Origin of the sequence: Aquisalibacillus elongatus, from assembly GCF_003843875.1 — a bacterium.
Lineage (GTDB): Bacteria > Bacillota > Bacilli > Bacillales > Alkalibacillaceae > Aquisalibacillus > Aquisalibacillus elongatus.
Genome location: NZ_RKRF01000012.1, coordinates 1 through 57,143, shown reverse-complemented (window position 1 = coordinate 57,143; position 57,143 = coordinate 1). Strand labels below are relative to the sequence as shown.

Below are 57,143 nucleotides of genomic sequence, written 5' to 3'. Positions count from 1 at the left end.
TGGCTGCATGTAATGACGATGGCGGGGACACAGGAGATAGCGAAAACGGTGACGATCAGTCAGAACAAAGCGAAGACGATACGGAAGGAAACGATGAAGCTTCAGGAGAACCAATCAAGATTGGTGTTTTAGCTTCCTTGTCTGGAGCTTTAGAGGCTTATGGAGCTCAAACACAAAAAGGGTTTGAATTAGGTTTAGATTATATGACAGATGGTACAAGAGAATTTAACGGTCGTCCTATTGAAGTAATCTACGAAGATACGGAAACGACACCAGAAGTTGCTACTCAGAAAGCATTGAAGTTATTAGACGATGATGATGTCGATTTCTTAGTTGGTTCATCTAGCTCCGGGGACACATTAGCTGTTACGGGGTTAGCTGAAGAATATGAAAAGATTATGGTAGTCGAGCCGGCGGTTGCGGACAGTATTACAGGAAGCGAATATAATGATTATATTTTCCGTACAGCTCGAAATTCGTCTCAAGACTCAGCGGCTGCAGCGGCTGCTATTGCAGATGAAGGTGTCAAAATTGCGACATTAGCTCCAGACTACGCATTTGGTCATGATGGTATTGAGTCATTCAGACCGTTTGCTGAGGAATTAGGAGCTGAGATTGTGCATGAAGAATACGCACCACAAGATGCAACCGACTTCACACCGCATATCCAGAAGATTATTGAATCAGATCCAGATTATTTATACGTTGTTTGGTCGGGTGCGAATAGCCCTTGGAACCAGCTTCGGGATATGGATTTAGGAAGTCACGATATTAAAGTATCTACAGGTGCACCAGATATCGCAGCGTTAAAAACAATGAATGACTTAGTTGGAATGGAAGGTTTTACAGTTTATTATCACACATTACCAGATAATGAAGTGAATGACTGGTTAGTAGAAGAACACAAGGCAAGACATGATGGTGAAGTACCTGATTTATTCACACCAGGTGGTATGACAGCGGCTATTTCAATTATGGAAGCCTTAGAACAATCAGATGGTAGCACGGATGCCAATGAGCTCATTCCTGTCATGGAAGGTATGAGTTTTGATACGCCAAAAGGTACGATGACATTCCGTGAAGAAGACCATCAGGCGTTACAGCCAATGTACGCGATTACGTTAGTTGAAGATGAGGACCTTGACTATCCAGTACCAGAGTTAATTCGAGTGATGGAACCTGAAGAAACAGAACCACCAATTCAAAATTAATAAACATAAAGAAGAATGAACTTCGGCAACAGTCGAAGTTCATTCTTTACCCATTTAAATGTTACATAAACTTATTAAAGGCGGTGACCTAAATGGAATCTATTATAGAGACTGAAAATTTATCCGTTTCTTTTGGTGGGCACATTGCAGTCAATGGCGTAACGGTTGAAATTGTAAAAAATCAATTTACCTCCATCATTGGTCCAAATGGTGCAGGTAAGACGACTTTTTTTAATCTTTTAAGCGGCCAGTTATCTCCAACAGAGGGAAAGGTTTTGTATAAAGGAAAAGACATCACTAGAAAGTCTACTATTGAAAGGTCAAGGATGGGAATTGGTCGTTCTTTCCAAATTACAAATGTGTTTCCAAATATCACAGTTCTAGAAAATGTTCGGTTAGCTATTCAATCTAGAGAGAATGTTCGTTTTCAAATGTTTCGTCATTTTACTCATTATAAAGCTTTTAAGGAAGAAGCGATTAACATATTGGATACGGTCCTGCTTAAGGACAGGATGGATTCGCTAGCCGTTAATTTATCTCATGGTGAAAAACGCAAATTAGAAATTGCCATGTTATTAGCGTTAAATACTGAACTATTATTGTTGGATGAGCCAACTGCTGGTATGTCATTAGAAGAAGTGCCAGCTATTTTAGATGTTATACAAAATATAAAAGAAGACGAAAATCGTACAGTTGTATTAATCGAACACAAGATGGAAATGGTTTTAGATTTATCTGATGAAATTATCGTGCTGTATAACGGTGAACTATTAGCTCAAGGTAATCCGCAAGAAATTATGGAGAATGAGACCGTTCAGACGGCTTATATAGGAGGGAGTCAAAATGGAGAACACACTTCTGAAGTTGGAACAAATTAATACCCACATTGAACAGTTTCACATCTTGCACAATATTGATTTCGAAGTTCAGCCAGGTGAGGTTACTGTTCTTCTAGGGCGTAACGGTGCAGGAAAGACTACGACGTTAAGAACCATCATGGGTCTGAATTCAGCTACGAATGGAACCGTTCAATTCAAAGGAGAGGATATTACGAAACTTCCTCCTTACCACATTGCTAAAAGAGGAATTGGCTATGTTCCTGAAGATCAAGGAATTTTCTATGATTTAAGCGTAGGAGAGAATATGCGTGTTGGTATGCGTCAGGAAGATGATGCGACAAAGGAGCGCATGGATTGGGTGTTAGATTTATTTCCTGACTTAAAAAAATTCTGGAAAAAGCCAGGTGGTCAACTGAGTGGTGGTCAAAAACAGATGTTGTCGATTGCTAGATCATATGTGAATGATAATGACTTGCTATTAATTGATGAACCGAGTAAAGGGTTGGCTCCAGTTGTTGTTGAGAAAGTAATTGAGTCTATTGAAAAAATGAAAGAAAAAACAACGGTCGTATTAGTTGAGCAAAACTTTTACATGGCAAGTCGTTTAGGTGACCGATTCTACATTTTGGATGATGGAATTACTGTTCATCATGGTGACATGGAACAATTACGTGAAGACGAAGAATTGAAACGTAAATATCTAGGAATTGCGTAAGAAGGAGGGAGTAAGTAAATGGAACTGATTATAAACTTGGCCATAAATGGTATTGCAATGGGGATGCTTTATTTCCTTATAGCTTGCGGTTTAACGCTCATTTTTGGACTGATGGATGTCTTGAACTTTTCCCATGGCGCCCTTTTTGCGTGGGGAGCTTATGTTGGAATTTGGGCGTTTGATGTGACCGAAAGTTTTGTTATTGGTTTAATAGCTGCGATTTTAGCTGGATTAATTTTAGGGTTATTAACTGAATTAATCATTATTAAACCAGTTTACGGAAATCATATTCAACAAATTTTAATTACATTAGGGTTTATGCTTGTTTTAGCTGAACTTCTTAAAGTTGTTTTTGGGCCTGATATAATGGCTGCTTCACGACCAGGTTATTTAGATGGAAGTTGGTCATTTGGCGATGTGACGGTCATTAAGTATCGCGCATTTATCATTTTAATTGGGTTACTAATCTTCATAGGTATTATGCTCGTGCTAAAATTTACGAAAGTCGGTTTAATTGTTCGTGCGGGCGTTATGAATAAGGAAATGGTTCAGGCGTTAGGTATTAATATACGGTTAGTTTTTATTGGTGTATTTATGGTCGGTTCAGCCCTTGCAGCTTTGGGAGGAGCGCTATTTGTGCCAAACAGTGGTGTTGCTTACGCTGAGATGGGAATGGAATTTGGAATATATGCATTTATTGTCGTGATTATCGGAGGTATGGGTAGTGTGCCAGGTTCATTAGTTGCAGCGTTACTCGTAGGGTTATCAGGCTCTTTTATGGGATATTATTACTCCGATTTATCGATGGTTGTGACGATGATTTTAATGTTTATCATACTTATTTTCCGTCCTCAAGGTCTGTTTCAAGTTAGTGGGGTGTCTAACAAATGATAAAAAAAATACAACGATCAACATGGATATATTTAGCCGTTGCGTTTCTACTCGTTCTACTGCCGTTTTTCAAAGATGAACGATGGTTCTTATTTTTAATGATTCAAGTGTTTACGTTCGGGATTTTTGCGATGAGCTATGATTTATTGCTTGGCTATACTGGCATTATTTCGTTTGGACACGCGATGTTTTTTGGAATTGGAGCGTATAGTGTTGGAATTATTTTAGACCGAATGGAAGCCAGTTACACAAGTCTGTTAATCGGAATATTAGTCGCTGCTTTATTAGGTGGTTTGGTATCTTTTATTGCCGGCATATTGACACTGAAGTTGAAAAATCACTTCTATGCCATGCTGACACTTGCCTTAGCGAGTATGTTTTTATTCATTGCTGAGAAATGGCGTTCAGTCACACATGGAAGTGATGGTTTTACATTTAGATTGCCTGAATTACCTGGTCCACTTGAAGACCACCGCAACATCACGATATATATGTTTTGTCTCGTTATGATGGTACTCATTTTCTTTGGCTTAAGGCGTTTAACTGAATCGCCATTAGGAAAGATCTTAGTGGCCATTCGTGAAAATGAAGGGCGAGTGGAATCGCTCGGATTCCGTATTATGCCGTATAAAGTCATCATAAGTGTCATTTCAGGTGTGGTCGCAAGTTTTGCAGGTGTGTTATATGCAATTAGTATTCGTTTTGTCGGAACGAATGTATTTGCCATTGATGTCACACTAGATGCGTTATTAATGACTATTATTGGTGGTGTCGGAACGTTAGTTGGTCCAATCATTGGAGCGGGTATTATTGAGTTTGCACACCATTATTTATCATCTTTAGCAGATGTCCATTGGATTTTTGAACGTTGGATTATCTTATTTGGAATTGTCTATATTTTAGCTGTGATCTTCTTCCCAGCTGGTATTGTAGGAACAATCAAAGCCAAGCTTCATAAACGTAAACACCGTAAAATTGAAGCTAAACAACAGAATGCTGATAAAATGGCAAGTTAGGAGGAACTTTCATGACCAATGATTCTATTACATCCTTTGTTGTTAGGTGCCAGCATGTATCGGAAGTAGATTCACAAATCAAAGTAAAACTCACTCATGTTCAGAGTAATAAAGACATCTATTTTGACCAGTTGGAGGATGCCTTTGACAGAATGAAAGAAATCGTCTCCGACCAAGAGTTAGAAAAGAGGTGAGGTGTTGTGCAGGTCGGAATCGTATCAATTGGAACCTATATACCAAATTCATTTATGACTTCTATGGAGTTATCAGAGCGATCTGGAATTCCTAAAGATGTCGTGGAAAATAAGTTAGGAATTAAGCGAAAACCCATACCTTGTGAAGGTGACCACACAGCAGAGATGGGCATTAAAGCTGCACGACAGGCTTTTAAAGGAAGCGAGGTTAACCCTGAAGATATAGATTTAGTTATTTATATTGGAGAAGAGCATAAAGAATACCCCCTTTGGACGGCCAGCATTTATACTCAGGAACAATTAGGTTGTTACAACGCCTGGGCATTTGATGTTCAGTTGCGTTGTGGAACCGCCATTATGGCAATGAAAGTTGCTAAAGATATGATGTTGGCCGACCCTAGAATAAAAAACGTTTTACTAGCTGGCGGGTATCGTAATGTAGATTTTATAGATTACGAGAATCCGCGCACGCGATTTATGTACAACTTAGGCGCTGGTGGAGCTGCTATGATTTTGCAGCGTGATTATCCAGAGAACGAATTACTCGATAGTACACTTATTACAGATGGAACTTTTTCAGAAGATGTTGTTGTCGTCGGTGGAGGAACGAAGCAGCCGATGTCGAATGAAATATTAGAGAAGCAATTATATCAGTTGGATGTTTTAGATCCAGAGGGTATGAAAAAGCGTTTAGAAGAGAAGTCGATGCAAAACTTTTTGAAAGTCATTCGGGATGCCGTAGAACGAAGCGGATTTGTTGAATCGGATATCGATTACGTAGCGCTTTTACACATGAAGCGCTCAGCGCATGAATATGTTTTGAACGAACTAGGTTTATCGTTGGATCAATCTATTTATCTCGAAGACTATGGACATATTGGTCAAATGGATCAAATCATTTCATTAGAATTAGCCCTAAAGCAAGGTAAGGTCAAGGAAGGCGATGTGGTTGTATTTGTCAGCGCAGGCATTGGGTATGCTTGGGGAGCCAATGTCATTCGCTGGGGTTAAATAAATGAAAAGGGTGATGTTGAATGATTAAAGTAGGAATGAATCAAGTTGCTTTACCAAATGGAGAGACAGTCACTTACCGCGAGAGGGAAGGCGGTGAGGCGGTTGTGTTAATGGTCCATGGTAATATGACATCATCGAAGCATTGGGATGTGCTCATCGAAGCTTTGGATCCTAAATACAAACTCTATGCTATTGATCTACCAGGTTTTGGCGAATCGACGTATAACCATACGATCACGTCTATTAGAGATTTAAGTGAGACGGTTAGACAATTTGTTGATGCGCTAAATTTAGATGTTTATGCCCTTTTAGGCTGGTCAATGGGAGGCGCGGTTTTACTGCAGTATTGCGCGGATTATGATGAGCCTGCTGAGAAGCTTTTGTTGTTAGCTTCTGGCTCAACACGTGGCTACCCGTTTTATGGTACAGGTCCTGAAGGGTTGCCTGACATTAATAACCGCCTCAAGACTTTAGATGAAGTCCGTCAAGACCCTGGACGTACACAGGCCATGCAAGGGGCTTATGATCGTAAGGATAAAGAGTTATTAAAAGCGATTTGGAATCATTTGATTTATACGAATAAACAACCAAGTCCAGATAAGTATGATGAGTACTTAGAAGACATGTGTACGCAGCGAAATTTAGCCGAAATCTATCAAGCTTTGAATATATTTAATATCAGTCATCACGATAATGGATTAGGAAAAGGAACAGGGGAGGTCGATCAAATTGATATACCTGTTCTCGTCATGCATGGTGAAAATGATTTAGTAGTCACGAAACCGATGACGGATGAAATTATAGAAGATTTAGGAGACCGAGCGACTTTTGTTAATTTAGAAGGTTGCGGTCATTCTCCATTAATCGATGATTTAGAACAACTCAAAAACACAATCGAACATTTTTTAGAAAGGTGATAACCAATGGGACGTTTACAAGACAAAGTAGCCATCATAACAGGGAGCGCTAATGGTATCGGTTTACAAGCAGCCGAACGCTTTGCCGAAGAGGGAGCGAAAGTGGTATTAGCAGATTTTGATGTGGAAACAGGGCAAAAACGTGAGGAACAATTAAAAGAACAAGGCTATGATGTAGCGTTTATTCAAGTCAATGTTGCCGACCGAGATAGTGTAGATCACATGGTCGATGAAACAGTTAAACAATTTGGAGGCGTTGATATTTTAGTCAACAACGCTGGCATTACGCGCGACGCCATGTTATCAAAAATGACTCCAGAACAATTTAAACAAGTTATTGATGTAAACTTAACTGGAGTCTTTCATTGTACACAAGCAGTCTTACCGCATTTAGCAGAACGAGGTAAAGGGAAAGTAATCAATACCTCTTCTGTATCAGGTGCTTACGGCAATGTTGGTCAATCTAACTACGCCGCAGCAAAGGCCGGCTTAATAGGACTGACCAAAACATGGGCCAAAGAGCTAGGACGTAAACAAATTAATGTCAACGCTGTCGCACCAGGTTTTACTGAAACTGCTATGGTAGAAACGGTACCTGATCATGTCATCGATGGTCTAGTTAATCAAGTACCAATGGGGCGATTAGGAAAACCTGAGGATATAGCTAATGCCTACCTATACTTAGCCTCAGATGAATCAGATTATGTTAATGGGCACGTACTACACGTCGATGGTGGTATTATGATGTAAAGATGAAGCACTACAGAACGAGTTCTGTAGTGCTTTTTCAATTCTTGAAAAAGAGTTCTATTCCCGAATAGAACGCTCTAATTCCCGAAAATAAGTGTTCTATTCCCGAACAGGACGTTCCTATTCCCGAAAGTGGGATCTCTATTCCCGAATAGGATATTTCAATTCCCGAAAATGCATCCCCTATTCTCGAACACACCTGTAACTCTTTTGTAACCCTTTTTTATAAGATGGAAGTATCAGTTATGAAAGGGGTTGGTGAGTGTGCATCCGGAAATTGATTGGATCGGGAAGAGAGCACAACTATTTGAGGACGATATAGCTGTGATTGATGCAGATACAGATACAAAATGGACGTATAAGGAAATGAATGAGCGTGCTATTCAATTAGCAGTTTATTTAATAGATCACCAAGTAGAAAAAGGTGATCGAGTTGCACTGTTAGCCCCTAACCATGTCAGTTACTTTGATTTTTTATTCGCTTGTAAAAAAATCGGTGCGATCTTTGTACCGCTTAATTGGCGTTTGGCTCAGGAGGAATTAGAATACGTCATCAATGATGCGTCACCTAAATTTATAGCCATTCATGATGAATTCGAGCAGACTCATGAATGGATTGAGTCGAATTTAGTAATACACCACAATCAGTATATTGACCAAGTCCCGACGACTGAAAAACTGGAATTGAAACTGAAACTTCCTTTTGTTGATATTGAAGAAAAAGACCCACTTGCGATGATTTATACGGGTGGTACGACTGGTAAACCAAAGGGTGCCGTATTAAGTCATCAGTCTATTTTTTGGAATGCAATTAACACCATCATTAGCTGGGATTTAAATCAACATGATTGTACGTTAACGACCATCCCAATGTTTCACACAGGTGGCCTGAACGCCCTTTCGACGCCAGTTCTTCTAGCTGGTGGCACTGTTGTGTTACGTTCGAATTTTGATCCTGAAGAAGCAGTGGAAGATTTAATAAGGTATCGATGCTCCGTGGTACTTTTTATCCCAACGATGTATCATATGATTGTCCAAACAGACGCCTTTCAAAACTCAACGTTCCCAGATATGAACGTATTTCTTTCGGGAGGAGCACCATGTCCGTTAACGGTTTATCAAGCTTTTGAAGAAAAAGGTTTAAAATTTAAGGAAGGCTATGGTTTAACGGAGGCAGGACCGAACAACTTTTATATTGACCCTGATGTGGCAAAAACTTTACAAGGATCTGTCGGGCGTGAGATGGTGTTTAATCAGATAAGAATCATGAATGAAGGCCAAGAAGCGGAGGCAAATGAAGTAGGAGAGCTTTGGCTTAAAGGAAAGCACCTATTTGAGTATTACTGGAATAATGAGGATGAAACCGATCAAGCCTTTCATGATGACTGGTTTAAGACAGGCGATTTAGCTAGAAAAGATGAAGACGGATATGTCTATATCGCCGGTCGAAAAAAAGAAATGATCATCTCAGGTGGTGAAAATATTTACCCACTCGAGATTGAGCATTGGCTACAATCGCATGAATCTATTAATGAGGTAGCGGTAGTTGGCTTACCACATGAAAAGTGGGGCGAAGTTGTAGCAGCCTTTGTTTCACAGAAAGGTGGAGAAACTCTTAGTGAAGATGAGCTTAAAGACTATTGCCAGAAAAAATTATCGCGATATAAAATACCGAAACAATTTCACATTATAGATGAACTACCCAAAACCCATGTAGGAAAAATTAATAAAAAAGCGTTAGTCAATGAACAACTTAAACAATAAAGGAGCTTGAGAAACCAAGCTCCTTTACTTTTGGTGGATTCTATTATTCTAATATGTCATTCCTAATTTCAATACTTAGGTTTGCAAAGTCTTTTTCCTCATCGAGGTTTGATTCATTAAAATACTCCATAAAAATATTAGCGATTTCATTTCTTATTTCCTTTGGTTGTTCATGAATTTGTTCTTGAGTAACCAAAACTTCAATTTCATCTATTCTTATCTTACGAATAAATACTGATTTATCTTCTGGTATAGAGTCTTGAAGTGCTTTCATGTTATGTAAGGTGGTCAGAATCCTCGCCTCAATAACCTCTGGAGGGTCATCGCTCCGTAAATAGTCAAATCCAATATTGTTGCCCATTTCGATCATCGCATATTCAATTTGACTTAGTTCAACCTTATCTTCATTACTACAAGCAACTAACGAAATAAGTAATATTAAACATACAGTCATAACGCCTTTTTTCAAATTAATCCCCCTATTAGCCAAACATCTTCTCCCTTATATTAACAAAATTAAACAGTAATTTTCATCCTTATTACAGCATCCTCCTACCACAGTCTGAGACAAAAACACTCCCTAGACTGTTATATTTTTCTGAAAATTAGTGCTACAATGACATTAAATGACAGTGAGGGAGGTTATTTTTTGGAAAAAATCATCCAAGTAAAAGATTTAAGCAAAACGTATAAAAAGAAAAAAACGAAGGAAATTGTTAAAGCAGTAGATAGTGTCTCATTTGATGTTTATCGAGGTGAGATCCTTGGTTTGCTGGGTCCAAATGGAGCTGGTAAAACAACGACAATCAAATCCATTTGTGGTCTACTAGTGCCAAACGGGGGATCTGTTCATATAAATGGGTATGATTCGAACAAGCAACGATTGAAAGCCTTAAATTACATAAGTGCCGTTTTAGAAGGAAACCGGAACATTTACTGGCGCTTAACGGTACGTGAGAATTTAGAGTATTTTGCGGGGAACCGTGGCGTCAACCGACGTCATATTCAAGATAAAATTGATGAGCTGTTAGCGTTTTTTGATTTAAAGAAAAAAGAGACGGAGCTTGTCAGTAGCTTATCCCGAGGGATGCAGCAGAAACTCGCGATAGCTGTGGCATTACTTGCCGACACAGACGTACTCTTACTGGATGAGCCGACATTGGGACTGGATGTTGAGACGAGTTATGAAGTGCGAGATTTACTAAAAAAAATCGTAGAGCAACAAGGTAAAACAATTATTATTAGTTCACATGATATGCCGGTAGTTCAGGATGTTTGTGATCGAACCGTCATTATTAATGGTGGAAAAGTTGTTGCAGATGAAAAGGTGGAAGATTTGATTAAACTTTTCGATACAAGAGCTTACAGTTTTACGATTGAAGGACAATTATCCGAAAAGCAAACGAGATTAATCCAAAATCACTTTCCGATTTTCGACGTTCAGGACAATCAGGTTCAAATTACGGTTGAAAAAGAAAACGATCTATATACGATGATGGATATTTTAAAAAGTGATCAAACGAAAATAGAAAAAATTGATCGAACGACAGTCGACTTCGAACAAGTATTTATGCAACTCATTCAAAAGGAGGGTCAAGATGATCCAGCTGTGGCATCTCATTAATGCAAATTTAAGAAAAGAATATATAGAGTTAAAACGTTATTACCCTAACACGATTACAATGATCGTTCAGTTTTATTTTATATTTCTAGCCATGCTGCTTGGGATTCACGTCGTCGGAGACCCTCAACAAATCGATACTAACGTTCAATACGTCATTGTTAACTATGTTATATGGTTTTTTATGCTAACGATTATGCAAGACTTAGGATATGTTATTTTATTCGAAGCTCAGCGTGGAACATTAGAGCAATTATTCATGTCACCGCTAGGTATGTGGCGAATTTTATTAGCTCGAATTATTGCAAATCTAGTGATCTATGGAGTAATCGTTTCTGTATTGCTCGTCTTATCGATGGCAACAGCCGGTGAGTGGCTCGTCTTTCGAATAGACGTTGTACTTCCAATTTTTCTTATCTCGATACTCGGGATGCTCGGAATTGGCTTTATGTTGGCGGGGCTTGCGATTATATTTAAACAAATCCAGTCTGTCTTAAATGTTCTACAATTTATATTAATGGGCTTAGCTTTTGTACCTTTATCTGTGGCGCCTTACTTAATTTTCGCTCCTTTGGTAAAAGGTATTGATATGGTGAGACATGTCATGATCCACGGATATACCTGGCTTGATTTCTCATTTTGGGACTACAGTGCCTTAATTTTAAATTCAGCATTTTACCTAGTTCTAGGCGTGGTTATATACCTTAAATCAGAAAAAGTAGCAATGGAGAAAGGTTTGCTAAGTCAATATTAATCCACTACAATTAACGGTGCAGTTCTTTTTAAAGGACTGCACTATTTTTATATAAAAGGATGTCGATGAATGTTTCGATCATACATATTTTTAATCATCACCGTCATGATTTTCTCAGGCAACCTAATCGTCGGAAAAGCGATTAATGACCTTCCACCCGTTACGATTGCGTTTGTCAGAACATTGATCGCTTTCCTCGTTATTCTACCTTTTGGTTACAAACAATTACGTCAATCTTACGATGTATTAAAAGATAATATAAAACCTTTAATCGCCATTGCATTAACAGGCATTACAACCTTTAACGTCTTAGTCTATTTATCTCTTAATTTTACGACTTCGACAAATGCTGGAATTGTAGAAGCGTCAACCCCAGCATACGCTATGATTTTAGGGTATTTTATTTTAAAAGAAAAACTAAAACCAAGACATATTATTGGAACGGTCATTTCATTTATCGGCGCCTTATGGGTTCTGACTCAAGGCTCTATTGAACGTCTCTTGCAATTAGAGTTCAACATTGGTGATATTACGATGGTCATCGCCATGATTGTCTGGGCATGTTACACATTAATTGTAAAGCAACACAATCACAAGTTCCCAATCTTTGGTGGCACCTTAGCCATGATTGGTCTTGGCGTCATCATTCTTATTCCAACGGTCATAGTTGAGTGGATGATTCTAGGCTTCCCAACTGAAATAACGAATTCAGCAAACTGGTTGGGCCTACTGTATCTGGGGATTTTCCCGTCATTTATAGCGTTTGTGTTGTGGAATCAGGCGGTATCCGACTTAGGCCCTTCTTTATCAAGCGTATTTTTGAACATATTACCGTTTTTCACAACAATCGGTGCGGTCATTTTCTTAAATGAACAAGTTTTTTCCGCACAAATTATAGGTGGGGTACTCGTTATTTTAGGTGTCATTATGGTGAATGTGAATTTAAAAGAGATCTTTAGGAAAAAGGAACTAACTAATGTAGATGAGGAAAAAGTTAGTTAAAAAGAAAAGGCTGATCTGGCGACAGATCAGCCTTTTTATTATTTAGCTGCTTTTTGTAATTTATGAATTAAGTGTAATGACTTACCTGTTCCGATTGCCACACATTCAAGTGGGTTTTCGGCTACGTGAACAGGAACATCAATTTCAGATGATAACCATTCTTTCATCCCTCTTAATAATGCGCCACCGCCTGTTAGCATAATACCGTGGTCAACAATGTCACCACTTAGCTCGGGTGGGCAGTTTTCAAGCGTTGTACGAACGGCTTCAAGGATTGATTCTAATGGTTCGCGTAATGCTTCTTGGATCTCTTTAGAGTTTAAATTAATCGTTTTTGGTAAACCTGTTACAAGGTCACGACCGCGAATTTCCATTTCTTCAGTATCATGATCAATGAGTGCATGGCCAATTTCCATTTTAATATTTTCAGCTGTACGTTCACCGATTAATACGTTGTAATGTTTACGGACGTGCTGAATGATTGCAATATCCATGTGGTCTCCGCCTGTACGGATGGAATTAGCTGATACGACGCCACCAAATGAAATAATAGCTACTTCACTAGTACCGCCACCGATATCAACAACAACGTTTGATACAGGCTCGTCTACTGGTAGACCAGCACCTACGGCAGCTGCAACCGGTTCTTCAATAATATGAACTTGTTTTGCGCCATAGTCTTTAATGGCATTGTCAATCGCACGGCGTTCAACAGAAGTTGATCCTGTTGGTGCACAAACAATGACATTTGGTTTACGCATAGACATTCCTAAGCGTTTGCTTACTTTCTTTAACATTACATTAAGCATTTGAGACGTTACTTCATAGTCGGCAATTACGCCATCCCTCAACGGACGGATAGATGTAATATTAGCTGGTGTTTTACCGATCATTTCTTTCGCTTCATTACCAACTGCTAACACTTTATGTGTAGTTGTATCAATGGCTACAACAGACGGTTCGTTGTAGACAACCCCTTTATTTTTGCTATATATTAAAAGGTTTGCTGTACCTAAGTCGATTCCAATCTCTGCATTCGAAAACATAAGATGCCTCCATCTCAATTATTATGGTCAAAGTGTGTATTTCTATTCTAACACGGAAAAATGTCGAATGGCGTTAAGAAATTTTAACAAAAAAATTACAGAGGATTAATCCTCTGTAATAATGTTGGTTAATTTTTCTTTGATTCTAATAAGTTAGCTAGTGTAGAGGCGTCATATGATTCGATTTTACGCCCTTCATGATAACTAACACCAATTTTTTTAAGTTCAGATACGAACCAACCTTTAGATCCGATATACATCTATAACACCTCTTTCTCAAGTGAATCTTCAATCTTATGCAGATGTCATTGTAACATTTAAAATAGAATGTGGGAAGTAAAAATATAATTTAACCGCACAACGATTAGCATACCCAACAAAAAGTAGTATATGTTAACATGGTTATGAATGAAAGAGGTTTTTATATATGGAAAATCGTGCACTTGAAGAAGTTAAACATAAATTAAATAAATTAGATTCTTATCCTTATAATGATGAGACATTTTATGATGTTGCAGAAGAGCAGTTAGATCAGCGGGGCACATCATTAAACCGTATGGTAGAAATTTATCAACATTTACAACAAGAAGTTTCTCAGAAGATGAGTGAAATGAACCAACATATGGGTATGACCCCTAATTGTCAGCTAGGTTGTGCGTTTTGTTGTTATTTTCCTATAGTTGTCTCAAGGTTAGAAGCGAATATGATTATCGCATCTATTGAGGTCATGCCAACGGAACGACGAGAATCTATTAAGGACCACCTGAGATCTTACTACAAAAATTATGAATCGCTAATTGATGAAGCAACATCTTTAAATTTTGAAGAAGATATTAAGTTTGAATATATGAAAAAACAGCTGCCATGTCCATTACTAAACCCAGAAACCAATGCGTGTATGGCCTATGAGGCTAGACCTTTACCATGCAGAACATACGTAAACTATATGGACCCGCAAATTTGTGCGGACAACTATGTACCTGAAGAGACCGTCAGCTTTGAATTTATATATGAAGATTACATGAGCGCTCTTAATGCTGCTGCGCAAGTGATGGACGAAGAAGAATCTCCAAGATTTCTAGACTATCCATCAGATTTATATCGCTATGATTATTTGCCGGTGTTTTTGAAAGAGTGGATCGAGAGACGTTAAATAGAGAAATATTTATTGTAAAAGAGACAGGTATTAAATATTATAATTTACTAAAAGTCCGTACTATGATTGATGAAGTATTCTAAATCATAGCACGGACTTTTTAGTTTATATTTTATTATAGTTTGCGCAAATGAGTTCTAAAAAAACTAATCAGAAATTAACGAAGCACTTTTAGCGACTTTGCGGCCACGTTCAATGAGTGTATGCCATTCTTCATTTAGACTCTGCACTCGGTTAAGCTCAGTGTTCAATTCTTTTAATAAGTCAGTCGCCATTTGTTGATCTAATAAAATTTCCAAGATTTCGATTCTAAGTAGCCAGTCATTTGGTGATACGTCATTTAGTTCACTAGCGACTCGCCTTAACACAGCTTCTGAGTTTTTAATGCGACCTTCACGTACATCACGTACATCTTGATAAAGTTGTTCAATTGGGCTTAATTCTTCTAATATTTTTTCTGGCTCTTTGTCTTCTTTTACTGTTGGGTGATACGCTTCACCATCAGCTGCACCAGCAAAAACTGAAACAATCTCAGCTCCTACAGCCATATCGAAAACACCCCACTCAGGTTCAAATAGAATGTCATCACCTTGAATGACACGACATTGGTCAAAAGTAATTAATACGACTTTACCATTCTTTCTAACAATATCTTTAATTAAGCCTTTAACTTCAAGACCACTTTCAAAGACAAGTGATGTGAGTTTTTCTATCAATATGCCTTGACTAACTAACTCTTCGTCGGTTAGATCTTCCAATGGCTTAATCATACCCTTTAGTTTGCCTACAGGTGAACTAAAACCATCTGCATGGTGATCTGTACCATGTCCCGCTAGTTCTGTATCATTAACCGCTAGGTTCGTCTCTCCATTTGTCTTAATATATGTTAAGTTTCCATCTTCATCAGTTCGTCGTGTGGAGAAAACGCCTGTTACTTGAAGACCCGAACTAAATACTGCTGTAGCCGTATTTTCGGATTGGATGGCTTTGTCTAAACTCTCAGTTCCTCCTTTCATAAATGCCATTTCTTGTGCGAATTCTTTTAGCCCATCTATTAATTGATCAAAACTCTCACAAACAAATAATTGAGGTTGTGGCTTAGTAATATCAAATGATGTTTCGACCATTTCCTGAACATCATACGGACGCTTTTCCACGTCTGGACTTAGAATATTACCTCCCTCTGCAACTGAAGATAATAGACCTGCACCGTAGATTCGTGGCTGATTCACTGTGCCAATTAACCCAAATTCAACAGTCCACCAGTATAAACGGCCAATTTTCTCAGCCTCAGATACCCCTTTAATCGCTTGTTCCTTTTCTTCTAAATTTTCTTCTGCTTTTTTAATTTCTTCCTGTGTTGCATCGCCTTTTTCTAATAAATTGGAGTAATGACGAACGGCATCGAAATGATCATGTTCTTCTTTTGTCGCAATAGCTTTTTTGCCGATTTCACCAAATAATTTGACGTATTCAGAGTACTTTTTATCACACAGAATTGGCGCGTGCCCAGCTGCTTCATGAATAATATCTGGTGCTGGGGTGTATTGTATGTTTTCAAGCTTACGTATTTCTGTGGCAATAGGTAAAACACCATTTCCCTGGAACTCAAAAAACGCGACACCTGGAATAAAGCCATCTATTGTTGCAGCTCCCCAACCAAATGGTGCCAATGCTTTGTTCATATCATCAACGTTCGGAATTTTTTCAATTGTAATTCCTGATTTTCTTAAACCATCTGTATATGCTTCATGAGCCAAGTTTTTGAGTGTATGGTGATTCTGCCTCATTACATAACGCCATACAGCATGATTGATTGGTGTATAAGCTCCATAATGTTGCTCTGCCGTGTATTGTCTTAAATGTTTTGGGACCTTTTGATTTTCTTGAATTGCAATTGTCATTTAATCTCCCACCTTTTCGCTGAAACGCTTAAACGCTTTTTAGCATTAAAGTATTGTTAACTAATTTACACGCTAAATGAATATTTGTCAATAGAGTTATTTAAACTTTTATATATGTACAAGGTATAATGATTTGTAAAATTAAAGGATAAAGCTCATGTAAAGACAATAAAAAAGCTCCAGCGCTCTTGGCGCCAAAGCTTTCTAAGATTGTGCTAGCGTCGTCGTTAACACAAATCGATCATCATCAACCGGTTTTTCAGCAGCATCTGATAACCAAACGGCTTTCATCCCTAATTGCAAGGCAGGTGCTACTTCATTCATAAAGTTATCACCTACAGATACCGCATTCTCTGGATTAGTATTATACTTTTGAAGGAGATAATTAAAATGTTTCTTCGTTCCAACGGGCTTCATGGCTGAAGGAAGTAACTCCTCAAAATAATCTTCAATTTCTAAGAATTTAAGCAAACGTTTAGCATCTTCTTCATCACTATTCGTACATACAATTAAATGCTTACCTTGCTTTAACTCTTGTAAATATTCCTTTAAACCTGGCGTTTGTGATAAATAACCATCTAGTTGTGCCATTTGTTCTTTCGTGCGATTATACGATTGTTGAATGACATCAATTGGAATGCCGAAATGTCTTGCGATGGCATATGGTGGCCACCAACCATCACCGATCGGTACCCAATTTTTAAAATCAAATTCACTTACAGCAAGATGAGTCGGAGCATTAGGCACATTCACGACCTCATTATTCCAATCCCTTGCCTCAGTTAAGGCTTCAGTAAATGGGTCCCAACTCCAAACGATATCGCGTTCACCGTCATAAATTTTACCGATTTGAACAGGGTGATCGCCATTCATAATGGCATTATAAATTTCCTGAAATTCAGCTTGCTTTTCAGGTGATAGTTTAGATTTAAGGTTCTCAACATGTAGTTTAAAATGCTCTGTTCCTTCATACAATGTTCCATCAAGGTCAAAAATCACAACATCAGCTTCGTTCAAATACTCTTTATACATGCCCTTAATCCCTTCCTTTTTGTTCTTTCTCATCATTTTAACACAACATTTGAGCTACCGTTTCATGTTCCGGAAAATATCTACTAATCTCGACATTTTTTAGGTAAAATAATAACTAGATTGATAAGGGAGAGAATAATATTGCGTACGGTTTGGAGTTTGATTTATGGTGTGATTTATGTGCTTTACACAGGTGTTGTTTTGAGGAAGGTTAGGAAAATTAATCGAGATGATATGACACGTAAAGAATATAATGAAAAGGTGCATCAACTGCCTAAACGTTTTGGTCGTCGTTTCTTTAAGCAATCTGGTTCAAAGATGATTGTTAAAGGTGAAAAGAACATACCAGAAGCACCGTATTTAATCGTTGGGAACCACCAGGCAAATTATGATATTTTTGCCTACTTAGGCTATTTTAAGGAGCCATTTGGTTTTATTTCAAAAATTGAAGTAAGTCGTATTTGGATTGTTAAGCCGTGGATGGAACAAATGGATTGTTTGTTTCTTGACCGCCAAAATCGACGAGAATCGGTTAAAACGTTTAAAAAAGGTATAGAATTATTAAAGGATGGTCATCCACTTGCCATTTTCCCAGAAGGCACAAGGTCAATGGGACATGAAATGCTGCCATTTAAAAGTGGAAGCTTTACGTTAGCTAAAAAAGCCAAAGTCCCCGTGTTACCCGTCATGATTGATGGCACGCATAGAATAATGGAAGATAATAAAAATTTGATCAAAAAAGCAACGGTGTATATGACGATTTGTGAGCCTATCTCAATAGAACAGGTTCAAGAGATGAGTTTAGATGAGTTAGCTGAGGAGACACAAAGTCGAATTCAGAAGGCTTTAGATGAAACGGAGGAATCTTAACATGTGTGGTAGATTTACGTTTGTCGCTAATCCTGAAGAGGTGATGGAGGAATATCAATTGGACGAGCCATTTGAATTTCCGGTTCGTTATAATATCGCGCCTACTCAGCAAGTGTTAGCTATCGTTAATGATGGTGATCATAATCGAGCTGGGTTGATGAATTGGGGGCTTGTTCCATCATGGTCAAAGGATCGTTCAATAGGCAGCAAAATGATTAATGCTAGGTTAGAGACGGCTGATCAAAAGCCAAGTTATAAAAGGTTAATGTCTAGGCGCAGATGTCTAATTGTAGCTGATAGCTTTTATGAGTGGAAGAAAGGTGAAGACGGGAAGAAACAACCGTACAGAATTTCACTTAAAGACCGTCATCTTTTTGCTTTTGCGGGTTTATGGGACAGGTGGTCACAAGGCGATGATGAACTTGTGACGTGCACGATTTTAACAAAAGATGCGAATGATTTTATGTCAAATCTTCATCATCGTATGCCCGTTATCCTGCCGAAGTCTGAAGAACAGAATTGGTTAGATTTTGACGTGAAAGATCCGACTGAAATGAAGGAGTTTCTCTTTGAGATGCCTCATGAAGAACTAACAGCTTATGAAGTAGACCAACGTGTCAACAATCCTAAAAATGATGATGAGAGTTGTGTCCAATCCATCGTTGAATAAAGTAAAAGAGGGCTTCCTTATGTAAGTGTTAGGAAAACCCTCTTTTATCTCTCGTAATAAATAAGTAATTTACGAATGAATAATCCTACAGCTAAGCCAGGTATTAGGAACAGAATGGGTAGCCAAACTGGTCCTATAATAAACCCTAATACTTCGGTCCGATATGAATACATTAACCCAACTGTAACGAAGAACGCCGAAAAGACAAACGGAAGAAATTCATAAGGCTTTTCTTCTCCTTCAGCATATTTGTATGCATCCCAAATACCGAAGAAATATATACATGGATAAAACATAAGCCATTGGTAATCCACTACTTGTATGGCTTTATCAATTTCACCCAAAAAGCTGTACATAATCGCCATATTAAATTTACTAAAGACATTAATCACAACTTCTAAAATGATTAATGTAATCCCTTTTATGAGTTGGTGGTTTAGCAGTTGCCCGAAACCAGGAAAGGCAATGCTCCAAAATAGAACTTCAAGTTTTTTGTTTCTCATGTTCCCGCCTCTTTAGCTATGAAATAAATTTTTTCGATCCGGTGCTTGTGGAGGTTCTTCCAACCATCCATGTTTAACCATAATGTCAGCTCCGTCTTTTGCGTATAAACCAATTTCAGCGGATAGCCTTTGGTATGTTAAAGTTAAGTCGTATCTCAAGCTGGCTGTAGATGCTGTCGAGTAATTACCTTGGCCTGCAGCACTGAGTACCGACATGAAATGCATCATTAACTTATCTGAAAAAACACGATTTGTTGAATTCGTGACATAACTATTAGGACCCATTGGGGCGTCGATAAATGAGTCTTCCATTGTTTTACCAAAAAGTCGTACGTGTTTTTGAGATATCTTCACCCCTCTTTTCATGTACTTTTTGACTTCTTCGTTATCCGTTGTTTGGGCAAAAGCCATTGAAATCATAACCCCTACCGTATTCGTTTTTATATTCTCGAATAAATGAGTTAATTCGATGGTATTTAAAGGACGATTGCTAAACATGCTCATATATTTTTTAGACTCAACAAATTCTACATCTGGCTGAACTGTTAAGGAGGGAGGCCTGATTAAAAGTCCTTTCTGTAAAGCAAGATCCATACATTTATTAAACAGTTGTATGGAATTGTTCAAGGTACCGGTAAAATACTCACGGATATCCCTTCTGACACTCGTCATTAAAGATGTTCCGTGAGCAAGTAAACCAGCTTTCAATGTTTGCTCTAAAAATTGAATCATAAAAGGGTCTTCAAATAGTTTTTCTGCATCTAAATTGACGTCACTATCTTTAAATGCATTAGGCACCGGTATCCCTTCATGTTGGAAGATGGTTCTTATGTTTTGTTCAATGCTTATAGATAAAGCTAAAGCCTCGTTTAATAAATTGAGAGTGTCTTCGTCTTCAACTGTATGTGTAAAATATCTCAAGATCTGAACATACAATGAGTTTTGAACATGCTGAGTCCACATTGTTCCAATCTCATTGGTGGTTAGACTAATTTTCTCCATTTTTATACTCCTTAACTCAGCAATAGTTAACGTTATTTTTACCTTAGCTGTATAAATTATTAGGGATTTTCTTGAAAAGGTAAATTTTACAATTAGTAGTTCTTTTAATCTGAACAGATATTGTTTATGATATTGTTTGAAGGGAAAATGAATATTAAACATAAATAATTGAATGTAGGTGATCAGCTTGGTTAAAGTGTTATTTGTTTGTCTAGGGAACATTTGTCGTTCTCCTATGGCAGAGGCTGCTTTTAGTCATTTAATAACTGATAAAAAATTAGATGATCAATTTGTCATTGATTCGGCAGGTGTTTCGAATTATCACGTAGGAGAGCCGCCACATGAGGGTACTCTTAAAAAGTTAAAAGAGCACCATATTAATGCAAATGGTCTAACTGCAAGACAGTTTGAAACCACAGATTTTGAGCACTTTGATTATATTATTGCGATGGATGATGATAATATAGAGACATTAAACAAATTAATGGAAAATCAAGAAGTGGTTGTTAAAAAATTATTAGAATATCTTCCAGATGAGGCTGCAGATAATGTGCCAGATCCATTTTTTACAGGTGACTTTGATGAAACATATGATTTAGTTAGTCGAGCTTGTAAAAATTTATTAGATGATATAAGAGTTAATCATGATATTTAATTAAAACCAGATAAGGGAGGGCTTATTGTTGAAATTAAAATCTTGGCAAACTAGTGTGCTTATTGGGGCTTTGACAGGCTTTGTCGTATCGATGTTTAATCGTGATGAGCGCGAAAGTTTTAAAAAAGGTTCTAAAAAGACGTATCATCAAATAAAACATATTTATACACACCCATCAGAGTCAGTAAGACAACTTCGTCTTAAATTGAATCAAGTAAGTGATGGCACAGAAAAATTGTTAGAACAGATTGACCAAGTGGAACGATTAATCGATAAGGTGGACCAAGGCCAGAAGAAACAGTAGGTGAGAGGGACTGTGATTTTTACAAAAGAGTTTTGGAAAGAGCTCTATCGTCATTTTAATGAAGATGACGTTGTTGGAATGTCAGCACAGTTATCATATTTTTTCTTATTATCGTTATTTCCATTTTTAATTTTCTTGTTAACGTTAATCGGTTTTTTACCATTAGACCGCGATAGTGTATTTAACATCATTCACCGTTATGTACCAGGTCAGTCGATGAATTTAATAACTGAAAATGTGTCGAACTTAATGGATCAGCGGAATGGTGGACTACTATCGTTCGGTATTATTTTAACGATTTGGTCAGCATCAAATGGAATTAATGCCTTGATGCGAGTGTTTAACCGAGCGTATGAAACCGATGAAAATCGGCCTTTTATCGTGACAAGGTTAATTTCAATTGCGATGACAATTGCGATGATTTTAGTGATTGCAATTGCATTATCATTACCAGTATTTGGCCAACAAATAGGGAGCTTTATTTTTTCATTACTAGGATACTCTGATAATTTTATAGCATTTTGGGAGATGTTTAGATGGGTCTTATCGTTTGGTGTGATTATTTTAGTTTTGACCATTCTTTATATGTTAGCTCCCAATAAGAAAGTTACTCTTAAACATGCCTTTCCCGGTGCGCTTATTGCAACGATTGGTTGGCAGTTGACATCATTAGGTTTTTCATTTTATGTTGAGAACTTAGGGAATTTTTCTTACACGTATGGAAGTCTCGGAAGTATTATTGTTTTGATGATTTGGTTCTTTCTTTCAGGCATGATGCTTGTCCTTGGTGGTGAAATTAACGCCGTTCTTGAACGGCATAAAGGAAAACTATTTAGAACGTAGAAAACACGCGGTCCTAAGCCGCGTGTTTATTTTGGTTTTTATGAGTAATTGTTAAGATTAGTATTATCAATAAGAAAAAGATGATCACATTGAAGAATGAGAACCCTGGTAATAAGTCAATGAATACGCCACTAATTGCTGGACCTGAAATACTTCCAACGCCAAACGCGACACCGCACATAATATTACCAGCAGGTAGTAGACTTTTCGGGAGTAGGTCGGTCATGTAAGACATGCCAAGTGAAAATAAAGAGCCGACTAGTAGACCTGCCAATGAAAATACCGCGAAGAGTCCGACAATGGAATCCTCAACAAACACAGCTAGGATAAATGTTAAAATTCCACCGGTTAGAACTATTGATATTACGCTTTGTCTGCCGATTTTGTCACTTAAGATCCCTAGAGGAATTTGTGAGATAATACTAGCAGCTGCGAAGCAAGGAATGACCAACGAGATCATCGATACATCATGGCCGATTCTCATTGCATAGACCGGAAAATTACCATGTAGGGATGCTTCTAGGAAGCCGTAAGCGAATGGACCTAAAAAAGCCACCCATGCGTATTTAACTGTTCCAGCAAAACGACCAATGGACCTTGTACTCGTTACCTCAATTCCGTCATCTTGTACTGGAAATTCGTTACGTATGAAAAACATGAGTGTCCAAACAATAAAGCACAATGTACCACTAATGATAAACGGTAGTGTAGGGTTATACTCAATGAGCCCAGTCATAAGAGGCCCTAGTGCGAACCCTAGGGCAAACATTAAGCCATAAATGGCAATGTTTCTACCGCGATGTTTTTCTTCGGTAGTTGTTGTAATCCACGTTTGCGTACCGAAATGTAGAATATTATCTCCAATACCAATCATCATACGGAGCACGAACCAGAACCAAAGCGATTCCCAAATGTTAAAGAAAAATAACGAGACAAATACAAGTGCGCCTCCGAATAAAATGACTGGTTTATATCCAAACTTTTGAAGAGGTTTTTCTAAAAACGGGGAAATAATTAAGATTCCTATGTATAAAGCTGTTGCATGTATGCCATTTACAGAAGATGAGATCCCGTTTTGTTCTAGTAAAACAGCGATAACTGGTAAGAGCATCCCCTGTGATAGACCAGAAATACCAACGATTGTAACTAATATAATGAAGCGGAATCGTGTATTAACCATATTCAGCTCCCCCTTTTCAAGCAAGTCAATCACATTGTAACCTATCACCATGTTAGAATAAAAGAAATGTTAAATATCGATTGAGGAGTGACAAACAATGAAATTTCAAGTAACACAAGACGAGATTCAAACAGAAGTAGGCTATGGGACATTAAACATATCTCCAAATGAAGAAGAAGGCTACCGCCCGTTTCAACTAATGGTAGCTTCGCTTGCTGGGTGCAGTGCTTCAGTGTACCGAAAGATTTTAAATAAACAAAAAGTAGAATTTGAAGAAATGACAATCGATGCTGAAGTTGAGCGAACAGGTGATGATGTAAATAAAATTGAAAAAGTCACGTTGAACTTCAAAGTGAAGGGGCAAAACTTAAACCAAAAGAAACTTGAGAAAGGTTTACAAATCGCTAGCAAAAACTGCTCAATGGTTCAATCAGTTATTGGATCGATTGAAGTCGTAGAAAATGTAGAAATCATAGGAGCATAAATTGAAAGACAACCCCATAAAAATTTTAAATATGGGGTTGATTTTTTAATCACTCACCTTTATCATGATAAAGTGTTAACGTGATAACATAATAAAAAAGTTAGAATATATAAGGGGAGAGAGTTATGGCGTCTGCAGTTATAGTATCTGTATTAATTTTAACGATTTTAAGTTTACTTAAAATTAACGTATTAGTGGCTATTATTGTGTCAGCTTTTTCGGCTGGGTTAATTGCTCAGGAGAGTCTTTCTAATATTGTTAAATTTTTTGTAGAAAGTATGGGTGGTAGTTCTGAAACTGCCATTAGTTACATTTTGCTAGGTGGATTTGCCGCAGCAATAAGCATGACAGGAATCACAAAAGGAATTGTACAATTTCTAAGAAAGATCGTAAGAGGAAAACGAGGAATTATGCTTTTGGCAATTGCTGCCATTGCATCATTATCTCAAAATGCGGTACCAGTTCACATTGCCTTTATTCCAATTTTAATTCCACCGTTAATCGCATTGTTTGATAAGATGCAGATCGATAGACGTGCGATTGCGGCGTCTTTAACGTTTGGACTCAAAGCACCTTACGTGATGTTACCTTTAGGCTTCGGATTATTATTTCATGAAATCATACAAGAGAATTTAAGAGAAGAAGGAATTTACCTTTCTGTTTGGGAAACGGCATCAGCTATGCTTATTCCTGGGCTAGGTATGGTAGTAGGGCTACTCATTGCGATTTTTATTACGTATCGTAAAAATAGAGATTACGGTCAGGTACAACCTGAGGGTCAGCCATCTGAATTTGCTCAAGTAGATGACACACCGTTTAAATTTGAATTAAAACATGTAATGACATTAATCGCTATTGTTGCTGCATTAATTGTACAGATTTTAACTGGACAAATGATCTTAGGTGCCTTAACAGGGTTATTGTTAATGTTCTTACTCGTTGCTGTCCCTTACAAACAGATGGAAGGAATCATGTCTAGTGGTATTGCGATGATGGGTATGATCGCCTTTATTATGTTAGCTGCTTCCGGCTACGCAGGCGTATTGAAGGAAACAGGATCAGTTGAGGCATTAGTTAATGTTTCGTCTGACCTAATGGGAGATCAAAAACCATTAATTGCTTTAGTTTTATTAGCGGTTGGTTTAATTGTAACGATTGGAATCGGAACGTCTTTCGGAACAATTCCAATTTTAGCAGCTTTATTTATACCGATTGCTACACAAGCAGGGTTCTCACCACTTGCGATTGCAGCTTTAATCGGTACAGCAGGCGCATTAGGTGATGCCGGAAGTCCTGCTTCGGATAGCACATTAGGGCCGACAGCAGGTTTGAATGTCGATGGTAAACACAATCACATCTGGGATACGGTTGTTCCAACATTTATTCACTTTAACATTCCGTTATTGATCTTTGGTTGGGCAGCATCCTTGATTCTTTAAAACTCCGCACTCTGCGGAGTTTTTTGTATGATTTCCTTTTTTCTACAAAAAATAAGTTGGAAAAGAGGAGGCTATGCAATTGAATAAGATTTTATATATATTAGCTGGTATGTTGATGTGTTTATCGTTTACAAGTTCAATCGAAGCTACTACGGATCAAGCGTACGGATACGGCTATAAGAAAAAGTATAATGAACAACCACCTGACCTGGGGTTTTATGCACCATTAATTGAGAAGTACAATGGATTTTATATGGGTGACTCTGATGAAAAGAAGGTGTATTTAACGTTTGATAACGGTTATGAAGAAGGCTATACATCAACTGTTTTAGATGTTTTAAAAGAAAAGCAAGTACCTGCAACATTCTTTTTGACAGGTCATTATGTAGATGACGAAGCCGAATTAGTTAAACGAATGGTGGATGAGGGACATATTATTGGGAACCACTCTAATAAGCACTTAGATTATACGAAAGCTTCGGAGTCACAAATGAAAAAAGACTTAGAAGATCTTGATAATAAAATTAAAAAGTTCACGAATCAAGATTATGTGCAATTTTTCAGGCCAGCCGAAGGAAGGTTTAACGAAAAGTCATTAAAGGTGACGGATGAACTAGGGTATGTCAATGTTTTTTGGACAGTGGCCATAGTGGATTGGCATAGTGATCGCAGGCAAGGCTGGCAAAAAGTATTAGATAACACCATCGAACAAGTTCATCCCGGTGCGATTATATTGTTGCATACGGTTTCTGAAGATAACGCAGACATGATCACACATTTAATTGACGAATTGCGTAAAAGAGGGTACGAATTTGGATCATTAGAGGACTTGTTGTGGGAGAAACTTTTGCCATTGTATTAGTGAGGGACTTTTTTGCAATTCTCTTGTATAGGTGGAGTTTACTCTCGAACAAGAAGAGTTTACTCCCGAAAACGTGAGCAATACTCTCGGATAGGAAGAATTTTTCTCGCCGAGTTGGCGAGTTTTCTTTTTGCCAATTCATCACAACTAGTTGTAAACTGTAAATAGTTGTTCTTTGAAAAGGGGAAGTGAGTTTATGTGGAAAGAATATTATCATGCTTCAGGCATGTATGATTTTGATTATTCATTAAGACGATTAGATATGGACCCGCTCATTCGCACGAATTTTAAAGAGCGTTGGGTAGATGTGCCCGTCCGTTTAGATGATAACGATAAAGTGGTTGTCCGTGTGAATTCTGAGGGTACAACTGAAAAACCTGTGTTTACAGTGATGTCAGATCATGATGAGGATCAGGACATTATTTTTGAGAACATCCGTAATATTTTTCAGTGGGATAAGGATTTGAATGATGTTCATCAATTTTTCCAGGGTACGGAATTAGCGATGTTATTCCATCGATATCAGGGAACACCAATTGTTCGGGACTTTGATTTATATGGTTCCTTAATGAAAGCTATCATTCATCAACAGCTAAACATGAAGTTCGCATATACATTATCAACACGATTTGTCCAAAAATACGGTGAAGAAGTTGATGGATCATGGTTTTATCCAACGCCAGAGAAAGTAGCTGAGTTGGAATATGATGACTTAAGAGAAATGCAATTTAGTCAGCGTAAAGCAGAGTATGTTATTGATACCTCAAGAAAAATTGCAAACGGTGAGCTTGACCTTAAACAGATTGCCAAACAGCCGAATGAAGAGGTGTTGAAAACCTTAGGAAAAGTTCGCGGCATTGGGCCATGGACGGTTCAAAACTGGCTATTATTCGCACTAGGCCGAGACGATTTGTTTCCAGCAGCTGATATAGGCATTCAAAATGCGCTTAAGAAAATGTGGAACTTAGACGAAAAGCCTGCGAAAAAAGATATCGAGAAAAAAGCTGAAGGCTGGTCACCATATAGAAGTTACGCAGCACTTACGTTGTGGAGAAGTATAGAAGATTAGAAAGTTAGACCTTTTGATGACATCCGACATCAGAAGGTCTTTTACTTTTTGGGTTAATTTACTAGAAATTTTTTTGAAATACTAGAAAACCGGAAGCCATGCCGCGTCCGGTTTTCTTTAATATTCACTGTCTCCAATACTAACATCAAGACCGGAGTCACCTGTAGAACTCAGTGGTGGTGCGTCTTCGCATTCAGGGAACTGTGGCGCTTCACTAAGATCATGAATCAAGTCTCCATCAGGATTGACTGTGACTGGTTCATCGTCATATGGAGTTTCCAGGCTAAAGTCTCCCGAGACATAAAAGTTGCCACCTAAGTTATTCTCAAATCCCTCTTTATCATGTGAAGTCTTAATCGTTAGATCTCCACCAACATACAAATCACTGTTTTTAAGGTCAAGTCCATCTTTAAAAATGGCGTCTTGCCCGATGTAGGCTGTATTATTTTCGTACCTAACCAATTGGTCCGATACGACGTGACCACGAACTTTAAAGTCGCCTCTATACTCAATGCCTTGATCAAATTTCGCATTTCCACAAACTAAAAATTCACTTTCAGGATTGTTATAACTTGTCAATTGAGAACCAATATAAGCGTTTTCGTAAATGGTGACCTTTGATTGATTATTAATATCCACTCCAGTAAAAACTCCGGTACCCTTGACTAATAATGACCCTTTGTTTTCAGTAGTGATTTGACTAGTAGAGTAAAAATCGCCTGTTTCAAGATTGCAATTTTTAAAGTCTGCTCCACCTTCGACATAGTAAGTATCATTTGAATCTTCAGGACAGTTTTTATGATCCCACTCCTGATTACCTTCATAGTGTTGGTCAGGTGATTCAGGTGGCGAAGGAAATTCCTCATCATCCCACTCATCTACAGGAGGAATGCCACTTGATACCCCAAATTGAACAGTAATCGTTTCAGAAAAGTTGTCATCATGACCGGTGATTGACAATTTTAGTGGATCTTGAGGTTCAATAGATTCACCCTCTTCTAAATCCAACTCAAAATAACGACCTGAATGATTTTCATCGATTGTGACGTTATTAATTTGCCTTTTTAAGTATTCCGTCAAATTGTTTAAGTAGTCGGCATCAAGCTCAAAACCATTTTCATCAACATACATTGCCATCTCCTGCTCGACGAATTCAACCCCCATCTCTGCAATATGCGTTGCACGGTCATGGTGTTCGGCAATATCTGTTTGCTTCGCGTTCGATAAAATACTATCAAGCATGACGGTTGAAAAAAGCATGATTAAAGCGATTGTAAGTAAAACCACAACCAGCGCGGCACCATTTTCATTTGTTCGCAACTTTTTCATTTTAATCACTACTTTCTGAAGTTAATCGGGAAATTGTCGTGGACAGCTCGATTTGACCGAATCGATGTTCCGAATCTGTTACGACAATGTGCACATCATACTTTTTTTTGTTTGATATGAGGGCGCGTTCACCGATTTCAACCTTTGTATCAGAGATTAGCTCCTGATCTGCGGTTCGAATCGTCTCTCCAATATACAAATCATAATTTTCAGCGATCCCATTAAATGTGTAATGACTCTCATCATCAATAATTAAGTCATAGCTAGATGCACTTCCCCGAAAAATCGTATATTCTCTCGAGTCTTTATGTGTATCAGTTAGCTGTAATAAAAATCGGTTTATTTCAGATTGAACTTGTGAAGTAGTTTCTGTTTCTTTGTAGTGGTTGATGGCAGATGTTGTGACTGAAAAAACGAGTGTACCAATGACAAACGTTAAAACGATGGTGGCAAGGACTTCAATTAGCGTAATTGCATTTTCATTATGTCTCATGAATCCACCTCAATATAACCATATGTTTTAGTTAAAACTTTTCCAGTATCGTTAATGATCAAAATAGTTGCTTGAATTAAATTAGGGTCGGTCGGTGTGAATTCAAGTTTTAAAAAATATGAAGGCTTTGAATGAAATGAACCATCTGGGTTGACTGAAGGTATTGAAGGGTGTCCGGTTATATTAAACTGAGTAAATTCCCCGTGATATTCTTCACCGAGCTCCCTAACATCTTCTAGCGCAATTCGGGCTAAATGATTAATGACGAGCTCTTTTTCATTTTGATTTTGCATTAGAGCTGATTGGGTAAAAACAGAGAAAAAACCAGTTAATACAATCGCTAAAATAACGATTGAACCTAATATTTCAATCAGAGATATGCCGTTTTGATTTTTCAAATAATTCATTTGCAACATTCCTCGATTTTTGTATCTTTAAATAGTATAATAGTCTTAAAGTATGAATATAATATAAACTTATCATATTTTTATGGATTTTGTATGCCTTTTTAGGTTGAAAGGAAGATTATTTTGGCCAATAAAGTCAAATTAAGGCTGGGTGAGATCTTAGTTCAACAAGGGCTTATCACAAAAGAACAGTTAAACAAAGCCCTAGATGAAAAAAAGCCTGGTCAAAAACTTGGAGATAAGTTAATTGAGTCTGGCGACCTAACTGAAATGCAACTGATGGAAGTGTTGCAGCAGCAATTAGGTATTCCACACGTACGTCTACATAATTACAACCTTGACTCAAGCATTCTAAGCCTTGTTTCAAAGGATTATGCGAGGGAGAACCTCGTGCTGCCGCTTAGAAAAGAGAATAACAAACTCGTTGTCGCTGTGGCGGACCCTTTAGATTATTTTGTATTTAACGATTTACGCCTTTCAACCGGGTTTGTCATCGATCCTGTGATGGCAACAAAAGATGAAATCAGACAAAATATTTTAAGACACTATGAGCAAGAGGATTTCTCAGAGCAATTTGACTCACCATCAACAACTGAGACAACAGAAGAGTTAACGATTGAAGAAGAATCATCGCCTGTCGTCAAACTGCTTAACCAAATGATTCAACAAGCTGTCGTAGAAAAAGCCAGCGACATCCACCTAGACCCTCAAGAACATCAATTATTAATTCGTCTAAGAATTGACGGTGCTTTACGTACTGAACATACTCTATCAAGAAACATTCAATCTTCTATAATTACTAGAATTAAGATTATGGCCAGTTTGAATATTACAGAACAAAAAATTCCACAAGATGGACGTATTAAACGAAAAGTTGAAGGAAGAGACATTGACATGCGTGTCAGCACACTTCCAACTATTTTTGGTGAAAAAGTCGTAATTCGCGTGTTGGACATTGATTCAGTTTCTAATGAATTGAGTGAATTAGGGTTTGAAAAAGAGCATTTAAATAATTTTATTAATATGATTGAAAAGCCACATGGCATTGTACTGCTAACAGGACCTACCGGTTCAGGTAAGACGTCGACTATGTATGGTGCTTTGACAAGATTGAACCAAGAAGAGTCTAATATTTTAACGATTGAAGACCCAGTAGAATACCAACTGAATGGTATTAATCAAATTCAGGTGAATCCGAAAGTTGACTTAACGTTTGCCACGGGCCTTCGCTCTATGTTGAGACAAGACCCCGACATTATTATGGTCGGTGAGATTCGAGATGAAGATACGGCTAATATGGCAGTTCGTGCTTCGATTACGGGCCACCTAGTACTGAGCACGCTACACACGAATGATTCAGTAGGGTCGATTGACCGACTTATTAACATAGGTGTTGAGCGCTTTTTAGTCGGAACGTCCTTAAATGGTGTTGTGGCTCAGAGGCTTGTTAGAACGATTTGTCGCGATTGCGTGACAGAAGATTCGCTGACTGAGAGAGAGAAGGAAATCTTCAATAAGTATTCTATATCAATAGAGCGTATCAAACGTGGCAAAGGTTGTCCGACATGTAATGGGACAGGTTATAAAGGCAGAACGGCAATCCATGAAGTTTTAGCGATTGATGATGACATTCGCTCTGCGATTTTAAACAATCAAACGTCTGTCGATATTGAAAAAATAGCAAGAGCAAAAGGCTTTACGTATTTATTCGAAGATGGGTTAAGAAAAGTTGAAAAAGGCCTGACAACAACAGAAGAGGTTTTACGAGTAGCAGCTGAGTAGAGCTACTTTAGGAGGTAAATTCGAATGGCTTCTTATAAATATGAAGCTTATGATTTTTATGGAACTGTCAAAAAAGGACGATTAGAAGCTTATAATGCCGACCAAGTTAAAAAGATGTTGAAAGATGAAGGATATAAGGTCGAAATTATAGAAGAAGTAAAAGATTCTATTTGGACGAAAGAATTCAGTATCGGTCGTCCGGTTAAGAATCGCGATATGGTCATTTTTCTTCAACAATTCTCTGCACTGCTTCAGGCCGGAATGACCATCGTAGATACAATTAGAATTTTAAGAGAACAGACTAAAAATAAAATACTAGACAAAGCGTTGTATTACGTCGAAGTCGATCTGAGACAAGGAACTTCTTTAGCCAATGCGATGGGAAAGTATGCTAAAGTTTTTCCAGTCATCTTAGTTAATATGATCCACAGTGCTGAAGTGAGTGGCACGTTAGAAGAGACTCTAGAAGATCTCGCACACTATTACGAAAAGCAACATAAAACACTACAAAAAGTAAGATCCAGCCTCGCTTATCCTATTACGGTCGTATTTGTAGCAATTGCAGTTGTCACTTTTTTATTAATGTATGTTGTACCACAGTTTGTCACGATGTTTAACCAATTCGGTGGCGAATTACCGTGGATTACACAGACAGTTCTTCAAATGAGTGAGTTGTTGAAGGCTCACTGGTTATTACTCTTATTAATAGTTGCCGCTTTGACGTTAGTATTCATTTCATTACTAAAGAACGATGACGTCAAATACAAAATTGATCATGTGTTGTTAAAGCTACCGGTTTTCGGACCGTTAATACTAAAAACAAACATAGCTAGAATGTCTCGAACCTTAAACTCACTATTAAAAAATGCCGTTCCGATTATCGATTCAATAGACTTAACAAGGGAAACGATTAAGAATCGTGTGGTTAATAGAGTCTTGCAGCAGTCTAAATCATCTTTAAAGCAAGGTGGTTCGTTCGTCAAACCAATGGAAGAACATTGGGCATTTCCGTTTCTCGTAACACAAATGATCTCGGTTGGAGAAAAGACCGGATCATTAGAAGATATGTTAAATCAGGTGGCAAATTTTTATGAGGAAGATGTCGAAACAACGGCAGATCAACTTAAGTCATTACTAGAGCCGTTATTAATTATCTCGTTATCAATCATCGTTGGAACAATCGTCTTAGCGATTGTCATTCCAATGTTTGATTTATATAGTCAAATATAATTTTTTATAAAAGGGGAGAGAGTTTATATGATGAAGAAGGTGCAAAACCTATTAAAGAAGCAGAAAGGTGTTACGCTCATTGAGCTACTAGCGGTTATTATTATTTTAGGAATCATTGCTTTAATTGCTGTTCCAGCCATTGCAGGAATTATTAGTGATTCGAAAGCAGATAGTATTAAATCATCAGCAATTAACTATATCAATGCAGCGGAGATGTATGAAGTGACGGAAGGTATTGATAGTGATGGGGTGACATTAGAAGAATTGCGTGATGAGGATTATGTTGATGATAATGAGGGTGTCGCTTGGAGTGATGGAGCTAAAGTTATTTTAGACTCAGGCGAGTACAAAATTGATGGTTCAGGTCAAATAGATCGAGTGCAAGTTGTTCTTGGAAATGCAACTATTAAGGATATTAACGATGTTGCTAATAATGTAACTGTTAACGATGATGTTGAACCAACTTCATAATTTATAAGAAGGATTGAACTAACGTGACCTTCATTTATCTATACATTGTAATACTCGGCCTAATCCTAGGCTCCTTCTATAACGTCGTCGGCATCAGGGTTCCGATGATACAATCCATCGTAAGTCCGCCGTCTCATTGTCCGAATTGTCAGCATCGGCTTCGGGCTTACGAGCTAATTCCTGTGGTTTCTTATATCATTCAAAGAGGCGCGTGTCGACATTGCCAAACGACTATTTCGCCGTTGTATCCTCTGTTTGAACTCATAACGGCGTTGTTATTTGTATTGTCGTTTCAGCAACTGGGCTTTCAGTGGGAGCTAATCGTTGCCTGGGTGTTTGTTAGTTTACTAGTTATTATTACGATTACGGATGTTCATTATCAGTTAATTCCTAATCGTATTTTATTATTTTTTGTAATTATTTTAATTCTGCTACGTACTTTCATCCAAACGGAGCCATGGTATGATGCCTTTTTAGGTGGTATTGTTGGTTTTACGTTATTACTGTTGATCGCACTTGTGAGTAAAGGTGGAATGGGTGGCGGTGACATTAAGTTATTTGGTGTCATTGGCCTTGTGTTAGGCCTTAGCGGAACGTTGATGACGTTATTTATTGCGGCATTATTAGGGTCTTTTGTCGGGCTCTTATTGATGGCTTTTGGCAAAGTTAAAAAAGGAGTTCCATTTGCCTTTGGTCCGTTTATTGCAGCAGCTGCCATTATTGTTTATTTTTTTCAAGAGTCAATTGTCGAATGGTATATTCAAACATTATTGTTGTGAGGGTGGTTAGATGAGTAAAGGAATTGTGAATCTCGAAATAAAAGATTATGTCATCCGCTTTACCGAAAGCCACCCTAAAAACCCTAGTCACGTTTTACGGATTGGGGAACATTTCATTCCAAGTGGCATCATAGATAGCGGTATTATTGAAAAACCAGATGAGTTTGTTAAGATCCTTAGAACTTGTGTTAAGAAATGGCGACTTAAACGTAAATCGGTTCGATTAACGTTGCCTGATGCATTAGTTATTATTCGCAAACAGTCTATCCCATCGAATGTTAATCGGGAAGATATTAATCGTTATGTGCAGTTTCAATTAGGCGAAACTATCCATTTGCCTTTTCAAAAGCCGTTGTTCGAAACGGTATGGCTTAATCAAAACGATGTTCAACAAGACATTAGTATTATTTCAACGTGTGAAAAGCTAGTTCAGCCAATCATTGACCAGCTTGAAGATCAAAAAATGAAAGTGGTAGCGGTGGATATATCTCCACTGAACTATTATCGTCTTTTTTACCATCGAGGGCTGATTAACGAAGAAGACCACACGCTGTTTATTCAGTATACCGCTAAAAATGTCGTTTTCAGTGCATTTGAACAACATGCGCCGATCTTTTTACAACAGATTCAGTTGAGTTCCACGGATGAGAACGTAACTTTTGGCGCTACGATGACTAAAAACGATTTTAATAGAGATGAAGTTTTCTTAGAGTTTGATGAGATTCGCACAGAAATTGAGCGGGTTGAGCGTTTTTATCAGTATTCGATGAACAATGGTCAACAAGCTTTTACGAAGATGGCGATTGTTGGGGATCATCCTTATTTAGGTGAGGTTGTTCAGAAACTGTCGGATCGGACGGACCTTGAAGTTGTAACGATTCCGAATGAGGATATGAGCGGTCCGAAAGGCATTGAAATGGAAGAAAAATATTATAACGTGTATGGATTAGCCATGAAGGATGGAAGTTAAATGTTAGTTGACATCAATTTAATGCCCAAAAAAGAAAAACGAAACTATAAGGCTTTATTTGTATATGTATCATTAACGTTGTTAACACTTCTTTTGATTGGGTCTAGTGCTTTATTATACTGGCTAAATCATCAAGATTTACAGCGAGTTGAAGGTGAGCTCAATCAACAGCAAGAGGTTAATCAAGCCATTATATCTGAATTTGAAGGCGATGCTGAACAACAACAAACAAGGGCTGTTCAAGAAATTTTAGAAGATTTGCAGGTGCATAATACATCTCTATCATCGGTACTAGAAAAGGCTTTAAATCATTTGCCGAGACAAGGTTCGCTTAATGCCTTTCAATATAATGATTCACACATCGATCTAACGATTCAGACGAATACGAATGAACAGGCGGTTGAATACTATCAGGCTTTGAGAGAATCAGAGTCATTTGAATCCGTGACAATCCATACGATTAATTTTGTAGAATCCGAGGATTATTTTACGACTAATTATACGGTTCAACTCCCAATAGCCGAGGAGGGAGATGAATCATGAAACTTTCGCAAAAGCAGGTCAAAATTTCGAGTCTATGGCTTGTCGTACTTGTGTTAAGTGCTGTAGCTTTATATTTTTTATTGTTAAAACCAATGAGTGATGAGCTAGAAAGCCAGGAGCAAGCTTTAAAGTTAGAGAAACAAAAACATGAAACATTAGCCGGAGAATTAGAAAAAAATGACCAAGCCTTATCAGTGGCAAGTGTTCATGAGCAAATTCCTTCATCATTAGAAGAGGATGAAATTATTCGACTAATAAATGGAGCGTCGGAGGGGTCAAATACAACTGTCAGTAGTTATCGTTATTTAGACCAAGGAACAACTAACGCTGCTGGAGAAGAGTTACAACAATTAAGAATGGAGATTAACGGTGAATCATCCAATTTAGATGAGCTTAATTCATTTATTGAATATTTAGAGTCACAAGATCGCTATTTTGATTTCAGTTCTTTGAATGTTCAAGTAAGAGCGGACTCGGTATCGTTTCAGACAGAGTTTAGGACGTTTGCTAAAGAATTTGAATAAATTAGGAGACCTCAGTTGATGAACTGAGGTTTTGTTTTAGGCTAAACACAAAAAAGAACGGCCTAATTGTTAATAGAAATCCTCTAAATGAAAGAAGAAAACCTTCAAACGATAGAAGAAAACGTTTAAATGTTAAAAGAAAACCGATAAACAATCATTAGAACACATGAAATGTAAAAAAGGAGCCACCAATTAAACATTGGCAGCTCCCTTTAGTATTAAACCGCGCGATTTTTTAAAGTTAAAATCGCGAATTGTAAGCATAAGTAAGTGAATAAAAGGGCAACCAGAGCTGAATACCATATTTCACTGACGAGTTCACCAGAGGCTAAATACACCTGAATATAATCAGACAATAGCGCAGGACTCCAAGTGAAAATATGGCCGTAAATACTCGTTAAGGCATTGAGCGCAATAATAAAGATTATCGATAAAAATGCAACAACACCAGGCGACTGAACCCAAGTATTAACCATCAGTACAATCCCGATGATTAATAAGAAATAACAACCATAAAAAGCGATGCTAGTGAGTAATGCTGTAAAAGCAATATCACCGAATAAAATCAACACGTAATACCAACCTGTGATTAATGCCAAGATAAGCGATAGTAAGATTAATAAGACCACGGATGCGAACTTGGCAGTAATATAATTTGAATATTTTACAGGTTTGGACATGATTAGTTCATACACGCCACTTTTCATCTCACCGGAAATGACTCCCATTGCGATGACAACGGTGATGAGCACACCTAATAGACTTAGCTCTCCAAAACTCATCATCATGGCTTCAACGGCTCCTGGCATCGGAATATCAATAATAGATCCTTCCGGCACACCACCAACAGCATCCATGATTTTAGGAAGGTAATAAGTCGTTAGAGGGTCCATAACGGCAAATATGATAAATACAATTGGAACCCAAACCCACTTAAAATTCCGCCAGTTTTCTAGAATTTCTTTTTTTAGAATGACAAACCATTGCATTATTTCTTCACCGCCTTCATAAATAAATCCTCAAGCGACGTCTTAGCGACTTCGAACTTTGTAAGCTGCCAGTTTTCTTGATAGACGACTTCTAATAATTGCTTTCTAGCCGTTTGTAGATCATGAACAGTAAGTAAATAATCCTTGTCAATTTGATTAACTTTAAAGACGGATTCAATCTCTTTTAAGCGATCTTCGATAAACTTAGGCTCTTCAGAAAATGCTAGTTTTAACGTTACGGTGTTTTGGACAGATTCGAGCTCATGCATACTACCTTGTTCAATAATATGGCCTTCGTTAAGTAACAAAATTTCATCACTGACTTCTTCAGCATCATTCAAAATATGTGTTGAAAATAAAATCGTAGCATCTTTTTTAAGTTCCCTCATAAGATTTAAAACTTCGCGCCGCCCAATGGGATCCAAAGCTGATGCTGGTTCATCTAGTATAATGAGTTTAGGTGCGTGGATTAATGCTTGTGCAATCCCGAGGCGTTGCTTCATCCCACCAGAATATTTTGAGATTTTTAATTTACGTACTTCTTTTAAATTAACTAACTCTAATAGTTCGTCCGCTCGTTTAATCGCTTCATCTTTTGACAGTTTTGCCAGTTGACCAACATAGATTAGAAACTCTTTACCAGTCATCCAATTATGAAAAACTGGAAACTGTGGCAAGTAGCCTACAAAATTTCTAAAGTCCTTTGTCAGACTGTCTTGATCAAACGCGATATCTCCGCTTGTCGGTTTAATAAATCCTGCTAGCATTCTTAACGTCGTCGTTTTCCCAGAGCCGTTGGGGCCGAGTAGGGCGACACATTTTCCGTGCTCTAATGAAAATGATACATCTTGAATCGCATTTACATTTTTATATGTCTTTGTTAAATGATTTGCATCAAGTAAAGCCAAATTTATGGCCTCCTTCCGATAATAAAATAAAGAATAGGTCCGATAATATTAATAAGGATGATAATCAAAGCCCACACCCATTTTGGACCATTAGTTTGTTGGATTCGGATTAAATCTATGATGGCAACGATTAATAGAATAGATTGTAAGATTATTAAAGGTAGCAACATGAGAAGTAACTGTTGGTCTATCATTTATTATGACCACCTTTCTATTAAATATACTTAAGTGATTTAAGTTGCTATTGAAATTTTTGGAATAGTTTATTAGTATTAGGATAATATTCCTAAACGCATAACCTACTACTATTATAATCTAATAAATAGTTATTGGCATCCTGATTTTAATGACTTGGAGGTTTTTTTATGACCCGCGATTTATTGCTTATACACCATGACACCATTGAATCAAAGATTGTTTACAAAATTTTAAATATGGTGCTTCGTTATCGATCAACCTTTATAAAGAAAGATTATTATGAAGAAAATAAAGTACAAATGTACGAATATAGAAATGAAATTATTGCGATATCCTTTGATCCTGAGTTAAAAGACGAAATCATTGAACTACAAAAAGCTTTAAACGAATCCGGATTATATTCTCAGTATTACTATCAAGTAAACGGAGTTTATGAGATTTTAGAACAACTCCAGATTGTCCTGCAAAAAAATAAAGCCCCAGAGGCTGAAGAACTCCACCCCTTAGGCTTGGATGCTATTATCAATTCGAGTCAATATTAATTATGCTTCCATTTCATCTTCAAAAGTACTTGATGTTTCGTATAAATGAAATGAAAACGCATCTTTATAAATAGCGAATAATTCATAATGGTTAGGACCTTGATTTATTTGTTGGTAAATAGCCGGGTAGTGATCGTTGGCGTTTACGGCGTACCCGATCTTTTTCATCGCATGAAGTGATCTTGCGTTTCGTTTGTTTACTTTCAAAAACACGACTTCGATATCCTTTTCTATAAACAATTCTCGTAAAAATAAATCTTTGGCGTATTGATTATAGCCTTTACCAAAGTATGTCTGGCCGAGCCAAGTGGCCAGAAAACCTTTCTTCTCTTGAATATCATACAGCGTGATTGCTCCAATCGGCGTATCCCACTCATCTAAAATAGTTCTTGATATTAATTCGCCACTTTCTTCTTGTATTTGCATTTTGTTAAGGAAAAAGTAGTACTCTTCGATCGTGTCAGCTTTTTCGCGTACATATGGTTTGACCGCATCATGGTTGAGTAACGGGAATAAAACTGAGGCATCGTGTAATTCTCTTTTTTTAAGCATAAAAAACACCCTCCTAAATGAGGGTGTTGTCGTAAGTTCTGGCGCGCAGTTGGTGAACGACCACCCTCGAATTTTTATCAATTGCTCACAAAAATTCGGGGTGGGAATCGAACCCACTAGAACCGCTTGACACAAGCGGTGGCGCACCATTTGCCTTCCCTGTATTTCTAAAGAAATCATACAATATTTTTAGTCATTTGGAAATAGGTTTTTGACCTATTTTTAGGAGTAAATATTTTCTAAAGTTTCCTTGAGTGTCGGATGTTTAAACGAATAACCACTTTGATCTAATTTTTCTGGATAAACGTACTGGCCTTTCAGTATTAATATACTCATTTCACCTAAAATCGTGCGAATGGCAAAAGATGGAGCAGGAAGCCAGTGTGGTTTTTTAAAAACTGAGCTAAGCGTGCGGCCGAAGTCTTGATTACGTTTCGGGTGCGGTGCTGTGAGGTTAACAGGACCAGCTATTTTCTCATGGTGGATGATATAATCGATCGCACCAACTACATCGTCAATATGAATCCAGGACATCCACTGCTTGCCATTACCTAAACGACCGCCTGCCATTAAGCGATAAGGAAGCGCGATTTTCGGCAGAGCGCCTTCTTGACGATCTAAAATAAGTCCGAAGCGGGTAAAGACGGTTCGAATGCCTAATTCTTCAGCTTCTTGAGCTTCCGTTTCCCAGACAGAACATACTTCAGCTAAAAAGTCATGCCCTGGTTCAATCGTATCTTCTGTAAAAACTTGTTCTTCTGATGTACCATAAAACCCAATGGCTGATGCGTTTACGAAGACCTTAGGTTTTTGGGGTAATGCTCCCATAATTCGAATGAATTCTCTTGTGGTCATCATACGACTTTCTAGAATCTGTTGTTTTTTGACATTGGTCCATCGACCACTGTTAAGCGATGTACCTGATAGGTTTATACAGACATCTATTTCGTCGAGTTCCGTTTCTGGCTGACTGTGAGGACTTAACCATTCGATGTAGGACACTTGCTCTTGGTAGTCTTGCGCGTGTGGATTGCGAGTAAGAATGTAGATCTCATGTCCTTGTTCTTTAAAAAATTGCGTTAAACGACTTCCGACAAAACCTGTGCCACCAGCTATTAAAATTCTCACGTAGCAACCCTCCTTAGTTATATACTATAATAATAGATAACAAACATCACTACATAGGAGTTATTTTTTATGATAATTAGTAAAATAACCACTCAAAAAAAGAATAAAAGTAGATACAATATCTTTCAGAACGTTAACGGAAAAGATGAATACGTCTTTAGCCTGCATGAAGATTTATTAATACGACATTACATAAGAAAAGGGATGGAGCTCTCAGATGAGCAAATTCAGGATATCAAGAAAGAGGACGCGATTTACCAATACTATACCCTTTCGATTAATTATTTAAGCTACCGAATGCGTGCAAAATCAGAAATTGCCCAATATTTAAAGAAAAAAGAAGCAACAGAAGAAGCGATTGAGATTGTACTTAAGAAACTGGAGGAAGAGCGGTTAGTTAATGATCTGCAGTTCAGCAAAGCCTATGTTCGAACAAAAATGAACACTTCCAATAAAGGTCCGAACAAAATTAAGCAGGAGCTCATCATGAAGCAAATTCCTGAAGTCTATATAGAGGAAGCTTTAGCAGAGTATACTGCCGAAAAAGAAGTAGAGAAAATCATTAAACAAATGGAAAAGAAATTATCAGGTAATCGGAAAAAATCTTTTCAACAACAGCTAATGCAGATGAAACAATCGTTAATGCAAAAAGGGTTTACCCATGGCGCGATCGAAACCGCGGCGCAAGAAGTGGACCTATCAGTTGATGAGGACGAAGAGATGGACGCCTTGAGGTATCAAGGCGAGAAATTGTGGAATAAACATGCTAGAAAACATGAAGGGTTTCAACTGAAACAAAAAGTATTAGGCTCACTTTATCAAAAAGGGTTTCAGATGGATTTGATTCAGAGGTTTATTGATGAAAAAGAAGAAGAGTTATGATGAGTTAATACCACTCATTAAAAAGTGGGGTCGAGATAGAAGATAAATATCGAATGCAAAGACGAACGTTAAGAATAAATTCAGCGTAGTCAAAAAGCGTAGACTCCTTTGGGAAGTTGAGGCCGTGCCCAAGGAAAGCGGAGCTTTTTGACGGAGCGTATAAGAAACTCCGTACTATGATTTAAAATGCCTAATCATGGTACGGAGTTATATTAAATATGGTCTTTTATTCCAGCTACACGTATTGATTTTATTCTAAAATAATCTCATCTCTACCGTCATCTTGTGCGACAATTTGTTCTGCGATCGTATCAGGTGTTGGTAGGACATTTGGGTCTGATACATAGTCACTTCCGTCCCAGAATGGGGTGTTCATACCGCCCATATATACAGCAGTAATCGAGATGTCACGGTCTTGGTATTCTTTTTGCAAGCTTTCTGTAAAGCCTCTTTGGGCAAATTTGCTAGCGCAATATCCTGCCTCATGTACTTTCCCGCGTAATCCAGCTGTTGAGACAATATTTAATATACGACCTTTTGATTGTATAATATGAGGCATAAAATGCTTCGTCATATAAATTAAGCCAGCTCCATTAACGTTTAGCATCGTATCAATCTGGTCTTTTTCAAGTTCTTCAAATGCACCGAAGAATCCGATTCCTGCATTATTAATTAAAATATCTACTTCACTAATTGTTTCAGCTAATTGATTTAACTCATCCCAATTCGTAATATCGCAAGCATGGATGTCTGCTTTTCCACCAAGGTCAGCTATTTTTTTCGCTGTATCTTGAAGTTTTTCTTCTCTACGTCCAACTAATAGAATCTGATTGCCTTGTTTAGCATATTCCAATGCTAAGGCCTGACCTAATCCAGTACCTGCTCCAGTAATTAAAACGTTTTTCATAAGTTTAGCCTCCAATATAACGATGTTTGTCTATGATGTTCATGCGTTTCTAATTGTAAAGGACTTTGATATACTTAAAAAGTCAAAAGTTTGAAAGGTGGTACATCATGCAACGTCGATATAGTGATTATACAATCGAGCAATTACGTCAAGAGGTTGCCGATTTAACGGAAAAAGCACGAAAAGCTGAACAAATGGGCATGGTTAATGAGTATGCCGTACATCAACGAAAAATCGTGATGGCCAAATCATATATGTTAAACCCAGAAGATTTCGATAGTGGACAAGTTTATGAAATCGATGGGGCACCAGGTGAGTATTTTTCCATTGAATATAAAAAAGGTGTATTTGCTTGGGGCACCCGCAAAAATAAACAAGGCGACATCCTTACTCAAGAAGAAGCCCTTCCAATCGCTTTACTCGCAAAGCAAGTTGAGTAAAAGCCATTAGTTTAAGGGCTCTAATTTTTTTTGCAGTTTATCTTCTGAATAAACCCATCCTGTATATGACGTAATGATATTATAAAATCGATCCATTGCGACGACAGCAACGAATGGATAACGATCCTTTGCGCGATAGCGTAAATCGATGAAGCGGATTTCAATGTAATCATCAAACCGCTCAATTTCATATCGATATACGGGCGAAAAGTTGATAAACGAACGCACATTTTTATCCTGTAAAGCTGCGTTCATCTCAGCAGAATCAGGAAGTTTTTTTCGGTCAAATTTATCTTGAATACGGATGTGCCCATTTTCAGACCTTGCCACATAGAAGTGGTCTTTTGTCACAACAGCAATCCGCCAAATGTTATGACGAATGGTAGGCTGGGTTACGACTTTTTCCACATCTGGTAAATAATCTTGAATTTGATTGACCATTTCGCGTTTGTCCATATAGCGTTTGATGTAGTATAAAAATACGACAAAAAACACGATCCCAAATGTATAGCGCGGATCAGCTCCTAAGGTCCAAGCATAAATGCCTGCTATATAAAGCGTGAAAATCAGAGGATCAAATGTATTAATGAACCCAATGGCAATCCATTTATCTTTAAAAGGTTTTAATGCCTGAGTGCCATAAGCATTAAAGATATCAACGAACACGTGTAAAAAGACAGCAAATAAGATCCATAGCCAAAGATGTAAATAACTTACATCCATATAAAATAAGTAGATGGAACCCGAGACGAGTAAACTCCACATTAAAACAGCAATCGGGGAATGAGAGGCACCTCGATGGTGTCTTATATAGGTTGCATTATCTTTGAGTTTAAACAATGTATCAAAATCAGGAGCATGGGAGCCGACAATTGCACCGATTAATACCGCTTGAAATAAAGATGGGTCTTGTTGAACAGCTGGGTCAATGGTGGCTAAACCACCCACCGCAACGCCCATGGTAATATGGGTAGCAGTATCCAAGTTATGCTCCTCCTTTTTTAATTTTTCGTAAGTTAGGTGATATAAGATGAGTTCTAACTTTTCAATACCCGTTCTGTTTAATATTCATGCATTCCAACGGGATTTAATATTATGGTATTCCGAACAGAAACGAACTTTACCATGGCGAGCGAACCAGGATCCATATCGTGTATGGGTTTCTGAAATTATGCTTCAACAAACACAGGTCGACACAGTTATTCCTTATTTTAATCAATTTATGACTCGTTATCCTACCGTTTATGATTTAGCAAAAGCAGATGAACAAGATGTTCTAAAATCTTGGGAAGGGTTAGGCTATTATTCCAGAGCAAGGAATTTGCATACTGCTGTAAAAGAAGTTGTCGAGGAATATAACGGGGAGGTTCCAAGTGATAAAAAAGAATTAAAAAAACTAAAAGGGATTGGGCCTTATACGTTAGGCGCCATCTTAAGTATCGCATTTGACCAAGCTGAGCCTGCTGTTGACGGCAATGTCATGCGTGTGATCTCACGCGTGCTACATATTGAAGAGGATATCGCCAAACCTAAGACGAAAACGTTATTTGAAGATGTTATTCGAGAAATTATATCTCAAGAGGATCCATCCTCGTTTAACCAAGGCCTAATGGAGTTAGGTGCTTTAATTTGTACGCCTAAAAAGCCCAAATGCGACCAGTGCCCAGTCCAAGAGCACTGCCTTGCTTATGAGTATGGAAACCAAGAAGATTTACCGATCAAATCTAAAAGTAAAAAACAAAAAACCGAGAACTTTCATGTATTAGTTTTAACTAATTCTAAAGGCGAGTATTTAATTGAAAAACGCCCTAGTGACGGATTGCTTGCGAACTTATGGCAATTTCCATTATTACCTAAACAAGATGCCGAACAACTTCCCGAAAATTTCCAAAACCATTATGGAGCAGAAATTGCTTTAGAAGGAAAAGGTGAGAGTGTTAAGCATGTATTCTCCCATGTGATTTGGGAAGTGGAAGTTCTATTTGGAAAAGTTGGTGATGATTTGCAAACCGGGAAGTTTGTCACAGCACAAGAGTTAAAAAATTACCCTTTTCCAAATGTCCAGCATAAAGTGATGGAGCAATTAAAGGATAGATCATCCATTTTAGGGAATTGAATGAGTGAAATCGGGAATAGGACAAATGTTTTCGAGAATAGGTGAGCCCTGTTCGAGAATTGAGATTGTTTTTCTGATAATATTTTTAGTTTTCTTAGGATAAATTCGCACATATTGGTTAATCTAATCAGTGCGGAGGTGATATTGATGGCTAAAAATAAAAACCAACAACAAAAGCCAAATGCAACTGCTGCAGGTAGTAACGTTCAAAAAGTTCAACAGCAAAATCAAGCAGCTGAACAAGGTCAGTATGGTAATGAGTTTGCTTCAGAGACTAACGCTCAAGAAGTAAAACGCCGTAATCAGCAATCTCAACAAAAGAAAAATCAACAAAATCAAAATCAAAACCAAAATCAAAACCAACAAAACCAATAACACCCAGGTCCAAAAGGTTAAGAAGCACTCCTTTCAATAGGAGTGCTTCTTTCTTGTCATTAAGTTGTAATAATCGAACAATAGATGCTATTATGTTAAAATAACGTTACTAACAAGTCATAAGGAGCATCCGTAATGGTTCCAAAAGTCGGAGAAAGGATCGAAGTACACAGCTATAAGCACGATGGGAACATTCATCGTATTTGGGAAGAAATTATGGTACTAAAAAGCCAATCGAATCTCATCATTGGAGCCAATGATCGTGTGTTGGTAAATGAAAGTGATGGTCGCATATGGCGAACTAGAGAACCAGCGATTACTTATTTTACAGCAAATTATTGGTTTAATATTATTTGCATGATTAGAACGGATGGCATTTATTATTATTGTAATATTAGTTCACCATTTGTTTATGATGAAGAGGCTTTAAAGTACATTGACTATGATTTAGATATTAAAGTGTTTCCGGATATGACTTATATCATTTTAGATGAAGATGAATTTGAAGAGCATCAAAAGCAAATGCAGTACCCAGATGTTTTGAAAAAAATTCTTTATAAGCAATTACATACTTTGGAGCGTTGGATTCAACAACGAAAAGGTCCGTTTTCACCAGAGTTCGTTGATAAATGGTATGAACATTATCTTACGTTTCCTTCCTGATACCTGTTGGGTTCAACAGGTTTTATTTTTTGAATATCACTGGAAGTAAATTGATTTTTAAATGGGTACAATATAGTCAAGCATGGAAGACAGGTGAAAGTTTTGGATAGCATCAAACGATACTTGCAATTTGTAAAACCATATAAATGGAAGATTGTCTTAACAATCTTAGTCGGTGTGTTAAAATTTGGTATTCCTTTAATGTTGCCATTAATATATCGTTATGTCATTGATGATATTGTAGATACAGATTTGGCTTATGACGAACAAATCAGCAAATTGTTATGGATTATGGGTTTATCATTCTTTGTGTTTTTAGTTTTAAGACCACCAATTGAGTATTTTAGACAATACTTAGCTCAAGAGGTTAGTAGCAAAATTCTTTATGATTTGCGTGATCATTTATTTGATCATATCCAAAAACTGAGTCTTAAGTTTTATTCAAAGACGAAATCTGGCGAAATTATTTCCCGGGTGATACATGATGTCGAACAAACGAAGACATTTGTCGTAACAGGTCTAATGAATATTTGGTTGGATATGTTCACCATTTTAATAGCAGTTGGCATTATGCTTTATTTGGATCCGTTATTAACGTTGATTTCTGTATTACTGTTTCCAATTTACGGGTTTTCGGTTAAATATTTTTACTCAAGGTTACGTGATTTAACTCGTAAACGATCACAGGCACTTGCAGAAGTTCAAGGGCATTTACACGAACGAGTACAGGGTGTTCCCGTGACAAGAGGGTTTGCCTTAGAGGATCATGAGCAGGAACATTTCAATAAACGCAATTATAATTATTTAGATCGTGCGTTAAAATTTACGTCTTGGAACGCGAAATCCTATGCAGTCACTCATACGATTACAGATTTAGCACCTTTATTAGTTGTAGCCTTTGGTGCGTACTTTGCAATAGGTGGCAATGTCACGCTAGGTACGCTAGTAGCCTTCATCGGTTTTATGGACCGTGTATATCAACCGTTGCGCAGATTGATCAACTCAATGACACAGCTAACACAATCTCACGCATCGATGGACCGTGTGTTTGAGTTTCTAGACGAAGAGTATGATATTGTAGATGATCCAAATGCTAAAGAGCTTAAATCGGTACACGGTGATGTCGAATTTGAAAATGTGTCTTTCCGATATGATGATGAAGATGAAATTGTCTTAAAGGATATAAATTTAAGTATCAAAAAAGGGGAGACAGTCGCACTCGTTGGTATGAGTGGTGGCGGAAAATCTACTTTAGTCAGTTTAATTCCGCGCTTTTATGACGTAACAAGCGGAAAGTTAAAAATCGATGGTTATGATATAAGAGATTACAAAGCTCGTTCATTAAGGGACAAAATTGGAATGGTTCTGCAAGATAATATCTTGTTCAGTGATTCGGTAGCATCAAATATTCGAATCGGTAATCCTGGTGCAACTGATGAAGAAGTAGTCAAAGCGGCTAAAGCAGCAAATGCTCATGACTTTATTATGGAACTACCGGGAGGTTATGAAACCGAAGTTGGCGAACGAGGCGTTAAACTTTCTGGTGGTCAAAAGCAGCGTGTTGCTATTGCTAGGGTATTCTTGAAAAACACACCGCTATTAATCTTTGACGAAGCAACGTCCGCGCTGGACTTAGAAAGTGAACACTTGATTCAAGAAGCCTTGGAAAAACTCGCTCATAATCGAACGACGTTTATCGTTGCTCACCGATTATCGACGATTACACATGCTGACCGGATTGTGCTTATGAATGACGGTATGGTTATGGAACAAGGTGCACATGATGAGCTCATGAGAAAGAAAGGATATTATTATGATCTATTCCAAGTGCAAGAATTAAATACAGAGAAGGATGCAAAGAATACACTAAATTAATTACTTGATTTAAAGATATAATTAATAAGAAACTCCGTACTATGATAAAGTGTTTTAAATCATGTACGGAGTTTCTTATACGCTCCGTCAAAAAGCTCCGCTTTCCTTGGGCACGGCTTCAACTTCCCAAAACTCACTGCCGTGAGTTAAACTATGGATGTTCGGCTAAGTTCGCAACGTCCTGTTGCAACGCCGAACTGACCCACATCCTGTGGCCCCTCAGCTCGTGCTGTTCCCAAAGGAGTCTACGCATTTTGACTACGCTTATTAATGCTTCAATCTATTGTTTGTTTTTTGCTCTTAATACTTACTTTCTGTCTCACTCACTTTTCATTAACGCTTCTCGATAAATTCACTTATGTGTTCCCAAGCTTCTTTTCCTTCGGGTATAGAAGGATGGTTAATATAAAAGTTGTGGAACATTCCAGGGAAGATTTTGAGCTCAGCTTCTTTAGCTTTTTGTTCAATAATTTCACTATCACTCAGTAGTAACTCTTCACTTCCTGTTTGGATCAGAATAGGTGGAAAGCCTTCGTAATCTCCGTAAGCAGGAGAAAGATAAGGGTCCGTTAAATCATGCTCTCCAGCATAAGTAATTGGGATTGGATATTGTGGCGCGTCTTCAATAGAAGGAGAGCCAAATATAGCATCATCCTTGATTTTAGTTTTATAACTCTCACCTTCAGCTGATAAGTCTGACCATGGTGAAGCTAATACTAATGACTTTGGGAGTGGTTGATTAGTGTCTCTTAACTTAAGTGTCATAGCTAACGCCAAACCACCACCTGATGAATCACCTGCAATGATAATATCATCATGCTGATATCCTTGAGCTAGTAACCATTGATAACCTTCAATTGCATCTTTTAGAGCAGCGGGGTGTTCATACTCTGGCGCCGTACGATAATCAATAGAAAAAACATCAGCGTTGTCATATGCCTTAGAGTATTTTATGGCTATTTCATTATATCGCTTAGTAAACTGCTTAATATAGGCTCCGCCATGAATTTGATATATAACGTGGTTTGATTCTTGATTCGTATTGGATAATAAATAGCCATTCGTTTCAGTTAGTTGTATTAATTCATTTTGATAGTTTTCTGGTGGTGTCCAATCGTTTATATCGTAAGGTTGAGATTTGAATTTTCGTCGTTCATCTAGCCATTTTTGTTGCGTAAAATTAATTAATTTAACGGTCTCATTGATATAGTGCCCTTGGAATGAAACAGCTAAGTTGGGTCTTCCATAGACTAAAGAAAGACCTGTTACCAAAAGAACTATTACCCAGACTATGATGTACTGTTTGGTCGCTAATTGTTTGCGACTAATCAGGATGATAATTATTAATATCCCGACTATTATATAAGATAACCAGCGATGATCTAGAATCATCATTAAAACTAAGGTTGGTGTAAATACAGCAAATAATATGGTGTAAAACAAAATGGTTTTTAATTGGCTTGGCAATGGATTCACCGTGCCCTTCTGTTCTACTCTTTACTTTGATAACTAACTAATAATTTTTTAAGGTGAATTAGCTCATTATGATACTCTAACAAATTAGAAGCTAGTGGCAGGAACGTCATTCGGTCACTCTCCTCATCATCATAGACTTCCATTAGTTGGTCAACTAACTCAGGGATTGCTGGTTCTATGATTTTTTCTAATGGATCCGTTTCTTTCTTTCGAATTCGCCCTAAATACATAAGCGTCAGTTTTTCATGAGTGTGTAAGGTTTTATCGACTTCTTCTATAATCTTTTTGTTAATATCACCTTTGAAATGTTCAATTTCATAGTCCATTCGGTGTAAGTTTTGTAAAACGATAAAAGCTTTTTTGGTTGTATGAATTAATTGTCTAAATAACACAAGTTTACGTGCGCGTGCATAAGCACGTTTTCTTGAGTAAATTCGCTCCTCAGAAAAAAGTAAGTATGTTTGATCCAATCTCGTAACATCTTCTTGAATTCTTTGGATTTCTTTTTTAAGAGCAGGCTGGTCTGATAAATGCCTTGTTGTCACACGAATCCACTGCAAGATATCATTAGTCGTGCGATTAATATTTTCGAAAAGACGTGTCTCATACTTAGGTGGTAAAAAAGCTAAGTTAACCACAAAGGCTGAAGCAATCCCAATAAATATGGAAGAGAAACGAATGCCAGCAAACTCCATGAAAGGCATATCCGTTGCTTCCATAATGGCAATAACAGCAATGATCGCAATGAATGTCGTATCTTCTTTCATCTTAAGTAATGAACAAATGCCAATAACAAGTATAATAGCTAAACCAATGATAAACGGATCATTGCCAATGGTTAAGACAAAAATAATCGCTAACGTCGCACCAATAATATTGGCTTGAACCTGCTCAACCATTGTTTGAACCGAACGATAGATTGAAGGTTGAATGGATGAGACGGCAGCGATCGCGGCTGCGAACACCCCTGATTTAAAATCAAACATTCCTGCAAAATACAGCGCAATCACAGTTGCTAATCCAGTTTTTAATGCTCTAGCTCCAATTTTCATATAAGCCCTTCTTTCACAATTAAGAAAATCATAAGTACATTATTATATTAATACCATTCTTTAGAAATAGAAAAACATATTATTAACAATTTATGAATAAAAAAATAGCCTTTGCCATAGATGCAAAGGCTATACCTGGAAAAACCAGAAAGGAAGGGAGTTTCATAACATGAATTCCTTGATAAGGGGTAATCCATTAAATCTGAATTAATTATATTCTACACAAATATTTTGAAAATTACAACTACTTTTTAATTATTTTTTTAATAGAAACGCTAAAAATTATTTCATGTTGGAAAAGGCTTGATCAACGGCTTCTAATGTTTTGTCGATATCTTCATCCGTATGAGCAATTGTTAAAAACCATGCTTCATACTTAGATGGAGCTAGGTTAATCCCTTGGTCCAACATGAGTTTAAAGAAACGAGCAAACATTTCACCGTCTGTATTTTCTGCTTGTTCATAGTTTGTGATTTCTTCATCTGTAAAATAAAGTGTTAGTGCTCCTTTAAGACGATTAATGGAAACGGATATACCGTGTTTCTCGGCAAGTTTTAACATGCCATGTTCTAATTTCTCTCCTAAGTGATTTAACTTCTCATACACACCGTCTTCTTTTAAAACTTCTAAACAAGCAATACCAGCAGCCATTGAAGCAGGGTTTCCTGACATCGTCCCCGCTTGATAAGCAGGACCTAGTGGTGCGACTTGTTCCATAATATCGACGAGACCACCGTAAGCACCGATCGGCAGGCCTCCACCGATAATTTTGCCCATGGCAGTCATATCCGCTGTGATACCCGTAAGCTCCTGAGCACTTCCATAATGGAAACGAAAAGCTGTAATGACTTCATCAAAGATTAACAAACTGCCATTCTGATGAGTAAGCTCTTTAACTTTTTCTAAAAAGCCTGGCTTTGGCTCAACAATCCCAAAGTTACCGACGATTGGTTCCACCAATACAGCTGCAATATCATCGCCGTATTGATCTAAAGCTTCATCTAGTGCACTTGCATCATTAAAAGGTACAGTAATAACCTCTTTTGCGATACTAGATGGAACACCTGCTGAATCGGGCGTTCCTAACGTAGATGGCCCTGATCCTGCTGCAACTAATACGGGGTCTGAATGCCCGTGGTAACAACCTGCAAACTTAATAACCTTCGTACGGTTCGTATATGCACGAGCCACACGGATTGTGGTCATGACGGCTTCAGTACCAGAGTTAACAAAACGAACTTTTTCAAGTGATGGAATAGCATCTTTTAACATTTTCGCAAATTTATTCTCAAGTTTTGTTGGTGTTCCGTATAAGACACCGTTTTGAGCTGCATTTGTAATTGCATCTGTAATATGAGGGTGAGCGTGTCCGGTAATAATTGGACCATACGCTCCAAGATAGTCTATGTATTTGTTGCCATCGACATCCCAAAAGTAAGCGCCTTGGCCTTTTTCCATGAAAACGGGCGTTCCACCGCCGACACCTTTAAAAGCACGAGATGGGGAGTTGACACCGCCCACTATATGTTCCTCTGCTTCTTGATATAACTTCTCAGATGTTTCACGGTTCATATAAATACCTCCATTAAGTTCGAATCCATTCTATATTTTATCATAGTCGCTTTTGGTATTTTTACATGTTAAGGACAAGTCTGTCATAAAAATTAATGAAGCGATAATAGAAAATTGGTGATCGAATGGAATATATAGAAATTATGATTGTCATTTTAATTGTGTTTATTAGTGTATTAGTGTATTTAAAAAGTAATCGGAGGACACGCGGGGCCTTTTCGTCCGAGTTGTTTGCGGCTTTTTTAATTATTTATTTTATCCTAATGCTCGGGTTTTCAATAATCTACTTCTTGATGTCGGAAATAGGTTTTACGGTTCTGTCTGATATGTCTTTACAGTATGGAACAGCTGTTGATCGTTTTTTAAGATCGTTTTATTTTAGTGGCGTGACGCTAATGACCGTCGGGTATGGTGATATCTACCCAATTGGCGTCGCACGTTTTGTATCGCTTGTTGAAGCAGCGGTGGGCTATTTACTACCGGCAGCCTTTTTATATAAACTGATAAAATAATTTGTCAATAAGGCCATTCTTCGATAATCTAAAAGTAAGAGATGAAAAAGGAGGAATGAGTCATGACAGTAGAAGTAGGAAAACAAGCGCCTGATTTCACTTTACTTGCGAGTAATGGTGAAAAGGTTAGTTTATCAGACTTTAAAGGAAAGCACGTTGTATTGTACTTTTATCCGAAAGATATGACGCCTGGTTGTACGACTGAGGCTTGTGATTTTAGGGATCATCATGAGAGTTTTGAAGAGTTAGATGCGGTTATTCTAGGTGTAAGTCCTGACCCTGTTGATCGTCATGAGAAGTTTATTGATAAGCATGATTTACCGTTTTTACTATTAGCGGATGAAGATCATCAAGTAGCGGAAGATTATGATGTATGGAAGTTTAAGAAGAACTTCGGTAAAGAATACTATGGTATTGAGCGTTCGACTTTTATTATTGATAAAGATGGTCAGCTAGTCAAAGAATGGCGAAAAGTTAAAGTTCAGGACCACGTTGAAGAAGCTCTAAACTATATTAAAGAAAACTTACAATAAACCAAAGGCCATGGTCATCCATGGCCCGTTTTATAAGAAGAGGTGTCCAATATGTATGTACTCGTCACAGCAAAAATGAAAACTTATTTACGTGAGCGTTTGACGGAAAACTTTCCGAACGTTACGTTTGATTTTAAATCACCAATTTCGGAAGCAGAAGATGTTTTACCGAAGGCGAATATTATTCTTACATATGGTGAAGACCTAACGAATGAACATATTAAAAAGGCAAAGAACTTAAAGTGGATCATGGTAGCATCAGCTGGGTTGGATGAAATGCCGTTTGAACAGATTATTGAAAAAGATATTTTAGTTACTAATTCACGTGGTATACACACGATTCAAATGTCCGAATATGTTATAGGGATGCTTCTCCAAGTCTATCGTAACTTGCCGACGTTCCTTGAAAATCAACGTCAACATAAATGGGAGCCGAGAGTTAAAATAGAAGAAATCTCAAATAGAACGATGATCATCACAGGTACTGGAGCGATTGGTCAAGAGACCGCCCGTAAAGCAAAGGCATTTGATATGAAAACGATTGGAATATCGAAAAGTGGTAAGCACAAAGAGCACTTCGATGAATGTTATACAACGGATGAGCTAAAGAAACAATTACCTAATGCTGACTTTGTGATTAATGTATTACCAGCAACAGATGATACAAATCAGCTGTTTAAAGCAGAGCATTTTGAGGCGATGAGAGAAGATGCGATTTTCCTTAATATGGGGCGTGGAACAACGGTTGATGAACAAGCTATGATTAACGCACTACAAGAAGGAAAAATTCGTCATGCGGTTTTAGATGTTTTTGAAGAAGAGCCGCTAGATGAAAACAGCCCATTGTGGGATTTAGAAAATTGCACGATGACGCCGCATAACTCAGCGGTTACCGAAAATTATGTGCCACGTGCATTAGATATTTTCGAGAAGAACTTAGAGCAATTTTTAAACGAAGAAGCACCAGAAGTAAACGTTATTGATCCTAAAAGGGGGTATTAGAATGCGAATATATACACGATCCGGAGATAAAGGCCAGACATCATTGATTTACGGAAAACGAGTTGCCAAAAATGATATTCGTGTTGAGGCTTATGGAACATGTGATGAAGCCAACTCAACAATTGGGGTTGCTCGTAGTCAGCTCGTCAATGAAGAATGGGAAGGAAAAGAATCGGTTATTAATGCTTTACATAAGGTTCAAACCGTCCTGTTTCATGTAGGTGCTGAGCTAGCGACTCCACCTGATAAAGAAGTTATGTGGAAAATAAAGAAGGACCATATTGAGTTTTTAGAGAATCAAATAGATGAATGGGATCAGTCATTAGAAGAACTGAAAAACTTCATCCTTCCATCCGGTCATCCAGCCGCGGCATCATTACATGTTGCTCGTACGATTGTACGTCGCGCTGAGCGGATGGCTATCGCAATTGAAGACTTTGATAATGAGTTAGTCTTGCAGTATTTGAATCGTTTATCCGATTTCCTATTTGTGGCCGCTCGATACGTAAATCAAGGACTAGGTGGAGAGGAATTACCATTAAATACCGATGTATAAATCGAGTAAAACAACCATATAAATTGACAAACTAGGAAGTGAGGAATTAAACTAATTATAAGAATTCTTATTTAATAATTTTCTAGTTGAAAGAGAGGTGCATGACGGTGTCAGAACAAAGATTACAAGAAGCTTTATCTCAATTAAAACAGTCAGGTGTTCGTATTACGCCTCAACGTCATGCAGTGCTTGAGTATCTTATGCAAACGATGGAACATCCAACCGCAGATGATATCTACAAAGCACTTGAAAGTAAATTCCCGAACATGAGTGTCGCAACCGTTTATAATAACCTAAGAGTTTTTCAAGAAATCGGCTTAGTAAGAGAGTTAACATATGGTGACTCATCTAGCCGTTTTGATTGCAATACAACTAAGCACTATCACATTATTTGTGACTCATGTGGGAAAATCGTGGATTTCCACTACCCTACATTAGATGAAGTGGAACAACTGGCAGAACAAGTCACAGGCTTCGATGTCACCCATCACCGCATGGAGGTTTATGGAAAATGCGAAGACTGCCAGGCAAGCCTACAAACAAGTCATTAATTAAGTATTTAATCTAAGCAGTTCTGTTAAGGGATATTCCTTAATTGAGCTGCTTTTTTATAGTTCAATCATAAAAAAACTCCCAAACGGTTGGGAGTTTTAGTCGTTCATTTGCTCATTTTTCTCTTCTTCTTTTTGATACTTTTTAGAGTTATATTTCTCATCGAATTCTTCGCCTTCTAAGTTCGGGTCCATCGTCAGTGGTTGCTTACAAAACATACAAGCATCTACACGACCTAGCATTTTAGTATTTTTCCCACATTCTGGACAAATAACCTGCACCGCCCGGGTTGATAACATTCCGATCCAGAAGTAGATAACAGTGCTTAATATAATCGCGATCAAACCTAAGAACATAAAAGTGACCATAACCCATTCATATTCTTTAAATAAAAGGCCGATATACATAATAATCATACCTGCGAATACTAACGATAATGCAACGGTACGTATTTTATTAATCTTGTTACTATATTTCAGTTTCATCAAGGTGCCTCCCTTGTCAATTCAAATAGATATGTTTAAAGTATTATAGGTTGCATATTTATGCCATCTTTATCTTAAGAAGTATAACATAAATTTAATAGAGATGTATGTGAATAAAAAGGGAAAATTGAGATATGTGTAGAATTTAATTATTTGAGGAATGGTTAGGGAGGATTTGGTGATGGAAAACGTATTACGTCCGATATATCAAGAAAAAGCAAGCCAGCCTAACACGTTAGGTGTCTTAATTTATGAAAAACACCAAGACCAAAGTCCAGTTACAGATAATTTTGATGTCATCCTATTAATTGTATCTCGCAATTCGGATGATGAATGGTTTGTTAAACATTATGAATTCGAAAATAAAACAGCCGCTATGCATATTGTAGATGAAGACTTATTAAACGAGTGGATTCGAACAAGTGGTTACCGAAAAGTCATCGATTGGTTAATTAATGGCAAAATTGTATTTGACCGAAATGAATACTTATCTAACTTAAAGGAGAAATTAAGAGAATTTCCTGAGCATAATCGAAAGCTTAAAAAAGCGATCGAGTTTGCTAAGTTAATAAGAGCCTATCGAGAATGTAAGGACTTGTTTCACTCGAAGCATTATTTAGATGCCAATAGTTTAATGATTAGATCTCTTCATTATTTGGCCAGAGTAACAGTGCTCGAAAAAGGGTTCCATCCTGAAATAACCGTTTGGAATCAAGTAAAAAGGATAGACCCTGAAGTTTATAAGCTCTATGAAGAGTTAATGGAAAGTAACGAGCCAACAGATAAAAGAATATCATTAATGTTACTGGCTAGCGATTTTGCAATCCACTCTAGAGCAGAACAAGGTGCTGAACATTTATTAGACATAATGAAAGAAAAAGATGAACCATGGTCATTTAGTGAACTTAAGGTACATCCAGAAACACAACATTATACATTAGACCTTTCAATTTTACTCGAGTACTTGGTTGAACGTAAGATTATCGATATCGAGTTAGTCGAAACGAAGGGTAAAAATATCTACCATAGAAAATACACCGTTAAGGAAGATTAATTATGGATATTATTACCGTACCGATTCGTATTGACGGTACGGTATTTTAAATACTATAGTTAATTCTGTCGCAACAAACGAACCAGTTTTCGTATGCGAATGACAAAAACTGCTCATAATAAGGAACGCTATATAATCATTTTTCATATGGTGAATAGTGGTTTTGAAAAAAGTGAATTTGTTATTGACTTGATTAAAAGCTACATGCTATATTATTACTTGTCGCGAAAAAAAGAGATTCATTCTCAGAGCGCGACCCAAACGCTAAAAACCATTGAAATTGATACTTGTCAGTTAGTTGATTTCGTGGTAAATTAATAAATGTCGCATTAAGATGTGACTTAAAAACAACCGACAAAAGTTGTTGACATTAAGTGAAGAACTTGTTATTCTATTAAAGTCGCTTTTTTGAGGCGGCAACACATCTCATTAAAACAATTAAAAAAGTTGTTGACGCATTAATTTGCGAGATGTTATGATTCATAAGTCGCTTTTTGAGCGGCGCCATTCGAACCTTGAAAACTAAACAAAATAGCCTG

65 protein-coding genes (1 of these 65 running past the window's edge) are annotated in these 57,143 nt (G+C 37.5%); 43 read left to right on the top strand and 22 right to left on the bottom strand.

Translation table 11 applies throughout. The annotated features are described in order from the left end of the window. The 10 genes from EDC24_RS12510 to EDC24_RS12465 all read left to right on the top strand — a co-directional run. A protein-coding gene (locus tag EDC24_RS12510) for a substrate-binding domain-containing protein (RefSeq protein ID WP_124223140.1) crosses the window boundary here: on the top strand, window positions 1–1,211 show its 3' portion. Its footprint begins 55 nt before the window's first position; only the last 1,211 of its 1,266 coding nucleotides appear in the window; its start codon lies off the left edge, out of view; its stop codon occupies window positions 1,209–1,211. A gap of 92 nt (window positions 1,212–1,303) precedes the next feature. Continuing rightward, window positions 1,304–2,089, top strand: a complete 786-nt coding sequence (locus tag EDC24_RS12505; protein ID WP_124223138.1) for an ABC transporter ATP-binding protein — start codon at window positions 1,304–1,306, stop codon at window positions 2,087–2,089. Continuing rightward, on the top strand, window positions 2,055–2,765 hold the full coding sequence (locus tag EDC24_RS12500) for an ABC transporter ATP-binding protein (protein WP_124223136.1): 711 nt from the start codon (window positions 2,055–2,057) through the stop codon (window positions 2,763–2,765). The genes EDC24_RS12505 and EDC24_RS12500 overlap by 35 nt, the downstream gene beginning before the upstream one ends. Before the next feature lie 18 nt (window positions 2,766–2,783). Then, entirely contained in the window at window positions 2,784–3,656 is an 873-nt protein-coding gene (locus tag EDC24_RS12495) for a branched-chain amino acid ABC transporter permease (protein ID WP_124223134.1), read from the top strand. Next, the gene (locus EDC24_RS12490) at window positions 3,653–4,672 is read left to right on the top strand and encodes a branched-chain amino acid ABC transporter permease (RefSeq protein ID WP_124223132.1); all 1,020 of its coding nucleotides are present in this window, start codon (window positions 3,653–3,655) and stop codon (window positions 4,670–4,672) included. The genes EDC24_RS12495 and EDC24_RS12490 overlap by 4 nt, the downstream gene beginning before the upstream one ends. 11 nt (window positions 4,673–4,683) lie before the next feature. Continuing rightward, window positions 4,684–4,866 carry a hypothetical protein gene (locus tag EDC24_RS12485; RefSeq protein WP_124223130.1) on the top strand — a complete coding sequence of 61 codons (183 nt, stop codon included), beginning with the start codon at window positions 4,684–4,686 and terminating at the stop codon, window positions 4,864–4,866. Between the two features lie 6 nt (window positions 4,867–4,872). After that, window positions 4,873–5,877, top strand: a complete 1,005-nt coding sequence (locus tag EDC24_RS12480) for a 3-oxoacyl-ACP synthase (protein ID WP_124223128.1) — start codon at window positions 4,873–4,875, stop codon at window positions 5,875–5,877. A 23-nt stretch (window positions 5,878–5,900) separates the two neighbouring features. Next, entirely contained in the window at window positions 5,901–6,797 is an 897-nt protein-coding gene (gene phaZ / locus EDC24_RS12475; RefSeq protein WP_124223126.1) for an intracellular short-chain-length polyhydroxyalkanoate depolymerase, read from the top strand. A 6-nt stretch (window positions 6,798–6,803) separates the two neighbouring features. Next, window positions 6,804–7,547, top strand: coding sequence for a 3-oxoacyl-ACP reductase FabG (gene fabG / locus EDC24_RS12470; protein ID WP_124223124.1), 744 nt, complete (start codon window positions 6,804–6,806; stop codon window positions 7,545–7,547). A gap of 264 nt (window positions 7,548–7,811) precedes the next feature. Continuing rightward, entirely contained in the window at window positions 7,812–9,311 is a 1,500-nt protein-coding gene (locus EDC24_RS12465) for a class I adenylate-forming enzyme family protein (RefSeq protein ID WP_124223122.1), read from the top strand. Window positions 9,312–9,354: 43 nt separating this feature from the next. Here EDC24_RS12465 and EDC24_RS12460 read toward each other — a convergent pair whose 3' ends face one another. After that, window positions 9,355–9,780: a hypothetical protein gene (locus tag EDC24_RS12460; protein WP_124223120.1), complete on the bottom strand. Its 426-nt coding sequence runs from the start codon at window positions 9,778–9,780 to the stop codon at window positions 9,355–9,357. A gap of 180 nt (window positions 9,781–9,960) precedes the next feature. Here EDC24_RS12460 and EDC24_RS12455 point away from each other — a divergent pair, with 180 nt between their 5' ends. The 3 genes from EDC24_RS12455 to EDC24_RS12445 all read left to right on the top strand — a co-directional run bounded on the left by EDC24_RS12455 (window position 9,961) and on the right by EDC24_RS12445 (window position 12,688). Continuing rightward, complete coding sequence (locus tag EDC24_RS12455; RefSeq protein ID WP_124223118.1) at window positions 9,961–10,935, top strand: ABC transporter ATP-binding protein; 975 nt, start codon at window positions 9,961–9,963, stop codon at window positions 10,933–10,935. Beyond that, entirely contained in the window at window positions 10,910–11,686 is a 777-nt protein-coding gene (locus tag EDC24_RS12450; RefSeq protein WP_124223116.1) for an ABC transporter permease, read from the top strand. Before EDC24_RS12455 ends, EDC24_RS12450 begins: the two co-directional genes overlap by 26 nt. 69 nt (window positions 11,687–11,755) lie before the next feature. Next, window positions 11,756–12,688 (top strand): DMT family transporter, encoded by a 933-nt coding sequence (locus EDC24_RS12445; protein ID WP_124223115.1) that lies wholly within the window; start codon window positions 11,756–11,758, stop codon window positions 12,686–12,688. 38 nt (window positions 12,689–12,726) lie between these two features. On the opposite strand, the gene mreBH is transcribed toward EDC24_RS12445, so the two are convergent. Continuing rightward, window positions 12,727–13,734: a rod-share determining protein MreBH gene (mreBH, locus tag EDC24_RS12440; RefSeq protein WP_124223113.1), complete on the bottom strand. Its 1,008-nt coding sequence runs from the start codon at window positions 13,732–13,734 to the stop codon at window positions 12,727–12,729. 128 nt (window positions 13,735–13,862) lie between these two features. Then, window positions 13,863–13,994: a YflJ family protein gene (locus EDC24_RS12435; protein WP_124223111.1), complete on the bottom strand. Its 132-nt coding sequence runs from the start codon at window positions 13,992–13,994 to the stop codon at window positions 13,863–13,865. A 167-nt stretch (window positions 13,995–14,161) separates the two neighbouring features. Here EDC24_RS12435 and EDC24_RS12430 point away from each other — a divergent pair, with 167 nt between their 5' ends. Continuing rightward, window positions 14,162–14,887, top strand: coding sequence for a YkgJ family cysteine cluster protein (locus EDC24_RS12430; RefSeq protein WP_124223109.1), 726 nt, complete (start codon window positions 14,162–14,164; stop codon window positions 14,885–14,887). A 149-nt stretch (window positions 14,888–15,036) separates the two neighbouring features. Here EDC24_RS12430 and EDC24_RS12425 read toward each other — a convergent pair whose 3' ends face one another. Both EDC24_RS12425 and EDC24_RS12420 read right to left on the bottom strand, forming a co-directional pair. Further along, window positions 15,037–16,794 (bottom strand): aromatic amino acid hydroxylase, encoded by a 1,758-nt coding sequence (locus EDC24_RS12425; protein ID WP_245998165.1) that lies wholly within the window; start codon window positions 16,792–16,794, stop codon window positions 15,037–15,039. 204 nt (window positions 16,795–16,998) lie between these two features. After that, window positions 16,999–17,859 carry an HAD family hydrolase gene (locus EDC24_RS12420; protein ID WP_170158580.1) on the bottom strand — a complete coding sequence of 287 codons (861 nt, stop codon included), beginning with the start codon at window positions 17,857–17,859 and terminating at the stop codon, window positions 16,999–17,001. A 108-nt stretch (window positions 17,860–17,967) separates the two neighbouring features. On the opposite strand from EDC24_RS12420, the gene EDC24_RS12415 reads away from it, so the two are divergent. Beyond that, window positions 17,968–18,696, top strand: a complete 729-nt coding sequence (locus EDC24_RS12415) for a lysophospholipid acyltransferase family protein (RefSeq protein WP_124223104.1) — start codon at window positions 17,968–17,970, stop codon at window positions 18,694–18,696. Between the two features lies 1 nt (window position 18,697). Then, complete coding sequence (locus tag EDC24_RS12410) at window positions 18,698–19,366, top strand: SOS response-associated peptidase (RefSeq protein WP_124223102.1); 669 nt, start codon at window positions 18,698–18,700, stop codon at window positions 19,364–19,366. Window positions 19,367–19,410: 44 nt separating this feature from the next. On the opposite strand, the gene EDC24_RS12405 is transcribed toward EDC24_RS12410, so the two are convergent. After that, complete coding sequence (locus EDC24_RS12405; protein WP_124223100.1) at window positions 19,411–19,869, bottom strand: hypothetical protein; 459 nt, start codon at window positions 19,867–19,869, stop codon at window positions 19,411–19,413. 12 nt (window positions 19,870–19,881) lie between these two features. Continuing rightward, entirely contained in the window at window positions 19,882–20,871 is a 990-nt protein-coding gene (locus tag EDC24_RS12400) for a DUF3231 family protein (protein ID WP_170158579.1), read from the bottom strand. 178 nt (window positions 20,872–21,049) lie between these two features. On the opposite strand from EDC24_RS12400, the gene EDC24_RS12395 reads away from it, so the two are divergent. The 3 genes from EDC24_RS12395 to EDC24_RS12385 are packed head-to-tail and all read left to right on the top strand — an operon-like array spanning window position 21,050 to window position 22,673. Next, on the top strand, window positions 21,050–21,526 hold the full coding sequence (locus EDC24_RS12395) for a low molecular weight protein-tyrosine-phosphatase (protein ID WP_342769373.1): 477 nt from the start codon (window positions 21,050–21,052) through the stop codon (window positions 21,524–21,526). A gap of 28 nt (window positions 21,527–21,554) precedes the next feature. Further along, window positions 21,555–21,830, top strand: a complete 276-nt coding sequence (locus EDC24_RS12390; RefSeq protein ID WP_124223094.1) for a hypothetical protein — start codon at window positions 21,555–21,557, stop codon at window positions 21,828–21,830. Window positions 21,831–21,842: 12 nt separating this feature from the next. Then, complete coding sequence (locus EDC24_RS12385; RefSeq protein WP_342769372.1) at window positions 21,843–22,673, top strand: YihY/virulence factor BrkB family protein; 831 nt, start codon at window positions 21,843–21,845, stop codon at window positions 22,671–22,673. 13 nt (window positions 22,674–22,686) lie between these two features. Here the strand turns inward: EDC24_RS12385 and EDC24_RS12380 are convergent, their stop codons facing one another. Continuing rightward, on the bottom strand, window positions 22,687–23,853 hold the full coding sequence (locus EDC24_RS12380) for an MFS transporter (protein WP_124223092.1): 1,167 nt from the start codon (window positions 23,851–23,853) through the stop codon (window positions 22,687–22,689). A 97-nt stretch (window positions 23,854–23,950) separates the two neighbouring features. On the opposite strand from EDC24_RS12380, the gene EDC24_RS12375 reads away from it, so the two are divergent. The 4 genes from EDC24_RS12375 to EDC24_RS12360 all read left to right on the top strand — a co-directional run bounded on the left by EDC24_RS12375 (window position 23,951) and on the right by EDC24_RS12360 (window position 27,707). Beyond that, window positions 23,951–24,337 carry an OsmC family protein gene (locus EDC24_RS12375; RefSeq protein WP_124223090.1) on the top strand — a complete coding sequence of 129 codons (387 nt, stop codon included), beginning with the start codon at window positions 23,951–23,953 and terminating at the stop codon, window positions 24,335–24,337. A gap of 125 nt (window positions 24,338–24,462) precedes the next feature. Further along, a complete protein-coding gene (locus EDC24_RS12370; RefSeq protein ID WP_124223088.1) occupies window positions 24,463–25,776 on the top strand; it encodes a Na+/H+ antiporter family protein in 1,314 nt (437 codons plus the stop codon). A 79-nt stretch (window positions 25,777–25,855) separates the two neighbouring features. Continuing rightward, a complete protein-coding gene (pdaA, locus tag EDC24_RS12365) occupies window positions 25,856–26,638 on the top strand; it encodes a delta-lactam-biosynthetic de-N-acetylase (RefSeq protein ID WP_124223086.1) in 783 nt (260 codons plus the stop codon). A 196-nt stretch (window positions 26,639–26,834) separates the two neighbouring features. After that, a complete protein-coding gene (locus EDC24_RS12360) occupies window positions 26,835–27,707 on the top strand; it encodes a DNA-3-methyladenine glycosylase family protein (protein ID WP_124223084.1) in 873 nt (290 codons plus the stop codon). A gap of 117 nt (window positions 27,708–27,824) precedes the next feature. Here the strand turns inward: EDC24_RS12360 and EDC24_RS12355 are convergent, their stop codons facing one another. From EDC24_RS12355 to EDC24_RS12345, 3 genes are read right to left on the bottom strand one after another with little or no spacing between them, the layout of a single operon-like run. After that, window positions 27,825–29,036 (bottom strand): hypothetical protein, encoded by a 1,212-nt coding sequence (locus tag EDC24_RS12355; RefSeq protein ID WP_124223082.1) that lies wholly within the window; start codon window positions 29,034–29,036, stop codon window positions 27,825–27,827. 1 nt (window position 29,037) lies between these two features. After that, window positions 29,038–29,529 carry a PulJ/GspJ family protein gene (locus EDC24_RS12350; RefSeq protein ID WP_124223080.1) on the bottom strand — a complete coding sequence of 164 codons (492 nt, stop codon included), beginning with the start codon at window positions 29,527–29,529 and terminating at the stop codon, window positions 29,038–29,040. Continuing rightward, on the bottom strand, window positions 29,526–29,936 hold the full coding sequence (locus tag EDC24_RS12345; RefSeq protein WP_170158578.1) for a type IV pilus modification PilV family protein: 411 nt from the start codon (window positions 29,934–29,936) through the stop codon (window positions 29,526–29,528). The genes EDC24_RS12350 and EDC24_RS12345 overlap by 4 nt, the downstream gene beginning before the upstream one ends. Window positions 29,937–30,059: 123 nt before the next feature. On the opposite strand from EDC24_RS12345, the gene EDC24_RS12340 reads away from it, so the two are divergent. Genes EDC24_RS12340 through EDC24_RS12310 form a run of 7 tightly spaced genes read left to right on the top strand, consistent with a single transcriptional unit; the run spans window position 30,060 to window position 36,235 of the window. After that, window positions 30,060–31,718: a GspE/PulE family protein gene (locus EDC24_RS12340; RefSeq protein ID WP_124223076.1), complete on the top strand. Its 1,659-nt coding sequence runs from the start codon at window positions 30,060–30,062 to the stop codon at window positions 31,716–31,718. 24 nt (window positions 31,719–31,742) lie between these two features. Continuing rightward, window positions 31,743–32,948 (top strand): type II secretion system F family protein, encoded by a 1,206-nt coding sequence (locus EDC24_RS12335; RefSeq protein WP_124223074.1) that lies wholly within the window; start codon window positions 31,743–31,745, stop codon window positions 32,946–32,948. Window positions 32,949–32,975: 27 nt separating this feature from the next. Then, a complete protein-coding gene (locus tag EDC24_RS12330; RefSeq protein ID WP_124223072.1) occupies window positions 32,976–33,419 on the top strand; it encodes a prepilin-type N-terminal cleavage/methylation domain-containing protein in 444 nt (147 codons plus the stop codon). Window positions 33,420–33,442: 23 nt separating this feature from the next. Next, window positions 33,443–34,198: a prepilin peptidase gene (locus tag EDC24_RS12325; protein ID WP_124223070.1), complete on the top strand. Its 756-nt coding sequence runs from the start codon at window positions 33,443–33,445 to the stop codon at window positions 34,196–34,198. 10 nt (window positions 34,199–34,208) lie between these two features. Further along, window positions 34,209–35,168, top strand: a complete 960-nt coding sequence (pilM, locus tag EDC24_RS12320) for a type IV pilus biogenesis protein PilM (protein WP_124223068.1) — start codon at window positions 34,209–34,211, stop codon at window positions 35,166–35,168. Continuing rightward, window positions 35,169–35,711 carry a hypothetical protein gene (locus EDC24_RS12315; RefSeq protein ID WP_124223066.1) on the top strand — a complete coding sequence of 181 codons (543 nt, stop codon included), beginning with the start codon at window positions 35,169–35,171 and terminating at the stop codon, window positions 35,709–35,711. It abuts the gene before it with no gap. Further along, the gene (locus EDC24_RS12310) at window positions 35,708–36,235 is read left to right on the top strand and encodes a hypothetical protein (RefSeq protein ID WP_124223064.1); all 528 of its coding nucleotides are present in this window, start codon (window positions 35,708–35,710) and stop codon (window positions 36,233–36,235) included. The genes EDC24_RS12315 and EDC24_RS12310 overlap by 4 nt, the downstream gene beginning before the upstream one ends. Before the next feature lie 218 nt (window positions 36,236–36,453). Here EDC24_RS12310 and EDC24_RS12305 read toward each other — a convergent pair whose 3' ends face one another. The 3 genes from EDC24_RS12305 to EDC24_RS12295 are packed head-to-tail and all read right to left on the bottom strand — an operon-like array spanning window position 36,454 to window position 38,326. Next, window positions 36,454–37,224, bottom strand: a complete 771-nt coding sequence (locus EDC24_RS12305) for an ABC transporter permease (protein WP_124223062.1) — start codon at window positions 37,222–37,224, stop codon at window positions 36,454–36,456. Further along, on the bottom strand, window positions 37,224–38,132 hold the full coding sequence (locus EDC24_RS12300; RefSeq protein ID WP_124223059.1) for an ABC transporter ATP-binding protein: 909 nt from the start codon (window positions 38,130–38,132) through the stop codon (window positions 37,224–37,226). The genes EDC24_RS12305 and EDC24_RS12300 overlap by 1 nt, the downstream gene beginning before the upstream one ends. A gap of 2 nt (window positions 38,133–38,134) precedes the next feature. Further along, on the bottom strand, window positions 38,135–38,326 hold the full coding sequence (locus EDC24_RS12295) for a PLDc N-terminal domain-containing protein (protein ID WP_124223057.1): 192 nt from the start codon (window positions 38,324–38,326) through the stop codon (window positions 38,135–38,137). 171 nt (window positions 38,327–38,497) lie between these two features. On the opposite strand from EDC24_RS12295, the gene EDC24_RS12290 reads away from it, so the two are divergent. Further along, the gene (locus tag EDC24_RS12290; protein WP_124223055.1) at window positions 38,498–38,872 is read left to right on the top strand and encodes a hypothetical protein; all 375 of its coding nucleotides are present in this window, start codon (window positions 38,498–38,500) and stop codon (window positions 38,870–38,872) included. On the opposite strand, the gene EDC24_RS12285 is transcribed toward EDC24_RS12290, so the two are convergent. Further along, window positions 38,873–39,424 (bottom strand): GNAT family N-acetyltransferase, encoded by a 552-nt coding sequence (locus EDC24_RS12285; protein ID WP_124223053.1) that lies wholly within the window; start codon window positions 39,422–39,424, stop codon window positions 38,873–38,875. Between the two features lie 222 nt (window positions 39,425–39,646). Then, window positions 39,647–40,552 carry a TIGR01777 family oxidoreductase gene (locus EDC24_RS12280; protein WP_124223051.1) on the bottom strand — a complete coding sequence of 302 codons (906 nt, stop codon included), beginning with the start codon at window positions 40,550–40,552 and terminating at the stop codon, window positions 39,647–39,649. A gap of 69 nt (window positions 40,553–40,621) precedes the next feature. Between EDC24_RS12280 and recX the strand changes: the two genes are divergently transcribed. Further along, window positions 40,622–41,434 carry a recombination regulator RecX gene (recX, locus tag EDC24_RS12275; protein WP_124223049.1) on the top strand — a complete coding sequence of 271 codons (813 nt, stop codon included), beginning with the start codon at window positions 40,622–40,624 and terminating at the stop codon, window positions 41,432–41,434. 250 nt (window positions 41,435–41,684) lie between these two features. Here the strand turns inward: recX and EDC24_RS12270 are convergent, their stop codons facing one another. Then, the gene (locus tag EDC24_RS12270) at window positions 41,685–42,341 is read right to left on the bottom strand and encodes an SDR family NAD(P)-dependent oxidoreductase (RefSeq protein ID WP_124223047.1); all 657 of its coding nucleotides are present in this window, start codon (window positions 42,339–42,341) and stop codon (window positions 41,685–41,687) included. A gap of 107 nt (window positions 42,342–42,448) precedes the next feature. Here EDC24_RS12270 and EDC24_RS12265 point away from each other — a divergent pair, with 107 nt between their 5' ends. Next, on the top strand, window positions 42,449–42,781 hold the full coding sequence (locus EDC24_RS12265) for a YfhH family protein (protein WP_124223045.1): 333 nt from the start codon (window positions 42,449–42,451) through the stop codon (window positions 42,779–42,781). 6 nt (window positions 42,782–42,787) lie between these two features. Here the strand turns inward: EDC24_RS12265 and EDC24_RS12260 are convergent, their stop codons facing one another. Beyond that, window positions 42,788–43,765 (bottom strand): metal-dependent hydrolase, encoded by a 978-nt coding sequence (locus EDC24_RS12260; RefSeq protein WP_124223043.1) that lies wholly within the window; start codon window positions 43,763–43,765, stop codon window positions 42,788–42,790. A 46-nt stretch (window positions 43,766–43,811) separates the two neighbouring features. Here EDC24_RS12260 and mutY point away from each other — a divergent pair, with 46 nt between their 5' ends. The 4 genes from mutY (at window position 43,812) to EDC24_RS12240 (ending at window position 47,810) form a co-directional block, all read left to right on the top strand. Beyond that, complete coding sequence (gene mutY / locus EDC24_RS12255; protein WP_124223041.1) at window positions 43,812–44,897, top strand: A/G-specific adenine glycosylase; 1,086 nt, start codon at window positions 43,812–43,814, stop codon at window positions 44,895–44,897. A 147-nt stretch (window positions 44,898–45,044) separates the two neighbouring features. After that, window positions 45,045–45,272, top strand: coding sequence for a gamma-type small acid-soluble spore protein (locus EDC24_RS12250; RefSeq protein WP_124223039.1), 228 nt, complete (start codon window positions 45,045–45,047; stop codon window positions 45,270–45,272). A 135-nt stretch (window positions 45,273–45,407) separates the two neighbouring features. Beyond that, the gene (gene ntdP / locus EDC24_RS12245; RefSeq protein WP_124223037.1) at window positions 45,408–45,935 is read left to right on the top strand and encodes a nucleoside tri-diphosphate phosphatase; all 528 of its coding nucleotides are present in this window, start codon (window positions 45,408–45,410) and stop codon (window positions 45,933–45,935) included. A gap of 102 nt (window positions 45,936–46,037) precedes the next feature. After that, window positions 46,038–47,810, top strand: a complete 1,773-nt coding sequence (locus EDC24_RS12240; RefSeq protein ID WP_124223035.1) for an ABC transporter ATP-binding protein — start codon at window positions 46,038–46,040, stop codon at window positions 47,808–47,810. A gap of 333 nt (window positions 47,811–48,143) precedes the next feature. Here the strand turns inward: EDC24_RS12240 and EDC24_RS12235 are convergent, their stop codons facing one another. The 3 genes from EDC24_RS12235 to EDC24_RS12225 form a co-directional block, all read right to left on the bottom strand. Continuing rightward, the gene (locus EDC24_RS12235) at window positions 48,144–49,286 is read right to left on the bottom strand and encodes an alpha/beta hydrolase (RefSeq protein WP_124223033.1); all 1,143 of its coding nucleotides are present in this window, start codon (window positions 49,284–49,286) and stop codon (window positions 48,144–48,146) included. Window positions 49,287–49,300: 14 nt separating this feature from the next. Next, entirely contained in the window at window positions 49,301–50,338 is a 1,038-nt protein-coding gene (locus tag EDC24_RS12230; protein ID WP_124223032.1) for an FUSC family protein, read from the bottom strand. A gap of 282 nt (window positions 50,339–50,620) precedes the next feature. Further along, complete coding sequence (locus tag EDC24_RS12225) at window positions 50,621–51,910, bottom strand: glutamate-1-semialdehyde 2,1-aminomutase (RefSeq protein ID WP_124223030.1); 1,290 nt, start codon at window positions 51,908–51,910, stop codon at window positions 50,621–50,623. A 125-nt stretch (window positions 51,911–52,035) separates the two neighbouring features. On the opposite strand from EDC24_RS12225, the gene EDC24_RS12220 reads away from it, so the two are divergent. From EDC24_RS12220 to perR, 5 genes are all read left to right on the top strand, one after another. Next, the gene (locus tag EDC24_RS12220; RefSeq protein ID WP_124223028.1) at window positions 52,036–52,422 is read left to right on the top strand and encodes an ion channel; all 387 of its coding nucleotides are present in this window, start codon (window positions 52,036–52,038) and stop codon (window positions 52,420–52,422) included. 62 nt (window positions 52,423–52,484) lie between these two features. Beyond that, window positions 52,485–52,955, top strand: a complete 471-nt coding sequence (gene bcp / locus EDC24_RS12215; RefSeq protein ID WP_124223026.1) for a thioredoxin-dependent thiol peroxidase — start codon at window positions 52,485–52,487, stop codon at window positions 52,953–52,955. Window positions 52,956–53,006: 51 nt separating this feature from the next. Further along, window positions 53,007–53,957 (top strand): D-2-hydroxyacid dehydrogenase, encoded by a 951-nt coding sequence (locus tag EDC24_RS12210; protein ID WP_124223024.1) that lies wholly within the window; start codon window positions 53,007–53,009, stop codon window positions 53,955–53,957. A gap of 1 nt (window position 53,958) precedes the next feature. Next, complete coding sequence (locus EDC24_RS12205; RefSeq protein ID WP_124223022.1) at window positions 53,959–54,513, top strand: cob(I)yrinic acid a,c-diamide adenosyltransferase; 555 nt, start codon at window positions 53,959–53,961, stop codon at window positions 54,511–54,513. A 101-nt stretch (window positions 54,514–54,614) separates the two neighbouring features. Next, the gene (gene perR, locus EDC24_RS12200; RefSeq protein WP_124223020.1) at window positions 54,615–55,064 is read left to right on the top strand and encodes a peroxide-responsive transcriptional repressor PerR; all 450 of its coding nucleotides are present in this window, start codon (window positions 54,615–54,617) and stop codon (window positions 55,062–55,064) included. Window positions 55,065–55,163: 99 nt separating this feature from the next. Here perR and EDC24_RS12195 read toward each other — a convergent pair whose 3' ends face one another. Next, on the bottom strand, window positions 55,164–55,550 hold the full coding sequence (locus tag EDC24_RS12195; RefSeq protein ID WP_124223018.1) for a YgzB family protein: 387 nt from the start codon (window positions 55,548–55,550) through the stop codon (window positions 55,164–55,166). Between the two features lie 181 nt (window positions 55,551–55,731). On the opposite strand from EDC24_RS12195, the gene EDC24_RS12190 reads away from it, so the two are divergent. Continuing rightward, window positions 55,732–56,604: a nucleotidyltransferase-like protein gene (locus EDC24_RS12190; RefSeq protein WP_124223016.1), complete on the top strand. Its 873-nt coding sequence runs from the start codon at window positions 55,732–55,734 to the stop codon at window positions 56,602–56,604. Window positions 56,605–57,143 lie beyond the last annotated feature (539 nt).

Bases quoted from the DNA above. Each gene is read 5' to 3' on its own strand.
- EDC24_RS12495 (WP_124223134.1), top strand. From the start codon at position 2,784: ATGGAACTGATTATAAACTTGGCCATAAATGGTATTGCAATGGGGATG.
- EDC24_RS12380 (WP_124223092.1), bottom strand. From the start codon at position 23,853: ATGGTTAATACACGATTCCGCTTCATTATATTAGTTACAATCGTTGGT.
- fabG (WP_124223124.1), top strand. From the start codon at position 6,804: ATGGGACGTTTACAAGACAAAGTAGCCATCATAACAGGGAGCGCTAAT.
- EDC24_RS12505 (WP_124223138.1), top strand. From the start codon at position 1,304: ATGGAATCTATTATAGAGACTGAAAATTTATCCGTTTCTTTTGGTGGG.
- EDC24_RS12425 (WP_245998165.1), bottom strand. From the start codon at position 16,794: ATGACAATTGCAATTCAAGAAAATCAAAAGGTCCCAAAACATTTAAGA.
- EDC24_RS12250 (WP_124223039.1), top strand. From the start codon at position 45,045: ATGGCTAAAAATAAAAACCAACAACAAAAGCCAAATGCAACTGCTGCA.
- EDC24_RS12345 (WP_170158578.1), bottom strand. From the start codon at position 29,936: ATGAATTATTTGAAAAATCAAAACGGCATATCTCTGATTGAAATATTA.
- EDC24_RS12435 (WP_124223111.1), bottom strand. From the start codon at position 13,994: ATGTATATCGGATCTAAAGGTTGGTTCGTATCTGAACTTAAAAAAATT.
- EDC24_RS12265 (WP_124223045.1), top strand. From the start codon at position 42,449: ATGCAACGTCGATATAGTGATTATACAATCGAGCAATTACGTCAAGAG.
- EDC24_RS12485 (WP_124223130.1), top strand. From the start codon at position 4,684: ATGACCAATGATTCTATTACATCCTTTGTTGTTAGGTGCCAGCATGTA.
- recX (WP_124223049.1), top strand. From the start codon at position 40,622: ATGATAATTAGTAAAATAACCACTCAAAAAAAGAATAAAAGTAGATAC.
- perR (WP_124223020.1), top strand. From the start codon at position 54,615: ATGACGGTGTCAGAACAAAGATTACAAGAAGCTTTATCTCAATTAAAA.
- ntdP (WP_124223037.1), top strand. From the start codon at position 45,408: ATGGTTCCAAAAGTCGGAGAAAGGATCGAAGTACACAGCTATAAGCAC.
- EDC24_RS12220 (WP_124223028.1), top strand. From the start codon at position 52,036: ATGGAATATATAGAAATTATGATTGTCATTTTAATTGTGTTTATTAGT.
- EDC24_RS12405 (WP_124223100.1), bottom strand. From the start codon at position 19,869: ATGAGAAACAAAAAACTTGAAGTTCTATTTTGGAGCATTGCCTTTCCT.
- EDC24_RS12430 (WP_124223109.1), top strand. From the start codon at position 14,162: ATGGAAAATCGTGCACTTGAAGAAGTTAAACATAAATTAAATAAATTA.
- EDC24_RS12445 (WP_124223115.1), top strand. From the start codon at position 11,756: ATGTTTCGATCATACATATTTTTAATCATCACCGTCATGATTTTCTCA.
- EDC24_RS12350 (WP_124223080.1), bottom strand. From the start codon at position 29,529: ATGAGACATAATGAAAATGCAATTACGCTAATTGAAGTCCTTGCCACC.
- bcp (WP_124223026.1), top strand. From the start codon at position 52,485: ATGACAGTAGAAGTAGGAAAACAAGCGCCTGATTTCACTTTACTTGCG.
- EDC24_RS12335 (WP_124223074.1), top strand. From the start codon at position 31,743: ATGGCTTCTTATAAATATGAAGCTTATGATTTTTATGGAACTGTCAAA.
- EDC24_RS12205 (WP_124223022.1), top strand. From the start codon at position 53,959: ATGCGAATATATACACGATCCGGAGATAAAGGCCAGACATCATTGATT.
- EDC24_RS12285 (WP_124223053.1), bottom strand. From the start codon at position 39,424: ATGCTTAAAAAAAGAGAATTACACGATGCCTCAGTTTTATTCCCGTTA.
- EDC24_RS12375 (WP_124223090.1), top strand. From the start codon at position 23,951: ATGAAATTTCAAGTAACACAAGACGAGATTCAAACAGAAGTAGGCTAT.
- EDC24_RS12315 (WP_124223066.1), top strand. From the start codon at position 35,169: ATGTTAGTTGACATCAATTTAATGCCCAAAAAAGAAAAACGAAACTAT.
- EDC24_RS12295 (WP_124223057.1), bottom strand. From the start codon at position 38,326: ATGATAGACCAACAGTTACTTCTCATGTTGCTACCTTTAATAATCTTA.
- phaZ (WP_124223126.1), top strand. From the start codon at position 5,901: ATGATTAAAGTAGGAATGAATCAAGTTGCTTTACCAAATGGAGAGACA.
- EDC24_RS12360 (WP_124223084.1), top strand. From the start codon at position 26,835: ATGTGGAAAGAATATTATCATGCTTCAGGCATGTATGATTTTGATTAT.
- EDC24_RS12270 (WP_124223047.1), bottom strand. From the start codon at position 42,341: ATGAAAAACGTTTTAATTACTGGAGCAGGTACTGGATTAGGTCAGGCC.
- mutY (WP_124223041.1), top strand. From the start codon at position 43,812: ATGAGTTCTAACTTTTCAATACCCGTTCTGTTTAATATTCATGCATTC.
- EDC24_RS12500 (WP_124223136.1), top strand. From the start codon at position 2,055: ATGGAGAACACACTTCTGAAGTTGGAACAAATTAATACCCACATTGAA.
- EDC24_RS12310 (WP_124223064.1), top strand. From the start codon at position 35,708: ATGAAACTTTCGCAAAAGCAGGTCAAAATTTCGAGTCTATGGCTTGTC.
- mreBH (WP_124223113.1), bottom strand. From the start codon at position 13,734: ATGTTTTCGAATGCAGAGATTGGAATCGACTTAGGTACAGCAAACCTT.
- EDC24_RS12490 (WP_124223132.1), top strand. From the start codon at position 3,653: ATGATAAAAAAAATACAACGATCAACATGGATATATTTAGCCGTTGCG.
- EDC24_RS12355 (WP_124223082.1), bottom strand. From the start codon at position 29,036: ATGAAAAAGTTGCGAACAAATGAAAATGGTGCCGCGCTGGTTGTGGTT.
- EDC24_RS12210 (WP_124223024.1), top strand. From the start codon at position 53,007: ATGTATGTACTCGTCACAGCAAAAATGAAAACTTATTTACGTGAGCGT.
- EDC24_RS12450 (WP_124223116.1), top strand. From the start codon at position 10,910: ATGATCCAGCTGTGGCATCTCATTAATGCAAATTTAAGAAAAGAATAT.
- EDC24_RS12230 (WP_124223032.1), bottom strand. From the start codon at position 50,338: ATGAAAATTGGAGCTAGAGCATTAAAAACTGGATTAGCAACTGTGATT.
- EDC24_RS12290 (WP_124223055.1), top strand. From the start codon at position 38,498: ATGACCCGCGATTTATTGCTTATACACCATGACACCATTGAATCAAAG.
- EDC24_RS12330 (WP_124223072.1), top strand. From the start codon at position 32,976: ATGATGAAGAAGGTGCAAAACCTATTAAAGAAGCAGAAAGGTGTTACG.
- EDC24_RS12225 (WP_124223030.1), bottom strand. From the start codon at position 51,910: ATGAACCGTGAAACATCTGAGAAGTTATATCAAGAAGCAGAGGAACAT.
- pilM (WP_124223068.1), top strand. From the start codon at position 34,209: ATGAGTAAAGGAATTGTGAATCTCGAAATAAAAGATTATGTCATCCGC.
- EDC24_RS12400 (WP_170158579.1), bottom strand. From the start codon at position 20,871: ATGGAGAAAATTAGTCTAACCACCAATGAGATTGGAACAATGTGGACT.
- EDC24_RS12305 (WP_124223062.1), bottom strand. From the start codon at position 37,224: ATGCAATGGTTTGTCATTCTAAAAAAAGAAATTCTAGAAAACTGGCGG.
- EDC24_RS12370 (WP_124223088.1), top strand. From the start codon at position 24,463: ATGGCGTCTGCAGTTATAGTATCTGTATTAATTTTAACGATTTTAAGT.
- EDC24_RS12195 (WP_124223018.1), bottom strand. From the start codon at position 55,550: ATGAAACTGAAATATAGTAACAAGATTAATAAAATACGTACCGTTGCA.
- EDC24_RS12190 (WP_124223016.1), top strand. From the start codon at position 55,732: ATGGAAAACGTATTACGTCCGATATATCAAGAAAAAGCAAGCCAGCCT.
- EDC24_RS12410 (WP_124223102.1), top strand. From the start codon at position 18,698: ATGTGTGGTAGATTTACGTTTGTCGCTAATCCTGAAGAGGTGATGGAG.
- EDC24_RS12420 (WP_170158580.1), bottom strand. From the start codon at position 17,859: ATGAGAAAGAACAAAAAGGAAGGGATTAAGGGCATGTATAAAGAGTAT.